The organism is Thalassospira sp. MIT1004, from assembly GCF_001858545.1.
Lineage (GTDB): Bacteria > Pseudomonadota > Alphaproteobacteria > Rhodospirillales > Thalassospiraceae > Thalassospira > Thalassospira xiamenensis.
Genome location: NZ_MCAO01000003.1, coordinates 1 through 57,671 on the forward strand (window position 1 = coordinate 1; position 57,671 = coordinate 57,671).

Consider the following 57,671-nt stretch of genomic DNA (forward strand, 5'->3'; position numbering starts at 1 on the left):
GGCCGAGCTGCCTGTATTCCTGTCCCATCGCAACACCAACTATAACTGATGTTGCACTTGTGGTGTGAGTCTCCGGAGTCCATCGCGCCACAGGCTCGGTCTCGCCTGCCCCATCAACCGAGCCCCACATCCCAAAACCTCAAAACCCACCAATCCACCCTCAAAAAAACGACAAAATCCTCCCCTACAAACGCCCGCGCTTGAAGGGATGTTAACCTTTCTCGGGTTCTGATAGGGGCAAACCGTCGTTGCATATGTGGATCTGATGACCGACATCCAGAATATTGAAGTTTCCCCGATGGAACACCCGTTGGCAGGACAGGTGATCGCCCTGACATCGGGCGGCACCGGCGGCCATATGTTTCCGGCGGTTGCACTGGCGCGCGCCCTTGTCAGGCGCGGCGCGCATGTGCTGTTTTTTACCGATGCCCGTGCATCGCGCTATACCGAGGGGGTCGAGGGGGTTGAAACCATCATCCTGCCGGCGGGCGGCATTGCCGGAAAGGGTCTTAAGGGCCGTCTGACCGGTGCACTTCGCCTTGGCCTTGGCACGATGAAGGCCAGATCCCTTCTGAAAAAATCCCGCCCCGCCGCGGTCATCGGCTTTGGTGGTTATGCCTCCATCCCCGCCACCCTGTCGGCCAAGTGGCTTGGCATTCCCTTTGCCATTCATGAACAGAACGCGGTGCTGGGCCGGGCCAACCGGATGGTTGCGGGGGCGGCACAGCGCATCGCGACATCCTTCCCGACGGTCAAACTGATCGCGCCAAATGACGAAGCCAAGGTCATCTGGACCGGCAACCCGATCCGCCACGAGGTCGCCGCGCTTGCCAGCACCGAATATGACGCCCCGACATCCGAGGGCCCGGTGCGCCTGCTGATTACCGGCGGGTCGCAGGGCGCGCGCGTTCTGTCCGAAATCCTGCCCGCCGCACTGGTCGCCCTGCCGCGTGATTTGCGCAACCGCCTGATCGTGACCCAGCAGGCCCGCGAAGAAGACCTTGAGGCCGTGCGCAAAACCTATGAGGGTTCGGGCATTGATGTGACCCTGGCATCCTTTATCGATGACATCCCCGAACGTCTGCGCGACTGCCATCTGGTGATTGCGCGTTCCGGTGCCTCCACCGTCGCCGAACTCACCGCAGCGGGTCGTCCGGCCCTTCTGGTGCCGCTGCCAAGTGCGATTGACGATCACCAGCGTTTCAACGCCCAGCAGGTCGAAGAAGCAGGTGGCGCGTGGCTGATGTCGCAGGACCGGTTTACAATCGAAATTCTAAGCGAGCGTTTGACCAAGCTTCTGCAAAACCCGGCCGCACTCACCCGTGCTGCCAAGGCTGCCAAGGCCACCGGTCGCCCCAATGCCGCCGAACGGCTGGCCGACATGGTGCTGGATCTGCTGGGGCTGAACCCGGCCGGTAGCCCCGATAATGATAACATGACAAAGAAAGACCCCCAGAAGGTATGAGGAGACACTCCATGAACACCCTGCCGCTCAACATCGGCACCATCCATTTTGTCGGTATTGGTGGCATCGGCATGTCCGGCATTGCCGAAATCCTGCACAACCTTGGTTACACCGTGCAGGGATCGGATATTTCCGACAATGCCAATGTGCAGCGCCTGCGCGATCTGGGGATCAGGGTTTTCGTCGGCCATCAGGCCGCCAATGTCGAAGACGCCAAGGTGGTGGTGATCTCCACCGCTGTCAAACCCGACAACCCCGAAGTCGTCGCCGCACGCGCCGATATGATCCCGGTGGTTCGCCGCTCCGAAATGCTGGCCGAACTGATGCGGCTTAAGGCCGCGATTGCGGTTGGCGGCACGCACGGCAAAACCACCACCACCTCGCTGGTCGCGACCATGCTGGACGCTGCCGGGCTTGATCCGACCGTGATCAATGGCGGCATCATCAATTCCTATGGTACCAATGCGCGCCTTGGCGATGGTGACTGGATGGTGGTCGAGGCCGATGAGTCTGATGGCACCTTTGTTAAGGTCCCCTCGACCATTTCGGTCGTGACCAATATCGACCCGGAACATCTTGATCACTGGAAAAACTTTGATCAGCTGCGCGAGGCGTTCAAGAACTTCGTTCAGAACATCCCGTTCTATGGCTTTGCCGTTCTGTGCATCGACCATCCCGAAGTCCAGGCCCTGATCGGCAAGGTCACGGATCGCCGCATCTTTACCTTTGGCTTCTCCCCACAGGCCGATGTCCGTGCGGTTAATGTCCGCACCGAAATCGGCCAAAGCACCTTTGACGTCGTCATTCGCGAACGCGTCGATAGCGCCGAACGCGTGATCAGGGATGTCCGCCTGCCGATGGTTGGCGATCATAACGTGTCAAACTCGCTGGCCGCGATCACGGTCGCCCTCGAACTTGGCATTCCTGACGATAAAATCGTCTCCGCCTTTGACGGTTTCACCGGCGTCAAACGCCGCTTTACCAAAACCGGCGAAGTTGATGGTGTCACCATCATCGATGATTACGGCCACCACCCGGTCGAAATCAAGGCGGTGCTGAAGGCCGCCCGCAAGGCAACCGAAAACAACGTGATCGCCGTGGTCCAGCCACACCGCTATTCACGCCTGCATGACCTGTTCGAGGAATTCTGCACCTGCTTTAACGACGCCGACAGCGTGATCGTCGCCGACGTTTACGAAGCTGGCGAAAGCCCGATTGAGGGTGCCACGCGCGACGCACTGGTCGAAGGGCTTCGCAATCGCGGCCATCGCCACGTTGCCGCCCTTGAAGGGCCGGAATCACTGGCAAGCATGATCGCCAAAGAAGCCAAACCGGGCGATCTGGTCGTCTGCCTCGGTGCCGGATCGATCAGCGCATGGGCCAACGCCCTGCCCGCCCAACTTGAAGCGCTTAAGAACTGAGACTGAACCGAAACCTGAAACGGATTTGACGAGTTTGTCATGAGCACGCCGGGACATCACACACCGCTTATTGATCGCCTGCCAAAGGTGCGCGGCAAGCTGCGCGAAGGCGCACAATTGTCCAAGGTCACCTGGTTTCAGGTCGGCGGCCCGGCAGATGTGATGTTCCGCCCGGCTGATGAAATGGATCTCGCCGATTTCATCAAAAACCGCCCGGCCGAAATTCCGATCACCGTCATCGGGGTCGGATCAAACCTTCTGGTCCGTGATGGCGGCATTCGCGGGGTGGTCATCCGCCTTGGTCGGCCCTTTACCGATGCCATCATCAAGGACGGCGAAATTCATGCCGGGGCCGGTGCGCTTGATCTCAACGTCGCGCAAATGGCGCGCGACGCCGGGATTGCCGGGCTGGAATTTCTGTCTGGCATTCCGGGCACGATTGGCGGCGCGCTTCGCATGAATGCCGGGGCCTATGGCGCGGAAATCAAGGATGTTCTGGTCAGCGCCAATGCGATTGACGGCAATGGCGACCTTCATACCGTCACCGCCAAGGCGATGGATATGACATATCGGCACTGCGGCCTGCCCGAAGACTGGATTTTCACATCCGCCATCCTGCGTGGCAGGCCGGGCGACCCGGCCGAGATCACCAAACGCATGGATGAAATCCACGAAGCCCGTGCGGTATCACAGCCGATCAAATCGCGCACCGGCGGATCGACCTTCGCCAATCCCCTGCCGGATCGCGCATGGGAAGTCATTGATGCCGCCGGGTGCCGGGGGCTGACGATTGGCGGCGCACAGATGTCGCCGCAACACTGCAATTTCATGATCAATCTGGGCAATGCCACCGCCTTTGATCTCGAAGAACTCGGCGAAACCGTGCGCGAGCGCGTGAAAAAACATTGTGGCGTCGATCTGCGCTGGGAAATCCGGCGCATCGGCGACCGACTGGGACACTCGATCATAGGAAAAGACGCATGAGCAAGCATGTCGCCGTCATTTATGGCGGCTGGTCCGCAGAACGCCCCGTTTCCCTGTCCTCGGGCACGGAATGCATCAAGGCGCTGCGTGAAAAGGGCTATCGCGTCACCGAAATCGATGCCGGTCGTGATCTCGCCGCGCAGCTTGCCGCCATCGATCCCAAACCCGATGTCGTGTTCAACGCCCTGCATGGCCGCTGGGGCGAGGATGGCTGCGTGCAAGGGTTGCTTGAAATCATGGGCATTCCCTATACCCATTCCGGTGTGCGCGCATCCTCCATCGCCATGGATAAAATGTCGGCCAAGGCGATGTTCATGGAATATGACATCCCCTGCGCCCGCCACGTCTGGGTCTCGCGCGATGAAATCGCCTCGGGCAATGCCCTGCCCCCACCCTATGTCCTGAAACCCAATAACGAGGGGTCTTCTGTCGGGGTGGAAATTATCCTGACGCCGGAGGAAGAACAGAACATGCTGGCGCGTGAATGGATGCATGGCGATGGCGTGATGCAGGAAGAATTCATTCCCGGCCGTGAAATGACCGTCGCGGTCAAGGATGGCAAGGCGATGGAAATCATCGAAATCATGACCGGCAATCACGCCTTTTATGATTTTGAGTCAAAATATGTCGCGGGCGGCTCGGAACATATCATCCCGGCCGATATCCCCGGCGACCTTCGCGCCAAAATTCAGGATTGCGCCGAAAAGGCCTATCGTGCGCTGGGCTGTCGCGGGATTGCACGCGCCGATTTCCGTTATGACCCGGCCCATGACCGCGTCGCGATCCTTGAAATCAACACCCAGCCCGGCATGACCCCGACATCGCTTGTCCCCGATGCCGCCCGTCACGACGGTCTAAGCTTCGCCGACATTGTCGCCTGGATGGTCGAGGACGCCTCATGCGAGCGTTAGGAACCCTCGAAGAACAGGCGCGCGAACGCCGCGAGAAGCTTCAACAGCAGCACGGCGTTGGTGCCAACCTGAAAAAACTGGTGCGTGTTTTCTGGTGGTCGAGCCTCACGGCCCTGCTGATCGCCGGGCCCTTTGCGCTGTGGTATACCGGCAAGGCCGAAAAATGGTATGCCGTCGCCGAGGTGGAGGCGATCCGCCTTTCCGCCGAATTTGGCATGACGGTGAAAAACATCGAAGTCCGGGGGCGTGAAAAGACCGACCCCGAAGCCCTTCTGGCCGCCATCGGCCAGAAACCCGGCACCCCGATTGTCACCTTTGATGTCGATGCCGCGCGCGAACGCATCGAACAGCTTTCCTGGGTCCGCAATGCGATTGTCGAACGCCGCCTGCCCAACACCCTGATCGTCTCGATCACCGAACGCCAGCCGGTCGCCCTGTGGCAGACCGATACCGGCCATGTGGTGATTGATGCCGACGGGGCGCAGCTTCAGAATTATGAACTGGGCGATTATCTTGACCTGCCGGTCGTGGTCGGCGCGGACGCCCCCGAACATGCCAGCGAAATGCTCACCACGCTCAAATCCATCCCGCGCCTGTTTGACATGGTCAGCGGCGCACAGCGCATCGGCAACCGCCGCTGGAACATCCAGCTTGCCAACGGCATGTTCATCCGCCTGCCCGAAGAAAACATCGACAAGGCCTGGGCCCGCCTCGATCAGCTTGATCAGGAACATCACATCCTGTCACGCGACGTGCTGATCGTCGATCTGCGCCTGCCTGATCGCACCTTTGTCCGCCTGACCCCCGGTGCTGCCGAACAACGCCGCAACCCGCCAAAAAAAGGTAACGCGGCCTAAGGCCGCGCACCGTTTTCTCTAACAAAAGACCCGGAGCAAAAGGGCGGCTTCTGCTCCGGGGATAGCCGGTCGGTCGAAAATCAACCGTCCGGCCGGTGGGCGATGCGGTCAAACGACCTTATTTTGCAATCCGATTGACTGGTGCCAATCCCTGACAGATACGGTTGACGTTATCTGCCATGACATTTCTGCGCCGTTCAATCGTGCCATGGGTCCAGCCCGACATGTGCGGCGTCATTGTAATGTTGCCGAGCTCATGAAACGGCAGGCGGGAGGGATAGGTCACCGCGTCCGGTCCGCCCGGATACTGGTACCATGTATCAATAAAGGCATGTGCGATCAGGCCGTCTTTTGATGCCCCAAACAGCGCCTCTTCATCAACCACCCCACCGCGGCCGACATTCATGAAAACCGCAGTCGGCTTCATGTTGGCAAACGCCTTGCCATCGACAAGGCCGGTCGTGTTGGCCGCCAGCGGCAGCGTATTCACGACAACATCCACATGCGCCAGCATTTCCCTGAAATCATCAATGGCATGAAACGCATCGATCTGGCTCTGATCCTCAGGGCGGGAACGATTGGCAACATGCACATTCATGCCAAACGCCTTGGCGCGTTGAGCAATCGCCTTGCCGATATGCCCGTAACCCAGAATACCGATTGTGGTATTGCCAAGCTCCGTTCTCATGCCAGATGGGCCACCCGCCCAGTATTTCCAGTCCCCTTTGCGCAAACGCGCGTCGGCATCGCCAAGCGGAACATGACGCGACAGCAACGCACACATCGCATATTCCGCAATCGCGATCTCATGCCCGAAACAATTGCAAAGATCGGCATCCACCGGCAGGTCCGAAACTCGGATGCCGTCATAGCCCGCACCCGGCACCTGATAAAGTTTCAGGTTACGCGGCGTTGGAAAACTGTCATCAAACCTGATACCGATAATGACATCCGCCGTGGCATAGGCTTCGCGATCCGCCTCACTGCCAAGATGATCGGGCAACAGAACAAGCTCATGCGCCGTATCAAGCAATTCGGCAAAACCGGGATGAAAAGTCGAGGCATTCGCCCCATGGAACACGACCTTCACGAAATCCTCCCACATATGGTTATTATTTTTGCGGCTTGATATTTTCTGATATTTCACAAAATTTCAACAGGAAAATCGCAAAACCCTATTGGCCCTCCGGCCCCTATCTCAAAATGGATCAAAGTCCTGCGTCACGTCAAAAATGCTCGGCGCGATACTGCTTTCAAGAACCGGGAACATCGCATCCACAAACTCGATCAGCTTGTCCGACGCAACCAGTGCCTCATCCTTTTTGCCCTCGACAACCGCATTCAGAACATCCAGATGGCTGTCGATGGTCACGTCAAGCGACACCCCATCATCCGTCTGCGTATGATAAATCCACCCCAGACGGCGGAAAATCGTATGCAGGGGACGCAAGGTATATTCAAGAAACGGCTCGCCGCAGGCCGCCAGCATCATCTGATCAATCCGGCGGTCAAATTCGTTGAACTCGACAATCGTCATCTTGTCGCGATGCGTGGTCAAAAGCCCGATCAGGTGGCGCATCTGACTTCTGTGCGACGTACTCGCCCGCGCACTCGCCAGCGACACGACAAACCTTTCCATATCGCGGCGCAGCCGCAACAGCAAATGGGTGCGCGTCAGGTCAATCGGCGCAATCTGGATGCCCTGGCGGGGCTGAATGATCATAAGGGTATCGGCTGACAGGCGCGTGACCGCCTGATGAACCGGCGTGCGGCTGATACCGGTTGCGGTTTGCAAATCCTGTATGCGCAGATAACTGCCCGGCTTCAATTCACAGGTCACGATAAGTTCTTCAAGCTTGTTATAGGCAAGCTCGTTTAAGTTTTTGCCCCCGCCCGATCCCGTTTTTCCCGGCTCGGAAGAATCGCCTGAAATGGCCTTATCTTTCTGTTTCGGTGCCATTATTTCTCTCTGTAATTTCATAAAAAGTCACAATATATTTGTTTTTATTCAATACCATATATACACATTCCCATGGATGGAAAAGTAAAACCTGTTGAAGTTCCCGCTTGATACATGTTACTGATGTTTCGTGAAATATCACAACATGTCACATAAGGGAGGAACCAACGACATGAAAAAACTAACAAAAACATTAACCGCCTTGGCCGCCACCGGCTTTCTGACCTTCACCACCTCACAGGCCTTCGCGGCCGACCCGACCCCGCTGCAATTCCAGACACATCACAACGCCTCGTCATTGCAGGGCAAGGCACTGTTGCGGTTTGCCGACCTTGTCAAAGAATATTCCGATGGCACGGTGCAGATCGAAATGCACACCAGTTCGTCGGTCGTCAATTCGAACGAGGCCTTCGAAGCATCCAGCATGGGCATCATTGACGGTGACGCAACCGGTGCGGGCTATATCACCGGCAAAAACCCTGCCTTCCAGTTCTATGGCGACATCATGGGCGGCTACAGCACCCCGGAACAGCTTCTTGGCTGGTACAAGGATGGCGGTCTCGACCTCGCAAACGAGCTGTATCACAAATTCAACATGCATCTTGTCGGTGTGTTCATCGCAACCCCCGAGTCATTAAGCTCAACCACCCCGCTTGCCGGGATCAATGATCTTAAGGGCTGGAAATTCCGCTCGCCTCCGGGCATGGAATCCGAAATTTTCCAGAAACTTGGCGCAGGCCCGGTTGTGATGCCGTTTGGCGAAGTGTTCACCGCCATGTCCACCGGCACGGTTTCGGGGGCCGATGCCTCCACACTCGCCGTGAACAAGAAACTCGGCCTCTATGACATCGCCAAATACGCGACCTATCCGGGCTTCCATTCCATGCCGATCGAACATATCGCGATTAATCTGGAAAAATGGAATGCGCTGAACGACACCCAGCAAAAGGCAATGCAGGACGCCATTGCAACGATTGCCCCGGAAGTCATCGCAGAATCAAACAAGCTTGATCAGGAAGCCGCCAAGGAACTGACCGAGGCCGGCGTCACCCTTGAAGACTGGAGCAACGAAGACCGTCTGGCATTCCGCAAGGCGGCACAGGACGTATGGGCCGACTGGGCAACGCGGAGCCCCGAAGCCAAGGCGGCCTATGACGCACATATCGCCTACATGAAGAAAAACGGCATCCTCGACTAACCAGCAAGTCCGTCATTCTGATCCTCGGGGGTTTCCCCCGGGGGCTTTTCTGGAGGTCCGCGATGCAGGCAACCCCGAAACGCGTGCGCAGCTTTCAATTCGTCGTCGCACTATTTTCCCTACTTCTTTTGATCATTGTCGGGGTGACTTTTTACGAAGTCATCGCACGCTACATATTCAGAACCCCGACAATCTGGGCCAATGAACTGGCCTTGTGGCTCTCGGCAATCCTGTTTCTGGCTGCGGGCCTCTATGCCATGCAAAGAGACCAGCATCTCAGAATTACCGTCCTCTATGACGCAAGCCCCGCATGGCTCCAGCGCATATTCGATCTCATCACGCTGGCCTGCTGCCTGACATTCTGTCTGGGCATTGCATGGTTCGGCGCGCCCAGTTCGTGGCAATCCCTGATGAATTGGGAACCGTTTGGCACGGCGTGGAACCCGCCGATCCCGGCAACGGTAAAGCCGCTCATTGTTCTGACAACCGGTTTGATGGCGCTCTACGGGATCATCAACTGCGTCAAAAGGTTCCGTGGCATCCCCGCAGACACCGCAGAATCAGTCACGGAGGACAACCGTGTCGATTGAACTCATTTCCATTATCCTCGTCGGTGGCGTCTTTGCCCTGATGGCGCTGGGTGTTCCGCTGGCTTTCGCCGCCGGGTCGCTTGCCGTCCTTGTCAGCTATCTTAAATTCGGTCCGGCGGTCATCGCACTTGCCCACAAAACGGTTTACGGGCTTGCGACCGAATATTCGCTGCTGTCCGTACCGCTTTTCATTCTGATGGCAACCCTGCTGGAACGCTCCCGGCTGGCACAGGATCTTTACGATGCCCTGTTCAAGGTTTTCGGGAATCTGAAGGGCGGCGTTGCGACCGTAACCCTGATCATTTCCGTTTTCATGGCCGCCATAAGCGGCATCATCGGCGGCGAAATCGTTCTGCTTGGTCTGATTGCCCTGCCACAGATGATGCGCCTGCAATATGACCGGAAACTCTCCATCGGGATCATCTGCGCGGGCGGGTCACTCGGGACAATGGTGCCGCCTTCGATTGTCCTGATCATTTACGGCCTGACCGCCGATGTCTCGGTGCAAAAGCTCTTTCTGGCGTCCTTCGTACCGGGCTTCGCGCTCGCCTTTGCGTACTTTGCCTATATCTATATTCGCTGCACGCTTAATCCGGCCCTGACCCCAAAGGCACCGGAAAAAACCGAGCCCTTCACAAAACAGGATTTCTTACGCGGCGTTCTGCCACTACTTGTCCTGATCGGCATCGTTTTTGGCTGCATCTACGGTGGGGTGACCTCCATTACCGAGGCCGCGGGCATCGCGGTTGGCGTCTCCATCCTTATCATCGCCCTGCGATCCGAACTGAACATAACCATGCTGTGGCAGGCCCTGACACGCACCCTGCAATCCTGCGGGATTATCCTGTGGGTGACGTTTGGCGCGGCATCGCTGATTGCCATTTACAATCTTTCGGGCGGCCAGCGCTTTGTCACCGGCATGATCACCGGTCTGGATATCGCACCTGTTGTCACGATCATGCTGATGATGGCGATCTTCATCGTACTCGGGCTGTTCATGGACTGGATCGGCATCCTGCTTCTGACCATTCCGATCTTTGTGCCGATCGTCACCCAGCTTGGCTATGACCCGGTATGGTTCGGGGTGCTTTTCTCGCTGACCATGCAGGTGGCATTCCTCTCGCCGCCTTTTGGTCCGGCTGCTTTCTATCTCAAAAGCGTCGCCCCGCCGGAAATCACCCTTCAGACGATTTTCGCGTCTCTCTGGCCTTTCATGCTCATTCAGATCGCCTTCCTGGCGCTGATGCTCACCTTCCCGTCCATCGCGCTATGGCTCCCGGAAATACTCAATTAATCTGAATTCGGATAAGAAAATGAAGATCACAGCAATCAAAACCTACCGCGTAGACGAATTTGCCAATGTCCTGTGGGTCCATGTCGAAACGGATGCGGGCATTACCGGCCTTGGCGAAACCTTCTATGGTGCCGGTGCTGTCGAAGCACACATTCACGACACGCTGGCCGGACGCCTGATCGGGCAGAACCCCCTTCACATCGAAGCCCTGCACAAGGAAATGGTCAACCTGCCGATGGCACAATCATCGACGGGCGCGGAATATCGTGCGGCATCCGCCATCGACATTGCCCTTTGGGATATCTTTGGCAAGGTCTGCGACCAGCCCGTCCATCAGATGCTGGGCGGTTTGTGCTGGGATAAAATCCGGATTTACAACACCTGTGCCGGCTATCGCTATGTCCGCACCAACAATATCAAACCCGTATCGAACTGGAACCTTGGCGAACCGGAAGGCCCCTATGAGGATCTGGACGGTTTCATGAACCGCCCCGCCCAACTGGCCGAAAACCTTCTGGAATCCGGCATCACGGCCATGAAAATCTGGCCATTTGATCCGATGGCGGCCGAAACACGCGGCCAGTACATCACCGCCGAACAGATGAAAAAGGCGATCCGTCCCTTCGAAGAAATCCGCAAGGCCGTGGGCGACAGAATGGAAATCATGGTGGAATTCCATTCCCAATGGAACCTGCCGACCGCCAAGAAGATCGCCCGCGAACTCGAACAGTTCAGCCCGACCTGGTACGAAGACCCGATCCGCATGAACTCGCCGCAGGCTCTGGCAGAATTTGCCGCATCCACTGATGTCTGGACCTGTGCCAGTGAAACACTGGGATCACGCTGGCCCTACAAGGATATGCTCGACCGTGATGCAACCCATGTGGTCATGGTTGACCTGTGCTGGACCGGCGGCCTTACCGAAGGCAAGAAAATCGCCGCCCTGGCCGAAACATGGCATCGCCCGTTTGCCCCGCATGACTGCATCGGGCCGGTTGGTTTTGCCGCCGCCATTCACATGTCGTTCAGCCAGCCAAACACCCTCATTCAGGAAAGTGTCCGCGCCTTCTACAAGGGTTGGTACAATGAACTGGTCACCGCCGTTCCGAAAATCGAAAACGGCTATGTCTATCCGATGGAAGGCCCCGGCCTTGGTGTCGAATTGCAGAAATCCTTCTTTGATCGCAGCGACCTGACCGTCCGCGAAAGCAAAGCCTGAAAATAAAAGCCCGTTGGAGGAAACATGTCTCTCGAACTTTTCTCGCTCGCCGGTAAAACAGCCCTCATAACCGGCTCTTCCCGCGGTCTTGGTCGCGCCTTTGCCGAAGGTCTGGCTGCCGCCGGGGCCACCGTCATCCTGAACGGCACCAATTCCGAACGTCTGTCGCAGGCCTGCAAGGAAATGTCTGATGCGGGTATGAAAGTCGATATGTCCCTGTTTGACGTCACCGACGAAGCCGCAATCAGGGCCGCCTTTGACCGCTTCGATACGTCCGGTATGCAGATCGACATATTGATCAATAATGCCGGTATCCAGTTCCGCAAACCCATGCTGGAACTCGACACCGCCGACTGGCAGCGCGTGATTGATACCAATCTGACATCCGCCTTCATGATTGGCCGCGAAGCCGCCAAACGCATGGTCAAACGCGGGCATGGCAAAATCGTCAATATCGGATCACTGACAAGCGAACTGGCACGTGCCACCGTCGCCCCCTACACCGTCGCCAAGGGCGGCATCAAAATGCTGACCAAGGCGATGGCAGCCGAATGGGGCGAACACGGCCTTCAGGCCAACGCGATTGGTCCGGGTTACATGCTTACCGACATGAACGCGGCGCTGACATCCAACCCGGAATTTGACGCCTGGGTCAAGGCACGCACCCCCGCACGCCGCTGGGGCCGGCCTGACGAGCTGATCGGTACGGCGATTTATCTCTGCTCGGATGCGTCGAACTATGTGAACGGTCAGATCATCTATGCCGATGGCGGCATGATTTCCGTTCTTTAAGGTGATCTTAGATGTACTCTGTTGTCATACATTCACCCCATGACCTGCGTGTCGATCAGATCGACCAGCCCGGCGCACCGGAACCGGGCACGATAACCGTTCAGATCGACAAGGGCGGCATCTGCGGCTCTGACCTGCACTACTATCATAACGGCGGTTTTGGCACGGTTAAAATCCGCGAACCGATGGTTCTCGGGCATGAAGTCGCCGGTACGATCATTGCCGTTGGTCAAAACGTGACCGGCCTTGCCGTTAATGACAAGGTCGCGGTCAATCCCTCCATGCCATGCAACCAATGCCAGTATTGCCGCGCGAACATGCGCAACCAATGCACCGACATGCGTTTCTTTGGCAGCGCAATGCGCTTTCCCCATCAACAGGGCCTGTTCCGCCAACAGATCAACCTGCCCGCCGAACAACTGGTCAAACTGTCCCCCGACATCAATATGGAACACGCCGCCTGCAGCGAACCCTTGGCCGTCTGCCTGCATGCGGTGCGTCAGGCCGGGGCACTGTCGGGGAAAAAAGTCCTCGTTTCCGGTTGCGGTCCCATCGGCTGCCTGACCATTCTGGCCGCCGCCCATTCCGGGGCGCACTGGATTACCGCGACCGACCTGTCAAAGGCCGCCTTGGATATTGCGGCAAAGGCAGGTGCCAATAGCTGCATCGATGTTGCCCGCAATGCCGATGCCTTCAAAACGCTCGGCATGAACAAGGGCACGCAGGATGTGGTCTTTGAATGCTCCGGCAGCCCGCAGGCGCTTGCCAATGCATTCGACGCGGTCAAACCGGGCGGCACCATCATCACGGTCGGCCTTGGCGGCAATGGCGAACTCCCGCTCAGTCTCGCCGTCACCAAAGAAGTCAGAATGATCGGAAGCTTCCGCTTTGATGCGGAATTTGCCCAGGCCGCAGAACTGATTGACCGCAAGGTCATTGACGTTTCACCGATCATCAGCTCGGTGCTGCCCTTCCGGGACGCCAAAACCGCCTTCGACCTTGCCTCTGATCGCAGCCAATCCATGAAAGTACAACTGGATTTCGGCTGACGGCTGACCTATTCGTCCGCGCGCCCCTATCGCCGCGCGGATCACCGGGGCGGGCAAGACACCTCGATAACCTTGCCCGCACTCGCTGCAACGATCTATCTCGGGGCAAAGATGCAGGCCATACGCACGCGACCGCGTTAAACAGCATTCACAGGTGCGCAACACACTTGTCGCCCCCGCCCGCTCGCCCCCATCTTTGTCTGCCTGATCTCGGGCCACCAACAACACCTCAACCCACCAAAAAAGGTAACTCTGCCCCACGCTACATGCCCTGCCCGCAAAGCACCCTGAATAAATCCTCATACAAATAATATTAATGGCGGATTTCCGGGATTTATCTGGCAGGTTGGGGCTGAAAACCTGCCTGAAATGCCGGTTTTGAAAATCAATTCCTCATACAAATAAAAACGCTGTTTTTACGCTTTGCCGGGCCGATGATTCACGCCCGAAAAGCGATTAACAACCAAAAATGAATAATCGATCTTATTTTTCACTTTAAATGAATAATAAGTCCGGGAAATCGGCCGCTTAAATATCGTTGCGCCAGACCGGGATCGGCGCGCTCAGCGATTGCAGATTTGCCCCTTCCCGCCCCTCGATCATGTCCAGCAGATGGGTCGCCAATTGCTGCCCCGCCACGATCAGATCCTCCCGCAAACTGTCGATCCGGGGCCGGGTAAAGTTCAGCAAATCCGACGTTTCCTTGGCGATCACATCGATGTCCCGCCCGACATCCATCCCCGACTGGATCATCCCGTCAATCAGCGCCATCGCACACAGCTCGCTGCCGCAAATCACCCCGTCGGGCACATAATCCTGATAACGCAATGCCATGCCGGCCTGGCGCAAAACCTCGCTGCTGCTATCAAGGTCTATCCCGCCAAGCACCTGAAAAGGCACAGCTTCTGCCTCCGCCACCGCGGCAAGCCCGGCCAGCGTTTCCTGATAATATGAAAATTCCGACGGCGGCGAAAGCAGCGCCAGCCGCCTGCGCCCCCGCGCAATCAGACGCCTTGCCGCCATCTCGCAAAACGCCCGGTTATCAAAATCGTGATAGGCATGACCCGGTGCCGAAAGACACCGGCCATGCGCCACAAACGGCAGTCCGCTTTGGCTCAGGGCCTGCACCCGTTCATCATCGGGCCTGATATGGGTGATGATCACCCCGTCGGCAGCCCGGGTATTAAGCACATATCGCACCGGGTCCATCGGGTCATCGGCACGTGATTGTGGTGTTACAACAAGGTGATAGGGCGTACCGCGAATGACATCGGAAATGCCGACAATCAGCCGTCTGGCAAATTCCGGCACCTTGTCGGTCTGATCAAGGATCAGGCTGATAACATTGGTTTTTCCCGTCCGCAAACGCACCCCGGCCCGGTCCGGGTGATAGCCGATGGCATCTGCCACCTTGCGCACGCGCAGCTTGGTTTTCGCACTGATATCATGCGCATCCTTAAGCGCGCGCGACACCGTCGTCACACCAAGACCGGTCATTTCCGCAATGGTTTTAAGGGTCGGCCGGGTTTGGGCGGCGGGGCGCTCAACCTTCCCGGCAAGATCGTGATCAGACAGTTGTCAAAGCCTCCGTGGGGTATTCCAAGGTCAGGACCTAGCGCAGTCTTACGCCGCTTTCGGGGTCAAAAAACACAACTTTTTCAAGGTTGAACACAAGTTCGGCATGGCTGTTGGCCTGCCCGCTCCAGTCCTGATGCAGGCGGGTCACCACCTCCTTGCCGCCCAGCGACGTGATGGCAAAAATATCCGCCCCGGCCGGTTCAACCACATCAATCCGGCACGATGCACTGACCGCCTGCTGCCCGTCGCGCACCAGTGCCCGGTTATCGGCATCGGTGATCGCCTCGGGCCGGATGCCGACAATGACTTCCTGCCCGTCCCGCGCCCGGACATCCGCGGGCAGTTGTTGAAATTCAAGCATCAGCGGCTCTTCGCCCGCCCGCGCCATTTCAACCGCACTGCCCCGCACCGTCGCCGGGATCAGGTTCATCGCGGGCGATCCCATGAAATCGGCAACAAACAGGTTGGCCGGATCGTTATAAATCTCGGCCGGGGTGCCGTATTGCTGAACAATACCGTCCTTCAGGACCGCGATCCGCGTGCCCAGCGTCATGGCTTCGATCTGGTCATGGGTGACATAGACAATCGTGGTGCCGAATGTCTGATGCATGCGTTTGATTTCGGTGCGCATATCGACGCGCAGCTTGGCATCAAGGTTTGATAACGGTTCATCAAACAGGAAAAGCTGCGGATTGCGCACAAGCGCACGGCCCATCGCAACGCGCTGGCGCTGCCCGCCCGAAAGCTGGCCGGGCTTGCGATCCAGAAGATGTTCGATCTGAAGCGTCTTGGCGACCTCGGCGACCTTGGCGGCGCGCTCATCCTTTGGCATGCCGCGCATTTCAAGGCCAAACGCGATGTTCTGCCCGACATTCATGTTGGGATAAAGCGCATAGCTTTGAAACACCATCGCGATATTGCGCTCCGACGGCGGCAGATCATCAATGACATTGCCTGCAATGCGGATTTCCCCGGTCGTCAGCTTTTCCAGCCCGGCAATGGTATTAAGCAAAGTCGATTTGCCACAGCCCGACGGCCCGACAAGCACCAGAAAACCGCCTTCTTCAACATCAAGCGTAATATCGCGCAGAACCTTGATCGGACCGAAACTTTTGCACACCTTGTCGATTTGCAGAAAGGACATGATAACTTCCCTGTAAGTCTTTTTATGAGCTAACCCTTGACCGCACCGGCCATCAGTCCGCGCACGAAATAGCGCCCGGAAACGATGTAAACGATCAGTGTCGGAAGGGCGGCAAGAACCGCACCGGCAAAGTGCACATTGTATTCCTTGACCCCGGTCGAGGATGAAACGAGGTTGTTGAGCGCAACCGTCATCGGCATCGAATCAAAATCGGCAAATGACGCCCCGAACAGGAAATCATTCCAGATATTGGTAAATTGCCAGATCACAGTCACCACAATGATCGGCCCGGAACTGGGCAGAAGAATACGGGTAAAGGTCCGCCAGAACCCGGCCCCGTCCATCTTTGCCGCCTTGATCAGCTCGTCTGGGAACGCCGCGTAATAGTTACGGAAAAACAGCGTGGTAAAGCCAAGACCGTAAACCACATGCACCAGAACCAGCCCGCCGGTCGTGCCTGCCAGACCAATCATGCCCAGCACGCGTGCCATCGGGATCAGGACGATCTGAAACGGGATAAAACAGGCAAACAGCATCAGCCCGAAAATGATCTTGTCCCCCGGAAACCGCCATTTGGTCAGAACATACCCATTCAGCGCCCCAAGCCCGGTCGAGATGGCGACCGCCGGTACAACCATCATGATGCTGTTGATGAAATAGGGTTTAAGTCCCGTCGGCTCGACCCCGATCTGGGCCTGTGACCACGCGGTAAGCCAAGGCTCGAAGGTGAACATTTCGGGGAACGACATCATGTTTCCGCCCCGGATTTCATCAAGCGTCTTAACCGAATTGACCAGCATCACGAATAGCGGCAGCAGGTAATAAACCGCAAACAGGATCAGGACCGCATAAAGGGCCGCCCGCAACAGCTTTCCGGTGCCAAAGGAGGATTGTGTTGAACGCGACATCAGCGGCGCTCCCGAAGTTCGGAATAAAGATAGGGCACAATGATCGAGGCAATCATCGCCAGCATGATCACCGCCGACGATGCCCCAACTCCCATCTGGTTTCGCGTGAAGGTATAGGAATACATGAACGTCGCGGGCAGCTCGGTCGCCCGCCCCGGCCCGCCATTGGTCAGCGCAATGACAAGGTCATAGGCCTTGATCGCCAGATGGGCCAGAACCACAAAGGCCGACAGGAACACCGGGCGTAATTGCGGAATGACGATACGGGTATAGAGGCTCCATCGGCTGGCACCATCCATCTGGGCGGCCTTGAGGATTTCAGTGTCAATCCCGCGCAAACCCGCCAGAAACATCGCCATGACAAAACCCGACGATTGCCAGACCGCCGCAATCACCACGGTATAGATCGCCATGTCGCGATCCTTGATCCAGTTGAAGGTAAAGCTTTCCCACCCCCAAAGATGCATGGTGTTTTCAAGACCAAGCCCCGGATCAAGAAACCATTTCCATGCCGTGCCGGTGACAATGAAGGACAGCGCCATCGGATACAGATAGATCGGGCGCAAAACGCCTTCGCCGCGAATTTTCTGATCCAGCAGGATCGCCAGAACCAGCCCCAGCACCGAACAGATCGCAATGTAAAGAATACCGAAAATCGCAAGGTTTTGCAGGGCAATCAGCCAGTTTCGCTGCCCCCACAGATTGGCATAGTTGCCAAATCCCTCAAGCTCGTAGGAGGGCAGCATCCGGCTGTCGGTCAGCGACAGATAGCCGGTGTAAATGATAAATCCGTAAACGAATAAAAGGATCAGAAACAGGCTGGGGCTCAGCACCAGACGGGGCAGAACCTCCCGCAGGGTTGCCTGTGCCTTGCCGGGCAAGGATGATTGCATGGGTGATGCTCCGCACTTTGTCCGGCGGCCGGGATGCTATCCGGCCGCCGGTTTCGTTTTTGGTCTTATTGAGCGGATTCAACCGCGTTGACGAGTTCCTCGACAGCGGCCGCACTGTCATATTCGCCGTTAAAATGCGCGGTAATCACGTCATACATCGCGTTTTTGACCCCGGCCGGAACCGAATGGCCATGCGCCATCGACCCGAACAGTGTGCCCTTTTCATTGGCAGCAGCAAGTTCGGCCATGCCTTTTTTGCCACAGGCATCAAAGTCGTCATTGGGCACATCGGTGCGCGCCGGGACCGATCCCTTGACCACGTTGAATGCCGACTGGAAGCTTGGCGACATCACGGCTGATGCCAGTTTCATCTGCGCGTCCTGACGGTCTTCGCCAACCTGGAACATCACGAACTGGTCAGAGTTGAACGTCACTGCATCCTGTGTTCCGGGGAAACGGAAGCACATGAAATCAGTGTCGGGCACCTTGCCGGCATTCAGAAACTCGCCCTTGGCCCAGTCGCCCATGAACTGCACCCCGGCTTCCTTGTTGATCACCATCGCGGTCGCAAGGTTCCAGTCCCGGCCCGAGAAATTGTCATCAACATAGGTGCGCAGTTGCGCCATGCGATCAAACACGGTTTTCATCGTGTCCGACCCCAGCGCGTCCGGATCGGTATCGATCATGGATGCCTGATAGAATTCCGGCCCGCCGGTTGCCATGACGACCGCATCAAAGATCGTCGCGTCCTGCCATGCCTGTCCACCGTGGGCGACCGCGGTGTAACCGGCATCCTTGATTTTATCGAGCGCCGCAATCAATTCGTCCCAGTTGGTCGGCTGCTTCAGGCCAAGCTCATCAAAGATCGCCTTGTTGGCCCAGACCCAGTTGGTTGAATGGACGTTGACCGGGGCCGCGATCCAGTGACCGTCATATTTCGAAAACTCTTTTAAGGCATCGGGAACAACTTCTTCCCAGCCTTCCTTTGAGGCCAGATCGTCAAGATTGCCCAGAACACCCTCGCCCGCCCAATCCTTGATATCAAAACCAAGCATCTGAACCGCGGTCGGTGCATTGCCCGATGTAACGCGTGCGCGCAGCACGGTCATGGCCTGTTCGCCACCACCACCAGCAACCGGCATGTCGTTCCACGAAACACCCTGATCTTCGAGATCCTTTTTAAGAACCTGAAGCGCCTTCGCTTCGCCGCCCGCCGTCCACCAATGCAGGACTTCCACACTTTGCTGTGCCGATGCGATGCTGGTTGAAAGCCCGAATGCCGCGATCATACCGATCCCGGCACATGTCATTTTGCCAAGAAACATGCTGTTTCCTCCCTGTTGGCTTTTTTGATTTGGCAGTTGATTACTGCAACGTTACAGGTCGAAGTCAAGCGCCTCCTGTAACGTTGCAGTACAGCAAAGCCGCCAACAGGCGCAAAACCTGTGATTGATCCGACTGCGTTATTGCGTCGCAAAATAGTGCATTTGTTATTGCCGGAAACTGGAACGCGGAAGACTCCGCCTCATATAAAAAGGCGCCAGCCATGATCCTGTCATGGTTTCTGGCGCCCGAATTTTCGGATGGCTTGCGATGGTCAGGCGGCGTCGCCGATATCCCAGAACACACCGGCCATCATTTGCAGGGCCTGTCGGCTGAGGCTTTGCAGGATGTGTTCGTTGGGCGCATGCTGAGAGCATGATGCATAGGAATGCGGCACCCAGACGGTTGGCAGATCAAGGATATAGGCAAATGTATCATTGGGCAGCGACCCGCCAAGATTGGGCAGGATTGCCGGTTTGGTTCCGGTGGTCTTGATGATTGAATCGCGTACACGCGTGACCCACGGATGGGACGGGTCAAGCCGGGTTGCCCGGAAGAACCCCTTGGCCGAGGGAATGATTTCAACATCCGTAAAGCCATGTTTATCAAGGTGGCGGCGCAAAGCCGGCAGAATGTCATCCGCATCCGTGCCGACCACATAACGCAACTGGCAATGCGCAATAGCTTCAGGCGCGATGGCGTTGACCGGTTTTTCAGGGTTTCCGGCCTTTGCCGCAAGTACCGCAAAGCTGTTCCAGCCATAAACCTTTTCCGCCAGTGACAGGCTTTCCTCGCCCCAGTCAGGGTTGATTGTCGGCCCGGTTTCGGGTTGGGTGATTGCGCAATCCTTTAGGGCTTCCCGGACTTCGTCATTCAGGCTGTCAGGACGCCATTCCGGTACCTGAATCTGTCCTCGACGATCAACGATGGATGCAATCGCATGCGAAAGAACAATCATCGGGTCTTTCAGCAAACCGCCCCAGTTCCCGGAATGGTGGCCGCCTTCACGATATTTAAGCGACAGCGCAAAATTGATCGCCCCGCGTGACCCCATGAACATGGTCGGGCGTTCGGCACTCAGGCGCGGACCGTCCGATGCAATCAGGACATCGGCGGCAAACAGATCGCGATAATTGGTAAACAGTTCGGCAAGGCCGGGCGACCCCGCCTCTTCGCCCATCTCAATGATGACCTTGCAGTTAAAGCCCAATGCACCACGTGTCTGAATGACCGACCGCAGGGCCGCCAGATTGATGCAATGCTGCACTTTGTTATCCGCCGTACCGCGCCCGTAAATCCGATCACCTTCGATCACCAGCTTGAAAGGTTCAAGGCCTTCGCGCCATTCGCCTTCCTGTGCGAGGATCACATCGCCATGCCCGTATGTCAGAACAGTCTGCAGGTCATCACCTTCGTGTCGTTCGGCAAACAGGAACGGTCCGAAACCGGGCTTGGGATTATCGATGATGCGGGTTTCAAACCCCATATCGCGCACCATCGGCACAATCACATCGGTAAGATACCCATAAAGCGCTTCGAGATTATCGGGCTTCTGGCTTTCGGTTTTCTGTTCGACCATTCGACGCAGTTCGTCGATAAACTGCCCATCTTCAAAATACCGGGTTACATTTTCGATAGCATCAGCACGCGTTGACATTGATTGATCCTTGTTCTTTCCGATAAGCCATCCAATTCCCAAAGGAACGACGGAGCATTTTGTGTTTCACGAACCATCCCGGTTTTCCGCCACCGCATCGCCCCAGGGCGACATGATTTCGGTCATGCCCTGATTGAAGTTTCCCTGCCGAAGAACCCCGGCCGGGCAGGCAAAGGCATAGGGGAAAGCGGTCCGGCGCGTGGTCACGCAACGATGCCCTTCCCCCAGAGCCGCAATGATATCGGGCGAAAGGCTTTGATCGATGATCACCGTATCGCCGCCGCTGAAATCAACCCGCGCCTGATGGAAGGCGTCTTCGAGGGTCATATCGAAATCCATCAGGCAGGATGTCAGTTGCAGGATGGCTGGCAAAATCTTGCGCCCGCCCGATGCTCCGATGGCAAAACGCCGGTCCTTGTGCCGCCCGATTGCCGGGCAGACATTCATCAAACACCGCTTATTAGGTGCTAACGAGTTTGGCCGTCCCGGTTCGGGATCGAACCACAGGATCCCGTTATTCATCAAAAGCCCGCTTCCGGGCAGCACGACCTTGGATCCGAAAATGGACAGCAATGTCTGGGTCACCGCGACCATGTTGCCATGTCGATCCGTCACACTGAAATGCGTGGTGCAGGCGGGGGCGCGACTGTCATCAACGTCCCCCATATCGCGCAACCGGCGTTTATAGGTCGCCTTAAGCGCATCGACATACGCCCCATAGGCATCCGCCCCCGGTGACGTCCCCTCAAAATTCTGATGCGACAGGATTTCCAGACATTCCGCAAGGTTTTCACCCGCCGTCATCGCAGGCGGCGTATAGACCGCCCCCCCGCGATAGGATGCTGTCAGCGGATCAGACAAAACAGCCTGATAGAACTTCATGTCATCAAGCGACAAACATCCCCCGGCGTCCCTGACATCGGCAACGATTTCCGCCGCAAGATCGCCTTCGTAAAATTCACGCGCACCTTTATCGGCGATGCGTTGCAGGGTGGCCGCCATCCGGTCAAGATTGATCCGCTTGTCCGAAAGGGCCGTCCATCCGGCAATAGTCGGCCACTGCCCATCTTCCAGAAAGGTCTCCGCCGCGGTCGGGTTTTTGGCAAGTTCGCGGGTACTAGACGCGATGATAAGGGCGGCATACCAATCAACCGATAACCCGCCCGACGCAAGCTTGGCCGCCGGCGAAACAAGATCACGCCACGGCATCGTGCCAAACCGGTCAAAGGCAAGCTCCATACCGGCAACGGTACCGGGTACCGCAATCGCGGTTGCACCAATCTGGTTACGATCCCCGACGACCCGCGCCCACGGGAACAGGTCGCCTGCAACGCCTTGGCCCGATAACGGATAATCGGCGATATCAAGCCCGGCGGGGGACCGCATCCCGAAGGTAATGCTATAGGTCCGGTCTTCATCGGCACGATAGATCATCATCGCACCGCCACCGGCCGGGCCACTCATCCAGGGTTCGACCACCCCCATGGCAAAGGATGTGGCAATCGCGGCATCAATGGCATCGCCACCGGCGGCAAGAATGTCAGCCCCGACCTGGGCGCCTAGCTTATGCTGGGCTGCGACCACCCCACCATTTTCGACGGCGACGACGTTTTTACGGACCGACTGCATGTTGGAAAAATTGTCGCGGATCATTGAACCGCCCCTTCGACCAGATGACATTCAACCCGCTTGCCCTGATGCAGGGTCGCCACCGGTGCCTTGGTCGAACAGATATCAATCGCGCGCGGGCAGCGCGGATGGAAATGGCATCCACTGGGCGGGTTGATCGGATTGGGGAATACGGCACCCAATTGCGTGTCGGGCACGCCAAGGGACGGGTCCGGCGTCAGAACGGATTCCAGCAACGCATTGGTATAAGGATGATCCGGACCGGCAAACAGCGAAGATGCTTCTGCTTCTTCGACAATGCGCCCCAGATACATTACCGCCACCCTTGTTGCGAGATGTTCGACCACCGCAAGATTGTGACTGATGAACAGATAGGTCAGCCCGAATTCATTGCGCAAATCCGACAGCAGATTAAGAATTTGCGACTGTACCGACACATCAAGCGCCGATGTCGGTTCATCGCAGATCACGATTTCCGGGCGCATGATGAGTGCACGTGCAATGGCGACACGCTGACGTTGCCCGCCCGAAAGCTGGCTGGGATAACTGCGCAAAACCCGTTTGGGCAAACCGACAACATCAAGAATATCGGCGGTCTGCTTATCCCAGTCACGCGGATCGCCGACCTTGTGCACCCTTAGCGGCAGCGAGATGATATCTCCAATCGTCTTGCGCGGGTTCAGCGATGAATAGGGATCCTGGAAAATCGGTTGGATACGCCGCGCCAGATAGGATCTGTCATGGCTGGTAATGTCTTCGCCATCGACCAGAACCCGGCCCTGTGTCGGCGTTTCCAGTCCCAGCAAAATACGTGCAAGGGTACTTTTGCCACAGCCGGATTCCCCGACAAGGCCAAGGACCTCTCCCTTTTGCAGTTTCAGGGTCAGTTCATCGACCGCACGAAGATCCTTGCGTTTGCCAAAGATGCCCTGCTTGATCGAAAAAATCTTCGACACATTTTCAAGTTCAAGAACCGGAACGGACATTATGCTTCCCCCGATTTTGGCTGGTTCATCGACAGGGATGCAGACCTGTCATAATCGTGAACACAGCGATAAAGATGCCCGGCGGGTGAAATCCGGGCCGGTATATCGGACGCACATTGCGCTGTTGCCTCGTCACAGCGGCTTCGGAAAGCACAACCAGCAACATCACCGATAAGAGACGGCACAATACCGGGGATCGAGCCCAGATGTTCGCCAACCGCGGTTTTGCCCGGCACCGGAATGCAATTAAGCAACCCGCGGGTATAAGGGTGCTTTGGCGCGGTAAAGACTTCGGCAGCACTACCGGCTTCGACCATTTCACCGGCATACATGATGGCGACCTTGTCCGCGACGCGGGCCACCACGCCCAGATCGTGGGTAATCAGGATCATCGCCATGTTCAATTCACGCTGAAGATCCTTAAGCAGGCGCAATATCTGCGCCTGAATGGTGACATCAAGCGCGGTTGTCGGTTCATCCGCAATGATCAGATCAGGTTCGCCCATCAGGGCCATGGCAATCATAACGCGTTGGCGCAGACCGCCTGAAAGCTGGTGGGGATATTGTTTCATACGGTTGGCCGCCGCCGTGATCCCGACCTTTTCCAGAAGTTCGATGGCACGGTCACGCGCTACCGTCTTGGGGACCTTGCGATGAAGCAAAAGGGCTTCCATCAGTTGATCGCCAATCGTGTATGCCGGATTAAGCGAGGTCATCGGTTCCTGAAAGATCATCGAAATCCGGTTGCCGCGCAGTTTGCGCATATCCCGATTGGATGCGGTTTGCAGATCGACACCTTCAAAATCCAGAACCTGCGCCGAACGTTGCGCCTGCTTGGGCAGAAGTCCCATGATCGCAAGCGATGTCAGGGACTTGCCACTACCTGATTCACCCACCACACACAGGGTTTCACCCCGCTTCACATCGAAATCAATGCCGCGCACGGCATGCAGCGTTCCGGCTGCCAGCGGGATATCAACCGTCAGGCCGCGAACAGAAAGAATGTTTTCCATACTGATGCCCCTAGTTGCGGTTTTCAGGTGCGGAAACGTCACGAAGACCGTCACCCAGCAAATTGATCGCCAGAACAAGGATGAACAGCGCGACACCCGGGATGGCAATCATCCAAGGCTGGAACAGAAGCATCTGTTTGCCTTCCGACACCATCAAGCCCCAGGACGGTGTCGGCGGTTGCACCCCCAGGCCCAGGAACGACAGGGCCGCTTCAAGCAGGATGGCATGCGCCATTTCGAGCGTCACAATCACGATCAGACTGTTGGCGATGTTCGGCATGATTTCGCTAAACAGGATGCGCTTGGTTGAACAGCCGATGGCCTTGGCCGCCGTGACATATTCCATGGATCGCAATTGCAGGGTGGCAGATCGCATCACAACCGCGAACCGATCCCAAAGCAAAAGGCCAAGAACCGTAATCACCACCTGAAGTGATCCGCCAAACAGTGCGACCACCGCCAACGCCACCAGAACCACGGGCATCGCAAGACGCACATTGATCAAAAAGGTGACACAGGCATCGACACGTCCGCCGAAATAACCGGCGGCAACGCCCATACTGGTGCCGATAATGCCGGAAATCAGGGCCGCAATCGCCCCGATGGCCAGTGAAATACGTGCGCCATAAAGCAACCGTGAAAGATAATCCCGCCCGAGATGATCGGTACCAAGGATGTTTTCCCAACTGCCTTTGGCATCCCAGACGGGCGGGATCATTCGATGCATCAAATCCTGATGATAGGGATCATAAGGTGCCAGAAGAGGTGCGAAAAGCGCCATCAGGAAGATGGTCAGAAGCACGATGGCACCAAACATCAGTCCCTTGTGACCAAGGACTTTGGTCAGCAGAACCTGTCGCGGCGTCGGGCCGCTCAGGACTTCAGCTTCAACCTTGGGTGCCACTGTGTTGATGGTTTCGGTCGTGTTGGTCATGTCAGCCCACCCTCATGCGCGGGTCAAGCCACGCATTCAACAAATCCGACAGGAAGGTGAAGACGATATAGAACATCGAAAACACCAGAATCAGGGCCTGTACGGTTGGCAGATCGTTGCGACCAATGGATTCCCACGCCAGATAGCCCGCCCCATGCAGGGCAAAGATCGATTCAACGACAATCGACCCGCCTAGCATGAAGCCCATCTGAACGGCGGCCAGACTGACAACCGGGATGATGGCGTTGCGAAGGGCATGCTTGAACATGACCCGGAATTCACCCGCCCCCTTGGCGCGTGCGGTGCGGACATAATCCGCACCCAGCACATCAAGCATCCCGGCACGGGTCAGGCGCATGATGGCAGGCATCGCGTAATAACCCAGCACGATGGTCGGCATCACAAAGTTCTGCCAACTGTCCGAACCGGAAGGCGGCAGGATGCGAAGCTTGATACTGAACAGGACAATCAGGACCAGGCCAAACCAGAAACTGGGCATGGCCTGCCCCATGACCGAAAGGAATAGCGCAATCCGGTCAATAAGACTGTTGGGGCGAACGGCGGCGGCAACGCCCAACGGCACCGCCGTCAGAAGCGCAAACGAGATTCCGCATACGCCAAGCAACATCGTGACGGACAGACGCTCCGCAACCAATTGCGACACCGGCAGTTTGAAATAGTAACTTTCGCCGAAATCGCCCCTGATCGCGTTGAACATCCATTCGCCATACTGAACGACCCATGGTCGATCAAAACCGTAATAAACCCTTACAGCCTCGATATCCTCGGCATTTGCCGTTTCACCCGCAATAGCCGCCGCAGGATCCCCCGAAAGATAGAGAAGCGCGAAGCTAAGCATGGAGACGGCAAGCGTCACCAGCAAGGCCAAGCCAAGCCTTTTTAACGTATATACCAACACCGTTCTGAACCCCTGATCCGGAGGATTATTTCCAGTTCATCTGGAAGAAGCGCGGAATTGCATCCGTGGTCGGTGCATATTCCAGATCCTTGGTGAACACGTAGTTCGAGTTATAGGAGAACAACGGCAACCAATAGGCTTCTTCCGCAATGCGCTTCAGGGCTTTGGAATAATATTCCTTGCGCTCCTCGGAATCGACGGAACTGTCGGCAACATCCAGCCATTCCTTGACCTGCTTGTCTTGCGCACTGTCAAGACTGCCAAGCTTGAAATACTGGCTGACGATCGCCGACGCATCATTGATCGAATAGGATCCCCATGTCTGGAACGACATCGGTACTTCGCCCTTCATGCTCAGTTCACGCAGGGCGGAGTATTGCAAAAGCTTGAAATTGCTTTTGATACCGACCGCTTCGAGATAGCCCAGCATCGCTTCGGCATATTCGCGATCGCGATAGGCATAGAAGTCAATTTCCAACCCGTCCGGATAACCGGCTTCGGCAAGAAGCTGCTTGGCTTTTTCAGGATCATAGTCATAGACAGCGACGTCCTGTGCACAGCCGAACTGCGACGGGAAGCAGGCCGAATTGACCACACGGGATTTACCTTTGAGCATCGATGCAACGATGGCTTCGCGGTCAATGGCATGCGAAATTGCCTGACGCACAAGCTTGTTGGTGAACGGGTTGCTTTCACCGCTGCGACCGGCGGCATCAAATTGCAGATAACCGATGCGCATGGTGCTTTCGTTGGCAACCGTGAATTCACCCATCGCGCCAAGGCTTTCGGCCTGATCTGGCGGCACCTGCCAGATCCAGTCCAGACCGCCACTGAACAGTTCGGCAGCCTGCGTGTTGAAATCGGGAATGGTACGGATATCCAGACGACCGATATTGGCCTGCCCCTTCGGGCTGTCCTTGTGATAATTTTCGTACTTCTCCAGCACGAAATGCTTGCCCGGCTCGACTGAAACAACCTTGTAAGGACCGGTCCCTACCGGATTAAGTCCCATGCCGGTCGGACCAGCTTCGGCGTAATATTCGTTGGGATAAATCGATACAGGTCCGGCAAGATATTCGATTGCTGCGGGGAATGGTGCTTTCAGATGAATGCGGACCTTGAACTGGTCAATCTTCTCGGCACTTTCCATCCAGTTGACGTTGCGCTGGGTTTTCACCCCGTTCTTTTCGTCCGCAACCCAGTTCACGGTCGCGACCACATCGTCGGCGTCGAAAGGCTCGCCATTGTGGAACGTCACACCCTGGCGAAGATTGAATTCAAGGGTTTTGTCATCAACCCATTTCCAGTCCGTCGCCAGATTTCCCTGATACTCGCCGGTATAAGGATCGCGATACACCAGCCCATCCCAGATGGAGCGTTGCAGAATAACGCCTTCACGCGCCGAGTTGAAATAACTGTCGACATTTTCAAGCTCTTTGGAGAATGCGACATTGAGGGTATCGTCTGCTTTGTTGGCAGCAGCTGTTCCAGCAGCGGCCATGACGAGGGCAAAGATTCCAGCCCCCTTAAGGATCTGTTTCATTATAGCCTCCTGATATGCGTGCCTTACTTCACGGTGTTCGCGGCAAGACACATTAGATGCATTTAAAACATCTTGTATTATATTGTAATACAGCGTACTGTATAAAACTACGATAAGGCAACTGGAAGCTGCATGTCAACCAGCACGTTTGCCATTAAAAAACCGAGGAAACGCGACCATGGCGAATGCCAAAGCCCGGCAGCAGGACACCCTTTTTGTCACATCCCTTGAAAAAGGCATGCGGATACTCGAAGCTTTTTCAGAAGACAAAACCGAACTTGGGCTGGCCGATCTTGTAAAGGTTACCGGCCTCGAGAAGAGTGCGGCACAACGATATGCCAACACGCTTTACGAGCTTGGCTATCTGGAAAAGAATCCGGAGACTCGCCGGTTTCGGCCATCCGTCAAATATCTGGAAATGGCGTACAGCTATCTGTGGGCTGATTATCTAGCGCAGTTGGCAATGCCCCGCCTGATCGACCTGAGCCGCCAGACATCCCAAACCATCAACATGGCCGAGCCCATCGGAACCGATATTATTTATGTCGTGCGCATGCCCAACCACCGCACCAATTTCGGGGCTTCTGCGATTGGCCGACGGGTGCCAGCACTGGTTGCCTCGTCCGGGCGCATTATCCTGAGCCGCCAGTCAGATCAGGCCATTCGTGACGCAGTGAATAATTGGCCAATCCGGCAATACACCCCCCGGACAACGATGGATCGCGATGCCATACTCGACAATATCCTGATGGCACGCGAAAAGGGATATTGCACCACACAGGGGCAGGTTTTACCCGATGAAGTCAACGTTGCCGCCCCGATCTGCAGCATTGACGGAATACCGGTTGGCGCCATCCACTGTTCTTTGCCGTCGATCCGCTGGACAATCGAACGCGCGGAAGCAGAAATTGCCCCGCTTGTAGTTGAAGCAGCCCAATCGATCGTGCCATCCAGATAAGGTAAAACCCGGTCCGGCCAGACCAAGGGAACGCCAGCACAGCCTCAGACAGACGCACAGCTTTGGAAAATACCGAATAACGCGGCCCTGCCTTAACCAATTTGCAACAGCTTATGGGCGAAAACCGGCATAAGATCTGGCGGACAGAAATCAGATCATAATTTTTAAAAAAGTTCAGAGCATTCAATTGGCACGCAGCAAAACCAGATCAGGCTTGATCGCGGCCTTGGACATCGGCACGTCCAAGGTCTGTTGCTTTATTGCCCGACGTGAAAAGGGCGAAGCCCCGAAAGTCATCGGCATCGGACATAACATGTCCAAGGGGCTGCAAAGCGGATCAATTGCCAATCTTGATGCTGCACAGGAAGTTGTCCTTGCGGCGGTGAATGCGGCCGAGAAAATGGCAGGCCACACGATTGATTCCGTCATCGTCAATCTGTCTGGCGGCAGCCCGGAATCAGAAACCCACACGGTTGAACTGCCGCTGGGATCGCGTCCGATTGGCAATCTTGAAATCCGCAAACTGAACGATCAGAAGGACGCCGTTCTGCGCCAGGCGGGTGACGAGTTGATCCATACCGTGCCGCTGGGCTTCAGGGTCGATGCCGCCACAGGTCTTCGTGATCCGCGCGGCATGTACGGGTCTGTCGTCGGGCTTGATCTGCATTTTGTGCGCACCCAGACCGCCCCGCTTCGCAATCTGGAAACCCTTCTGGGGCGTTGCCATCTGAGGATCGAGGAAACAGTCGTCACCCCACTGGCATCGGGCCTGTCGGCTTTGACTGCCGATCAACGCGACCTTGGCGCGACTGTCATCGATATGGGGGCCGGCACCACAAGCGTTGCCGTCTTCCACGGCGGTCAGGTGATCTATACCGCGACCGTACCGGTCGGCGGGGCGCATGTGACGCGCGATATCGCCTATGGGCTCAATACATCGCTTAATCATGCCGAACGCATGAAAACACTGCACGGCAGTGCTTTGACATCGCCGTCCGACGATCAGGAAATCCTGGCGGTCCCTGTGATCGGCGATGAAGACGAAAACAACGTCAATCACGTGCCGCGTTCGATGCTGATCAACATCATCAAACCGCGCCTTGAAGAAACGTTTGAGTTGATTCGCGATCAGTTGGACGAGCATGGCCTGTCACAGATCGGCGGCCGTTCCATCGTTCTGACGGGTGGTGCCAGCCAGCTTAACGCGATTGCCGATCTGGCAAGCCAGATGTTCGAACGCCCGGCCACCATTGCCACACCGCACGGGGTATCAGGTCTTGCCGAAGCCACAGCCGGCCCGGCATTTTCGGCCTGTGCAGGTTTGTTGTTGCGCGCCCTTCAGCAGCAGAACGATCCGCTTAGCGAAGCAATGGCTCAAATCCGTCAATCGGGTGGGCGTTGGGGTCGACTTGGCGCATGGTTCAAGGAAAACTTCTAGTTTCCCTGTCCGTCCCAAGGCTTTTCGCGGCCTGCCCGATCCGGCAGGAAAGGCGTTTTACGCAACGCGAAAATTATTTCGCGAAAAAAACGCGATAATTTTCGAAATCTTCCATTGTTATTAATACGGCAATAACTCTTTGCCCGCTAAAACGAATGCCAAGGTCTAATGTCCGGGGGACACCTGAGACTTAGCGTGGCAACGGGAAGGCCGCGCCGATCTTAAGCTCTAAAGCGCGGAGAGGAAGAGCAAACAATGAGCACGATCAATTTTTCCGTTCCTGAAACGGAAGAAAACCTGAAACCGAAGATTACCGTTATCGGCGTCGGTGGCGCTGGCGGAAACGCCGTTAACAACATGATCGCATCCGAACTTGAAGGTTGTGATTTTGTTGTTGCCAACACCGACTCACAGGCCCTGAGCCAGAGCAAAGCAGCACGCAAGATGCAGCTTGGTCGCAAAATCACCCAGGGTCTGGGTGCTGGCGCACGTCCCGATGCGGGCAGTGCGGCCGCCGAAGAATCCATCGAAGACATTCAGGCCCAGCTTGAAGGCAGCCACATGGTGTTCATCACCGCGGGCATGGGCGGCGGTACCGGTACCGGTGCGGCCCCGGTCATTGCACGTGCTGCCAAGGAAGCCGGCATTCTGACGGTTGGGGTCGTTACCAAACCGTTCCATTTCGAAGGCACGCGCCGTATGCGCACTGCCGAACAGGGGATCGAGCAGCTTCAGCAATATGTTGATACGCTGATCATCATTCCGAACCAGAATCTGTTCCGGGTCGCGAATGAAAAAACCACATTCGCAGATGCCTTCCAGATGGCTGATGACGTTCTGCGCAACGGCGTGCGCTCCATCACCGATTTGATGATGGTCCCGGGCCTTGTGAACCTTGACTTTGCCGACATTCGCACCGTCATGAGCGAGATGGGCAAAGCCATGATGGGCACCGGTGAAGCCACGGGTGAAAAACGTGCCCTTGAGGCCGCCGAGGCCGCCATCGCAAATCCGCTTCTGGAAGATGCTTCGATGAAGGGCGCACGTGCGGTCCTGATCAACATCACCGGCGGCATGGATATGGCCCTTTACGAAGTCGACGAAGCCGCGAACCGTATTCGCGAGGAAGTTGCTTCGGAAGCCAACATCATCTTTGGTTCGACGTTCGACCCGACCATCGAAGGCGCACTGCGCGTTTCCGTGGTTGCCACCGGTATCGATGCCGAGGAAGTCCGTCGTCCGCAGCCGACCACCGTTTCGGTTGCCCCGGTCAAACCGGCCGAACAGGCCGCAAAACCGGCAACCCCATCCTTTGGTCAGCACGGTGCGGCAGCCGCCGTCGCCAGCGCCGCGGACGCCGCCATTGCAAATGGGCATGATGGTTATCAGGGCGGTGCATCAATCGACGAAATTCCGGCAGAACGTTTTGCCGCAACCGGCAGCGCCCAGCAGCCGGAACTGAGCAATCAGCCTGCTGGCAACAATACCGGTTCGATTGAACTGGGTCAGACCGTTCTGAAACCGAAGCCGGTTTCGCGTCCGGCACAGCATTTCACCCCGGCCGAAAAGCCGAAAGAAAACGGTGACATGGCCTTTATCCCGCCGCGCCCAGCCCGTCCGAGCGACGCAGAACAAAATCACAGCCCGGATGTGTTCGAAGCAGCAGATGCCCAGAACGCAACCCCGCCGCGCTTTGGTCTGCGGACCCTGTTTGGTAAAAACAAGGGCGGTCACGAAGACCATTCAGAACAGTCTCACCACGCGGCACCGCGTCAGGCACACCCGCAGCCGCAGGCTCCGGCACCGCGCCAGACCGAAATGTCGCTTGGCGAGAATGCAAACCAGTCCTTGAAGGCGGATCCAGCTTCCCGCGTCAAGACGTCGAATGCGTCTGACGACCTTCTGGAAATTCCGGCCTTCCTGCGTCGTCAGGCCAACTGACGACATTCTCCGCGCGAAGAAGGGGAAGGCTTTGGCCTTCCCCTTTTTTTAATGCGGTCCAAGTTTTTTAATGCGGCCCGGTCATCCAAACATCTGCCTCTGCGTAACCTGAAATGATATTCGATCAGATTTTCCACATTGTTTCTTTATTTATCAGTTACTTATCCAGTTTACAAAGCGTAACAAAGAGTGATTTGTTCTCTTGTCACAGCGCCTGTAGGGTCTGAAACTAAGAAATGGGGTTCATACCCCAAGCGCCGATAGGGCGCATTCATTGACAAACTTGACTGACCTGACTTTTGGGGGTTCCCGTGAACAAAATTGCAGACCTCAGCGCTGCCCTTTCGCATTCGGGCGCATCTGATCATGATGTCGTGCGTCAGCGGACCCTTAAAGCATCCATCGGCTGTGCCGGTGTCGGGCTTCATTCAGGTCATAAAATCCGCATCACCCTGCACCCTGCACCTGAAAATCACGGTATCGTATTCCGCCGCACGGATCTGGATGGCCAACCGCTGTTTCCGGCACGTTACGATGGTGTGATCGATACGCAGCTTTGCACCTGCCTTGGTGACAGGGGTGCCGGGATCAAGATTGGCACCATCGAACATCTGATGGCAGCCCTTGCGGGGCAACGCATCGACAACGTTCTGATCGACATTGATGCCGACGAAGTGCCGGTTATGGATGGCAGTTCGGCACCGTTCAACTTCCTGATCGATTGCGTCGGGATTGAGGAACAGGATGCACCGCGTCAGGTAATTGAGGTTCTGAAACCGGTTGAAGTCGAATACAAGGGCTGCACCGCGCGGATCGAACCGGGGCATGGCTTTGAGGTCGATTTCGAAATCGATTTCGCCAGCAAGGCAATCAACAATCAGCGCATGTCGGTCAAATTCGACGATGGCGTGTTTGTTGCCAATATCGCCCGTGCACGGACTTTCGGCTTCCTGCACGAAGTCGAAGCCATGCGGTCGATGGGCCTTGCACGGGGCGGTTCGCTTGATAACGCCGTTGTCCTTTCGGGCGACGAAGTCATGAATGAAGAAGGTCTTCGTTACGACGACGAATTCGTCCGTCACAAGATTCTTGACGCGCTTGGCGATCTTTACACCGCCGGCAAGCAGTTGCAGGGCAAAGTGACGGCATATAAATCCGGTCACCATGTCAACAACCTGCTTTTGAAGGCGCTGTTTGCCGATGCAAGTGCGTGGCGCGTTGTGCCAATGCGCAAATCGGCCCTTCATGCGGTTGAAGCCCCTGCGCTCGCAACGGCTTGAGAAGCTTTTTTGATATGATCTTGTTTGCAAAAAGCGGTCCCTGGGGGCCGCTTTTTTATTGCGTTGCCCAACCACGGCTTGTGAAACCGCGATCCGGTTTCCGACCGGGATGCAGAAAAGTGCCTGCGGGGTAACACAACCCCTTGCCCTATGCCCGTACAGGCATGGTATAGTCTGGCAAATTCCGCCTGAACGCGTCACAAAGCTTAAGGAAACGTCACAGTGCTTCGTAAGGCTTCCGCCAAGAATGTTATTGCTGCTTGTGGTCTGGCCCTGCTTCTTGCAGCCTGCTCCAGCGACGACAAACCGGCATATGTCGAACGCCCGGTTTCCGAACTTTATAACAGCGCGCAGGACCTTCTGGACGCCAAGGAATACCAGAAGTCAGCCGAGGCCTTTGACGAGGTTGAACGCCAGCACCCCTATTCTGTGTGGGCGACCAAGGCGACCCTGATGTCGGCCTATGCCTATTATCAGGACAACAAGTATGACGACGCAATCACAGCCCTTGATCGCTTTATCTCGCTTCATCCGGCAAACCCGGATGTGCCATACGCCTATTACCTGAAAGCATTGTCCTATTACGAACAGATTTCCGACGTCGGCCGCGATCAGCAGATGACACAGCATGCGATGGATTCGCTTGATGACGTTATCCGCCGTTTCCCCGACAGCCAGTATGCGCGTGACGCGAAACTGAAAAAGGATCTGACGGTTGACCACCTTGCTGGCAAGGAAATGAGTGTTGGCCGTTATTATCAGGATCGCGGTGAATATCTGGCTGCGATCAACCGGTTTAAAATGGTCCTCGACAAATACCAGACCACCACGCATGTCCCCGAAGCACTTGCGCGCCTGACCGAAAGCTATCTGGCACTTGGTCTTGAAGGCGAAGCCAAACGCACCGCATCGGTACTGGGTCATAACTTCCCGGGCAGTCCGTGGTATGAGGAATCATACGATCTTCTGGTTGGTGACGGCATAAACACCCGCGAGGGAGAAAGCTGGTGGCATTCGACCACCACCGCCCTTGGTGACTGGTTCTGATTCTTGACGCGTCGCGTGACTTCCGACACGAGAACGCATCAGGAACACCGATTTCTTGTCAGTTGTTTTTCAACATTTTTCGCTCTTTCCTGCGGCACACAGGGATGCGGCAGATTTTGCGTTCTGCCAAAGCTTGCAAGGCGCGCTGTGATTGGGCACTCTGCTTGTCGCGACGCTGCCTGACGGGCACGATCGCACCTGTTTTAACAATGTCAGTATCCCGCAATGCTCCGACGGCTTAGCATCCGAAATGTTGTTCTGATCGACAAGCTGGACCTTGATTTCCGCGACGGGCTTAGTGTGCTTACCGGGGAAACCGGTGCCGGGAAATCGATCCTGCTTGACTCGTTGGGGCTGGCACTTGGCGCACGCGCCGATAGCGGCCTTGTCCGACATGGCACGGACAAATGCAGCGTTACCGCAACCTTCACCCTGCCCGCCGGTCATCCGGTTTACAGGCTTCTGGCCGAACAGGATATCGAGGTTGAGGACGACGAACTGGTGGTGCGTCGTGTTGTCACCTCGGACGGGCGGTCGCGCGCCTATGTCAATGATCAGTCGGTATCGGTCGGCCTTTTGCGCGATGTCGGCAATTACTGTGTCGAAATCCAGGGGCAGTTTGACCAGCACGGATTGCTAGATCCGACCACCCATCGCGCGACCCTTGATGCGCACGGCAATCTTGGCAGTCTGGCACTTACGGTGCGCGATCAGTGGCGCGCATGGCGCGATACGCAAAAGGAACTGACAGCGGCGACCAACCGCATCAACAAGGCGCGCGAAGAAGAAGAATGGCTGCGCCACGCGGTTGACGAACTTGAAAAACTTGGCCCTGAAGAAGGCGAGGAAGAACGCCTTGCCGAGGAACGCCAGTTCCTGATGCATGGGGAAAAGCTTGTTGCAGCCCTGAATGATGCCGCAGGCGAACTGTCGCGCGGCAAGGGTGCCGAAAGTGCGCTTCGCAGTGCGCAGCGCCATCTTGAACGCGAATTGCAAAAGGCCGAAGGCCGGTTTGAACCGATCATCGAGGCACTGGACCGTGCCGCCATCGAACTTGAAGAAGCATCGCGTGCGATATCGGTCACCCTTGCTGATCTGAATGTCGATACCGGGCAGCAGGAAACGGTTGAGGAACGGCTGTTTGCGCTGCGCGCGGCCGCGCGCAAATACAATGTACCGGTTGATGGGCTGAATGGCCTGATGAAGGAATACCGCAGCCAGATCGATCAGCTTGAATTCGGCGAAAAGGAACTTTCACGCCTGACCGCTGCCGTTGCCGAACATCGGGCCGCCTTTATCGATGCCGCGCAAAAGCTTCATGGCGCACGCAAAGCCGCGGCCGAGACCCTTGATACCGCGATCAATGCCGAACTGCCGCCGCTTCGTATGGAAAAGGCGCGGTTTGTCACCGACATTGCCGAACTGGAAGAAAACGAATGGGGTATCGACGGGATTGATCGCGTCCAGTTCATGGTTGCCACCAACCCCGGCAGTCCGGCCGGACCGCTGAACAAAATCGCCTCCGGTGGCGAGCTTTCGCGCTTCCTGCTTGCTCTCAAGGTGGTTCTGGCGCGGGTTTCCGCGGTGCCGAGCCTTGTGTTTGATGAAGTCGACAGTGGTGTTGGCGGCGCAACAGCCGCCGCGATTGGCGAACGGTTGCATTTGCTGGCCGGGGAACGCCAGATTCTTGTGATTACGCACAGCCCACAGGTCGCCGCACGTGGACGCACCCACTTCAATATTGCCAAAAGCGAAAATGACGGCAGCATGGTAACGCGTGTGAATGAGCTGGTCGATGGTGCCCGACGCGAAGAAATCGCAAGGATGCTGGCCGGACATTCGATCACCGCCGAAGCCCGTGCTGCGGCAGACAGCCTGTTAGACCAACCCCGCTAGAACGTTTGACAGGGTATTTTCCCTGCCCGTTCCAGCCGCTTGAATACGGATAAAAAGAAATATGAGCGCCGAACAAGGGTCAACCTCGTCCATTGTCCCCGACATGCCCGAAACCCGGACCGAGGCAGGCCGGCAGCATGCCGAAATTTCCGACCGTATTCGCGGCTTTAACGAAGCGTATTATATCAATGATGAACCGCTGGTTCCCGATGCGGAATATGATGCACTGTTCAATCGACTGATCGAACTTGAAGCACGCTATCCGACGCTCAAGAAGAACAGCCCGACGCAGGAAGTTGGTGCCGCCCCGGCCGATGGTTTTGCCAAGATCAAACATGCGCGTCCGATGCTGTCGCTTGCCAACGCATTTTCGCGCGAGGACATTGTTGATTTTCTGGCCCGTATTCGCCGTTTCCTGAACCTGACGGCGCACAGCCCAGTCGAAATCGTTGGCGAACCCAAGATCGATGGTTTGTCACTATCGCTGCGCTATGAAAACCGTGAACTGGTCAGCGCTGCAACGCGTGGCGACGGGACAGAGGGCGAAGACGTCACCGCCAATGTCGCCCATATCACCGACATCCCCAAAATCCTGCCCGAAGATGCACCGGCCGACGTCGTTGAAATCCGTGGCGAGGTTTACATGGCGCGTTCGGCCTTCCAGAAGCTGAATGAAACGCAGACCGAAACAGGTGGTAAAACATTTGCCAATCCGCGCAATGCCGCCGCCGGGTCGCTTCGCCAGCTTGACCCGACCATCAGCGCCAAACGCCCGCTGCGTTTCTTTGCCTACAGCTTTGGCGAACTGTCCGAAAGTCTTGCGCAGACGCATTGGGATTTCATCAGCAAGATCAAGGGTTGGGGCTTTGTCACCAATCCCCACACGACGCTTTTGCACAACACCGACGAGATCATGGCGTTTTACGAGGAACTCGGCAATCAACGGGCCGAACTCGATTATGACATTGACGGCATTGTCTATAAGGTCAACGACTTCGAATTGCAGTTGCGGCTTGGCTTTGTCAGCCGGTCACCGCGCTGGGCAATTGCCCATAAATTCCCGGCCGAACAGGCCCGCACCCGCGTTAAGGCGATTGATATCCAGGTTGGGCGCACTGGCGCACTAACCCCGGTTGCGCGGCTTGAACCCGTCACGGTTGGCGGCGTTGTGGTCTCGAACGCGACCCTTCATAACCGCGACGAAATCGAACGGCTCGGCGTAAGGGTCAATGACCTTGTCGTCATTCAGCGGGCTGGTGATGTGATCCCGCAGGTGGTCGAGGTCATTACTGATGAACGGCCCGATGACGCCGTGCCCTATGACTTCCCGGAAACCTGCCCGAAATGCGGCAGCCACGCCATGCGCGAAGAAGGCGAAGCTGTCACACGATGCAGCGGCGGGCTGATCTGTCCGGCACAGGCAGTTGAACGACTGAAACATTTTGTGTCGCGCAATGCGTTCGATATCGAAGGCATGGGCGGAAAGCATATCGAGGCGTTCTTTGACCTCGGCTGGGTCAAATCACCTGCCGATATTTTCCGGATCGAGGAAAAGCACCGGGACGCCCTTCGAAAGCTTGAAGGCTGGGGCGACAAATCGGCCGAAAAGCTGTTTGCCAGCATCAATGAACGGCGGACCGTGCCGCTGGACAGGTTTATCTATGCCCTTGGCATCCGCCAGATCGGTCAGGCGACGGCAAAGCTCCTGGCGCGGCATTACGGATCGATCACGGAATGGCGCACAGCGATGAATGATGCCGGAACGCCCGATAGTGACGCGTTGCGCGACCTGATCAATATCGATCAGATCGGCCCCAGTGTGGCCCATGACCTTATTGAATTCATGGCCGAAGAACATAACCGCGATGTGCTGGATGACCTTCAGGCCGTTCTGACCATCGAAGATGTCGAAGCCCCGCAGGTTATCGACAGCCCCGTCAGCGGCAAAACGGTTGTCTTTACCGGCAAGCTGGAACTGTTTTCGCGCAACGAGGCAAAGGTCAAAGCCGAAAGCCTTGGTGCGAAAGTAGCCGGTTCGGTATCGGCAAAAACCGATTTTCTGGTTGCAGGACCGGGTGCGGGTTCCAAATTAAAGAAAGCAGAAGAATTAGGTGTTACTGTTCTGGATGAACAAGGATGGCTTGATCTGATCGCCGATTGATCAGCGTGGGCAAAGCGGAAGGAAAACGGATCTTATGGAAGACCTTGGCAGCTTTTTTCGCCGCTATGCCGATGCACATCTTAAATTCGAAGCAGACGCCCTTGATGCGTTCTATCACTTCCCGTGCCTGATCAATGACCTGATGGGGGTTCATGCCATCGGCTCGGTGGAGGATCTGCATAAATACAATCAGTCGTTTTTTGATGAATTGAAAAATGCCGATCTGGCGATGGCGAAATCAATGCTGGTCGAACAGCATTCCGCCCTGCCCGGCGGATCGCGCGCGATCGTGTCGTTCCGGTTCGGCAATTCGGAAAACAATCTGATCTTTGATTGTGATTATGCCTTTGCCCTGCTCAAACAGGACGAAACATGGAAAATCGTTTTTGCCCAGCTTGACGAGATCCGATACAGCGATCTTTATTAGGCACGTGCACGCCCCAAGGCCAGACGCGCACGGGGCAGATCTTTCGCTGTGGCTTTGCCCAGCACCCGTTCAATTTCAACGGGCGCATCAAGAAAACCTGCCAATCCATACCCTTGAAAGTATGAAACGCCTGCCTGCACACCGGCTTCGATCTGCGCCACTGTCTCACAGCGGCAGAAAACTATTTTATTGATCAGATCGGGCGAACATTGGTCGAGTGTCTGCCTGATTTCATCGGGTTCGCAATCCGCCACATGCAGTTTGATGAAGTCGGCGATTTCAGTTTCCTTGGCCAGAAGCTGTGTCAACCGCGACAGCGGAACACGATCAAAGGCCAGTCGAATGCCATGCCTTTGAAAACGTGACAAAATTCCCTGACGGACTTTGGGATTGTTTCGCCACATCAGCAACGGGATTTCCACCGTTAACTTGCGAAGCTGACGGGATGGAATGGTTTTGATCATTCGCTGAAAATTGGCGCTGACAACAGCCACAGGATTCAGGTTCAGAAACCGCGCGACATCACCCGTATAGTTTTCCTTGGTGACGTAGGATAGAACCCGGTTATCCAGAAGCTCTGTAAAACGCGCGAACATCCATTCATCGTTGAGAATTTCCTTGCCCGAGATTTCTTCCATCGCGGCAATAGAAACCCAGAACTCCTCACCGGCAAGCGCAGGCGTGCTTTCCGGCAGCAATTCCCAGATCAGTTGGCTGCGAATATGCATCGAGATGTCGGCCTGGCCAATGATCCGCTCGATTTCGACAAGTTGCCCAAGCTGGGTGACGTTTTTTGGCGGTGCCAGATAGAAATCAAGGAAGTCTTCGGCATTTTCGCGTGTGATGGCCCGCATATGACCGACACAGCAGAGCGCAAAAGCAGATGCTTCCTCACTAAGATCGAAGACCTTGCAGTCAAGGCCGCCATATCGGCGTGCCAGCAAAAATGTTCTTACATTTTCGACCAGTTCTTCCATTCGGCTGCGCTGGTCGTTGGGCATCGTCAGGACGAATGTGTGGTCTGATAAAATGCGCGGCGTCAGGTTTTGCAGACAGCCATATTGAAAGTAGCGGACAAATGAACAAAACACCGTCCGGCTTCGTGTCGTCGGCACACTTGTAAAATCAAGAACGAACGCGCAATGGTCAGGTTTATGAAGGCCGGATTTCTGAATACTGGCGAGCAACTCTTTCGGGACTGTTCTATTCATCCAAGGACCCCTAACGATGCAACTTCATTGTATGTGTCGCTGTTGATCGCGACTTCCTTTAGCGTCCCGGTCTGTGAATTGGATCGTGCTAGGCACGGGTCAAGAGTTATTCTATACTTTAATATAGTACATATCTCTACGGAATCTAATGTGTCCATGTCAAGTAATGGTTGACCGGGCACATGACTTCGAATTGACGATCAGTCACTTAAGGTTCGTACTCAACTGCCGCCTGAACCAATACTTTCTTTGATTTCTGCCGACAGACAGCACAAGATAGATACTTGGCCGATCACACAGTCAGATAAACCATGAGCCCGATGCATTTCTTCAAAACCATGCTTGTTCTGGGAACGGTTACGGCCTTTTTCGTCGCGAGTCCGGCACTAGCCGACCCCGATTTCGATGAACTGGTTGGCAAGGCGCGTGCGGTTGATGGCGACACGCTGGAGTTTGGTTTCAAACGCGTTGATCTTTGGGGGGCGGACGCGCTTGAACGGTTCCAGCGATGCATCGTGAATGGTCAAACCACGGCATGCGGTGCAGATGCCTGGCAGGTCGTTACCAATTTGATTGCAGCCGGGCCAATTACCTGCAAGGTGCAGGGCAAGAACCGGTACCATCGCAACATGGCGATCTGTCGCAATGCCAACGGGATTGATATCGGCCAAAGCATGATTGCACGCGGCATGGCCGTGGCACGGACCGACGAAATGCCATCTTATGCTGCGGCTGAAAACAGCGCACGCCAAAGTCGTTCAGGGGTATGGGCCGGGCAGTTCATCGACCCGCTGCTGTGGCGACGCGGAGAAAGGTTGCCGGAACATCAAACCGAAGTCCGCCGCTGGCAACGTGACGAATAAAGGCCACTGTCACGCGCCTTTGCCCGGCGCACCAGCTGCCGGTTCGCCGTCTGTGTCTGTCGCGTTGGCATCCCCCGAACCACGACCGGTTGCCGAAAAGAACGGACGGGCCAGTAACCGACCAAGACCGGCCAGTGTCACACCATTCTTGATCGATGCCACACCAACAATGACGATAGCAAAGCCAAGGGCTTGTGCCGTGGTCAGAACTTCGCCCAGTAGTAGCCAGGCAGCAAAGAATGTCATGGCAGGGCCCGAAAGCGAAATCAGTGCTGCCTGTGTCGCCCCGATCCGCCGAATACCTTCAAACAGCAGAAAGAACGGGATCACGGTGCAGAAGATCGAAATACCCGCGGTCCACAAAACCCCATCGACATTCAGATTTAGCGGCTTGGTGACGATCAGTTCATAGATGATCATTGATACACCTGCCATGGTATTGACCATGGCGGCAAAATGCATTGATCCAATGACCGAAATCATCCGCTGCCCGAAATAAAGGTAACAGGCGTAAGTCAGGGCGGATGCAAACGCGAGCGACGCTCCCAGCCAAAGCTGATCTGAAACGGCACCGATCCCGTTGGGGGCGAGAACCAGTACCAACCCGACATAAGTAACCGCAAAGCAGACAAACTGGCGCAAGGGAGGAAGCCGCCACTTATGCAGGCATTCAAGGATCAGGACGATGGCCGGGAATGTGAAAAGCACGATCCGCGAGACGGTGACATCAATCACCGACACGGCGGTAAAATCAAACAGGGCAGCGGCAAAGAACAGCCCGCCATAAAGCGCGCCCCAGAGAATATCGACCGGCTTCATCGTACGTTCGCCCGGTCGGTGTTTGCCAAACAGATAAACACCGATCCAGAAAAACGGCATCGCGATCAGAAAACGCAGCAGCAGCAAACCATCCACCGTCATGCCGGTGGCATAAACATATTTTGCCAACAGCCCCTTCATCGCGAATGCCACAGTCGACAGCAATACAAGGGTCAGGGCCGAACCCGATGGCTTTGCCACGGATTTGGCATCTGCTGGCGCGGATGGTTTTGTCATTATTGTCTCCGGTCTCTCTCGACCTTAACTATCTGCCGCGCATAGCCATTATTCAATTCGAATTAAATGTTATCAGATATCAGGATTTGCTATATCTAACAAAACATACGCCGGTTCATATTCCTTTTGGATTGCAGATAAATGGACATCAAACAGCTTCGAAGCTTTGTTCACATTGCCGAACTTGGCAGCCTGTCGCGCGCGGCCGACCGGCTTAACCTGTCGCAACCAGCCCTGAGCCGACAGCTTAACCTTCTGGAAGAGGCACTTGATACCCGCCTGCTGGAACGGACCGGACGTGGGGTCAAACTGACCGAAGCCGGTCAGATGCTGGCGGAACGGGCACGGGTTATTCTGGGTGATCTCGCAAGGCTGGAGGCCGATCTTTCGGCGCGACGCAGCAAGGTGACCGGTCATGTTCATGTCGGTGTGCCGCCCAGTGCGGGGATCGTCATTACCGGCGCACTGGTCGAAGCATTGCGTGAACGCTATCCCGATCTGAATATCTCGATTGCCGAGGATCTGACAGGTGACGTGCAGGAAGGATTGCTATCGGGTCGTCTTGATATCGGCATCCTGCATGACGGCATGATTTCGCGAAGCCTGCATGCAGAACCATTGTGGCGCGAAGACCTGTTTCTGATTTCCCATCCGTCGCGCGTTGGCGAAGGCGAAACCGAAATTGCCTATGAAGATGTATTGGCCCTACCGCTTATCATGCCAACGCCAAAACACGGGTTGCGCGCCAAGATGCAGGAAGCAGCATTCCGTGCCGGTCGTCCCCTGACCCCGGTGGTCGAAGCCGATGCGTTGCGGGTTCTGGTCGATCTGGTGCATCGCGATCTGGGCCATACGGTTTTGCCACGAAGCTCGCTTGTGATGGAACTTTCGACCGGTCGGCTTAAGGCACGGCGGATCGTCAACCCGCAGCTATCGCGCAAGGTGATGTTGTCGTGGCTTCAGGATCGCCCGCTAAGTACCGGGGCCAAGGCCGTGCTTGATACCCTGCGCGATCTGGCCGGCACCATGCCGATGGCTGATAACTGAAAAGAAAACCCCGGCACGACAAACGTACCGGGGTTTGATGGAAAGACTTTGGACCGATCAGACCGGGGCTTCGGAATCAGATGATTTCTGCCACAGGTTCAGGCCGCCATCGGTCGCGTATTTATCGATCTCAGCCAGTTCCTCGGCACTGAATTCAAGATTGTTCAGGGCATCAAGGCTGTTATCAAGCTGTTCGACATGACGCGCGCCAATCAGGGCCGATGTGATTTCCGGGCGACGCAGCACCCAAGCAATCGCCATCTGTGCCAATGTCTGGCCGCGGCGTTTGGCGATTTCGTTCAGGGCGCGCACACGGTTCAGGTTGTCTTCGGACAGCATGCCGGGCTGGAACGATCCTTCAAGGGCTGCACGGGAATTTTCCGGCACACCATTCAGGTATTTGTTGGTCAGAAGCCCTTGCGCAAGCGGCGAGAATGCAATGCAGCCAATGCCAAGTTCGGACAGGGTATCAAGCAGACCTTCGGTTTCGACCCAGCGGTTCAGCATCGAATAGGATGGCTGATGAATGACGCAGGGCGTGCCCAGATCAGTAAGGATCGCCTGCGCCTTGCGGGCCATTTCGGCGGAATAGGACGAAATGCCGACATAAAGCGCCTTGCCCGAACGCACGATCTGATCGAGTGCGCCCATGGTTTCGGCAAGCGGCGTGTTCGGATCAACACGGTGCGAATAGAAAATATCCACGTAATCAAGACCCATGCGCGACAGGCTTTGATCCAGACTTGAAATCAGATATTTGCGCGAACCCCATTCGCCGTACGGCCCCGGCCACATGCGGTAACCCGCCTTGGTCGAAATCACCAGTTCGTCGCGATGGGATTTCAGATCCTTTGCCAGCACCTTGCCAAAATTTTCTTCGGCCGATCCGGGGGGCGGGCCATAGTTGTTTGCAAGATCGAAATGGATGACACCGCGATCAAAGGCACGCCGGATCATGGCACGCTGCGTTTCAAAAACGTCAACACCACCAAAATTCTGCCAAAGGCCAAGCGTGATCTGCGGCAGCATCAGGCCGCTTTTGCCCGAACGGTTATAGGTTGCATTGTCGTATCGCGCGGGATTGGCATTCCAGCCTTCTTCCACTGACGCCATGTCTTCCTCCTGATTATTTTCTTTGGGGCCATGCCCACAATTGAATCGATCCAATGTTTTATTCATAAGGCAAAAAGACCACGCTGTCAGGCGTGTTAAAACGAAAAAACCGCCCCGATATGTCGGGACGGTTTTGTGATATGCCTTGACTTGATAGGGGGAACTTACGCCGCACGTTTCTTGATCGGTGCCGTTGCCTTTTGCAGCCATTCAAGAAGATCTTCGTCAAGATCGTCGGCATACATCGCATAGACCTGCGCGTGGTAATCGTTCAGCCACTGCAATTCGTCCTTGGTCATCAGTTCCGGATCAATCAGTTTGCGTTCAATCGGCGAGAAGGTCAGCGTTTCAAAGCCCAGCATCGGGCGATCCGCCCCGACCGGACCATCAATCTCGACAACCGCTATCAGGTTTTCAATCCGAATGCCGTATTCGCCTTCCTTATAGAAACCCGGCTCGTTCGACAGGATCATACCCGGTTTAAGCGCGATCTTGTTCGGGGCTTTGGAAATCCGCTGCGGACCTTCGTGAACACCAAGGTAACTGCCAACGCCATGCCCGGTGCCGTGGTCGAAATCAAGACCGGCTTCCCAAAGCGGCGCTCGGGCAAGGGTATCCAACTGCTGGCCGGTGGTGCCGACCGGGAAAATCGCGCGCGCAAGCGCGATATGCCCCTTCAGCACACGGGTGAACCGATCCCGATGTTCCTGGGTCGGCTGTCCGATCACGGTTGTCCGCGTGATATCGGTGGTACCGTCCAGATACTGCCCGCCACTATCGATCAGGAAAATTTCGCCCGGCGAAAGTTTGCGATTGGTTTCGGGGGTATTGCGATAATGGCACAAAGCACCGTTCGGGCCGCTGCCCGGAATGGTTTCGAAACTGGTATCGCGGAATAACGGATCTTCGGCACGAAGTGCGAGAAGTTTGTCCGCAGCCATGCGTTCGTCAATGCTGCCATCGGCAGCAGCTTCGTCGAGCCACGCGAAATAACGAATGATCTTTTCGCCGTCGCGTTTGTGCGCCTTGCGCGATCCTTCAAGCTCGACCTCGTTCTTGCAGGCCTTGGGCAATGCCACCGGATCACGGCCGATCCGCATGGTTGCACCGGCATCGGCAAGCTTCATGCGCAGCCAGTCGGATGCGGTTGCCTCGTCCAGGCGGACCGACTGATTGCCCAACGCGCCAAGGGCTTCTTCGAGTTCGCCGGGCTGGCGGAGGGTCGCATCGTTTTCAAGCCATTTGACGGTTTCAGCCGCAAACTTGCGTTCATCCATAAACAGATCAACCGATGCATCGCCATGAATGATGGCATATCCCAACGGCAGCGGAATATGGGGTACATCGCCGCCACGGATATTCAAAAGCCAGGCGATGCTGTCAGGCGCGGAAATCACCGCACTGTCGCATTCCAGCTTTTCGAGCATTTCGGCAATCTGTTTACGTTTTTCCGCGTTTGATTTACCGGCATGTTCCAGAAGATGTGGACGAACGGGCGCTATCGGCATGGCGGGCTGTTTATGCCACAGAACATCAATCGGATTGGGTTCGATTGCGACCAGTTCGGCACCGACACCCTTGCACGCACCGCGCAGATGTTCGGCCTGCTGCACGGTATGCAAATGCGGGTCATAGGCCAGCTTCTGTCCCGATTTCAGATTGTCGTGGATCCAGCCGACAACCGGCTCATCGACCAGATGACGATATTCGTAAATGTCACGGTTCACCTGCTGGCGGACCTGAATGGTGTAACGGCCATCGACAAATACTGCGGCCTTGTCGGCAAGCACCACCGCCGCCCCGGCCGACCCGGTAAAGCCGGTCAGCCACGCCAGACGTTCGGCACAGGCAGGAACATATTCACCCTGATGTTCATCAGATCGCGGTACGACGAAGCCATCGACACCCTTTGCCGAAAGATATTTGCGAAGGGCATCAACCCGACCGGCAGCATCATAGCCATCCTTGGCATACAGAAATTCCGATTTGCGTTCATCACGCAATGCCAGCAGGGCCGATTTCAGATCATCGCCAAGCTTGCCACCGACCAGATCAAGCCAATCGGTTCGCGTATCGCCATTGGCACTGGCAAGAACACCGTCGATCAGATCGACAATGGCAGTAACGTCCTTGTTAACGCCGTCACGTTCAAGCATGGCAGCAAGTTGGGTATCGCCGGGAAGGGTCATCAAAATCCTCGTTTCTATGCGTGGGGCAGCATCCGACCAAAGCTATCTAAGGGTTTTCGCTGATCACTTGCAAGATGGAATGCCATAAAACGCCTTCCTGCGCGTCAGATCAGGTCCGCAATAAACTACACCTGTTCTGGTCCTATACCACCACATGCATCATGGGTATGAAAGCCCTGCAAGCTTCGCAATGCAAATTAAGGAAAGTTTAAACTATGACATCCCGGTGACAAAAAGATGACCCGTCGGGACGTCAATTTGCAGGAGACCAAAACGGTGATCCGTTTTCCAATTACTGCCCAAAGCGTTGTTCAATCGCGTCGTCGTCAGACGGCCTATGACGGTCTTGAGCGCCTCACCCGTGCGGAAAGAGCCGCGCTCGGCCTTGATACAGGCCCTGCCAATCTGTCAGACGACGCTGAAAGCCACCATCGGGGTCAGACCCTTTCGGTAGCAGCAATGGGCAGGGAATAGGGATCAATCCCGCCCGCCTAGGTCTTTGATGCCATAGGACGCCACGCAGGATCGAAGGTTCGCGATCCTTGCGGTCTTTTTTTGTCTTTCCCTCTGAGACGGCCCTGCTACTCCACAGCAGGGCCGTTTCTTTTTGACCCCGGCATAAAACCCGCGCCATAGTGTCGCCCGACATTGATTTTCGGGGAAACATCCATGACAAAAACCGTCCTGATCACAGGCGGCTCCCGCGGGATTGGCCGTGCCACGGCCATTCTGTGCGCGCAACACGACTGGAACGTCGCCATCAGCTATGTCGGTAACAGGGAAAGTGCCGATGAAACCTGCGCGCTGTGTGAACGGGCCGGACGAACCGGCAATGTTTTCGCCCTGAAATGCGACGTGAAATATGAACAGGACGTTGTTGACCTGTTTCAGGCAACGCTTGACCGGTTCGGAACAATCGATGCGGTTGTCAATAATGCCGGGATCGTTGCCCCCAAAAGCGATCTGGCGGATATGAGCATCGAACGGATGAAATCGGTGTTTGATACCAATGTTCTGGGGGCCTATATCGTTGCCCGCGAGGCCGCACGTGCTCTGTCAAATGCGGGCGGTTCAATCGTCAATGTATCGTCGATGGCCTCCAAACTCGGATCACCGGGCGAATATGTCGATTACGCCGGGTCCAAAGGTGCGATTGACACCCTGACCATTGGTCTTTCGAAGGAACTTGGTCCCAAAGGCATTCGGGTCAATGCGGTGCGACCGGGCATTATCGATACCGACATTCATGGCAGTGTCGGCCGCCCGGAACGGGTTGCCGAACTTGGCCCCAACTGCCCGCTGGGCCGCGCGGGCAAGGCAAACGAGGTCGCCAATCTGATTTATTGGCTGCTGTCAGATGACGCGTCCTATGTGACCGGCGCGCTGATTGATATTTCAGGCGGGCGTTAAGCCCGGCCCCCAAAGCCCCATGACCCGAGTAAACACAAGAATGTCCTGCGGCATTTATGCATGGCGGACATTCCGCCAAACGCGCATTTGCCGATATCAAAAACACGGCCTGTCGATACAATTCCGGCGTTGTGTTCTTGATGGAGCAACGCACATAAATGGACGACTTTTTCTGGTGGATCGTTCTGATCGGCTTTGCCGCACAGCTTGTTGATGGTGCGCTGGGCATGGCTTATGGCCTGACATCGACATCGCTCCTGATCAGCATCGGCCTTCCCCCGGCGCAAGCCAGTGCAACAGTGCACGCCGCCGAGATTTTCACCACCGCCGTTTCTGGCACATCACATCATTTCGCGCGCAATGTTGACTGGAAAATGGTCAGGACACTGGCGATTGCCGGTTCCATCGGCGGCGCTGCCGGGGCGGCGTTGCTGTCATCGGGGATCGGCGAATATCTTGCGCCGTTTGTCGCCCTTTACCTAAGCGCGCTGGGCGTTCTGGTCATTGCCAAGGCGGTGCGCAAGGTACAACCGCCTGCGGCCATGCGCGGGCTTGCCCCGCTTGGTCTGGTTGGCGGGTTCCTTGATGCGGTGGGCGGCGGCGGATGGGGACCGATCGTATCAAGCACGCTGGTCTATCGTGGCCATGCCGAACCGCACCGTATGCTGGGCACTTCGGCGGCGTCGGAATTTTTCGTCACGGTGATGATCACCGTGACCTTTGCCGGGCATTTCGGACTGGAAAGTTTCGGGATGGCGGCACTGGCACTGGTGATTGGCGGCGTGCCCGCCGCACCGCTTGCCGCCGTTCTTGTCCGCATCATACCACGCAAACCGCTCATGATCGCTGTCGGATTGCTGATCGTGATCCTTGGCGGGTTCGGGATTTACCGGTTTGTCAGTGCGTTGCTGGTGGCTTAGCCAACCACCAGCGTCGTCCATTCTTCGACCGGGAAACGTTTGACCAGCGACAGGCCGACATCGCGGTAGGCCGACAGAACAAACTGTTCCTGATGGGACAGAAGCCCCGACAGAACCACATAACCGCCATCGGCCAGCGTCCCGCGCAGGTCGCGTGCCATATGGCGCAACGGGCGGGCAAGGATATTGGCACACACAATGTCGTAATAACCGGCATTGCGGATGCGAACGTCGCTAAAGCCGTTGGAATGGATCGCGGTGACCAGATCGGTGATCTTGTTGATCCGGGCATTTTCACGGGCAACGCGCACCGATGCGGCATCGATATCGGCCATCATCACCGGGCAGCGCCATGTTTTGGCACATGCCATGCCCAGAATGCCGGAGCCACAGCCCATATCAAGCGCATTGTGACGATAAGAATGTTTGGCGATCCAATCGATTGCCGCAAGGCAACCCTTGGTCGTTTGATGTTCGCCAGATCCGAATGCCAGACCGGCATCGACCTGCAAACCGGTTTTGGCCACCGGCACGCCGTCTTCCCAGTGCGAGCCATGGACATAGAACCGGCCGACCGAAATCGGCTTGAAGCTGCGCAGATTGTCGCTGACCCAGTCTTTGGGCTCGTAAGTGCCAAACTCGACGACCGGCACGTCAACACCAACGGCTGATGCCATCAATGATACGGCGGTTTCAACCGCAGTCTTGTCAAGGTGATCGCCCGAAAAGCCCTCGACCTTCCAGGGTGCGGTCGGATCGCCCGGCCGTTCGAAATGCGACAGGGCATCGCAATGCTCATACAACGCCTCGGCAAAGGCGGCGGCATATTTGCCATCGACCTCGAAGGTGAAATTATAGCAACGAACGGTTTCGGTCATATCGCTTCTCGCAAGATTGCGGCGGCCATTTGACCGCACCAGAAATAATGTCCGGGCGGCTTAACCCGGCAGGATGAAACTGTCGACCACTTTCTTTGTGCCGACACCTTCGAAATGAATTTCAAGCTTGTTGCCATCGACCGCCTTGACGGTGCCGGGGCCGAATTTGCGATGACGTACCGCATCACCAACCTTGTATTTCGATGATTTCGAACTGGTTGTGTAGCTGGTTTCACCGTCCGGCTTGACGTCGATCACGTTTTTGCGCACCCGGTCCTGCCAGCCTGCGCTGGCAAACCGGCGTTCGCCGGTCCCGCCATAGGGGTTATAGCTTTCCGCCGGTTTGTTATCCGCCCAGCTTGGCATTTTCATCCAGTCATCGGCCCCCCATGCACCCGGCGATACATTGCCGCGATGATTGCCAAGGCCGGTATCGCTGATGCGTTCGACATGCTCGTCGGGCAATTCATCGACAAAGCGCGACGGCAGGGCCGATTGCCACTGGTTATAAATCCGCCGGTTGGCGGCATAGGAAACCGTGGCACGTTTGCGCGCACGCGTGATGCCGACATAGGCCAGACGACGTTCTTCCTCAAGTCCCTTGACGCCGCTTTCATCCATGGCGCGCTGATGGGGGAAAACGCCCTCTTCCCAACCGGGCAGGAAGACATAGTCAAATTCCAGCCCCTTTGCCGCATGCAGGGTCATGATGGTGACTTTTTCCTGATCGGCGTTCTGTTCGTTTTCCATCACCAGCGACACATGTTCAAGGAAGCTGGTCAGGTTTTCAAACTCGCCAATTGCGGATACCAGTTCTTTAAGGTTTTCGAGACGGCCCGGCGCATCGATTTCCTTCGATGTCCGCCACATATCGGTATAGCCGCTTTCATCAAGAACCGTTTCAAGCACCGCCACATGCGATGTGGTTTCAAGCATCTCGCGCCAGCGTTTGAAATCACCCAGCAACCCGCCAATCGCCTGACGCATTTTGGGTTTGAGTTCCTCGGTCCCGATCAGATCAAGGGCCGCCGCCGGAAGCGACACGGCCTGATCACGCGAATATTGATGCAGGGTTTGCAAGGTGGCCTTCCCCACCCCGCGCTTGGGCACATTGACGATGCGTTCAAACGCAAGGCTGTCATCAGGTTGGGCGACCATGCGGATATAAGCCAGCGCATCGCGGATTTCCTGACGTTCATAGAAACGCGGTCCGCCGACAACCCGGTACGGGATGCCCAATGTAATCAGCCGTTCCTCAAACTCGCGGGTCTGGAACCCGGCGCGAACAAGGATCGCCATCTGGGATGCACCGATGCCACGGCTTTGCAGGGCTTCGATATCCTCGCCGACAAGCCGCGCCTCTGCCTCGCCATCCCAGACACCTTTGACAAAGACCTTTTCGCCGGTATCAAGTTCGGTCCAAAGCTCCTTGCCCAGACGACCATCGTTAAAGGTGATCAGCTTGGACGCCGCCGCCAGAATATGGGGCGTGGAACGATAATTCTGTTCCAGCCGGACGACCTTGGCCCCGGGGAAATCGGACTCGAAACGCAGGATGTTGCCGACCTCGGCCCCGCGCCAGCTATAGATCGCCTGATCGTCATCACCGACACAGCAGATATTGCGATGAACCATCGCCAGCGCACGCAGCCAAAGATATTGGGCCACGTTGGTATCCTGATATTCATCGACCAGAACATAGCGGAAGGTTTCCTGATAGCGGCGCAGGATTTCCGGATGTTTCTGGAACAGGGTCAGGCAATGCAGCAAAAGATCGCCGAAATCGGCCGCATTCAGAACCGCAAGGCGTTCCTGATAGATTTTATAAAGGTACTTGGCCCCGCCATTGGCGAACTCGACACTTTCATTGACCCGTTCGGGTGAAAGCCCCTTGTCCTTCCAGCGCTGGATGATGCCCATCAGCTGCTTGGCGGGCCATTTTTTCTGATCGATCTGTTCGGCATCCATGATCTGCTTGAGCAGGCGGACCTGATCGTCGCTATCAAGGATCGTGAAGTTTGATTGCAACCCGACCAGTTCGGCATGACGGCGCAACAGGCGGGCGGCCAGCGAGTGGAAAGTCCCCAGCCACCATCCTTCAACCGGACGGCCCAGCGCATGGGCAACACGTTCCTGCATTTCCTTGGCCGCACGGTTGGTAAAGGTCACGGCAAGGATTTGCTGCGGATGCAGGCGCTCCGTCTGTCCCTTGGTTTCCAGCAGATGGGCAAGGCGGGTCGTCAGAACGCGCGTTTTCCCGGTCCCGGCACCTGCCAGCACCAGCAACGGGCCATCAAGCGTTTCGACTGCTTCGCGTTGCTCGGCATTCAGATTGGCAAGGTAATCCGGTGCGGGTGCGTCCTGAAGGCGCATTTCCGGGCTTGCGGCGAATTCATCGATTTCAAAGGGATCATCCATCATGTCGGGATATATAACATGCTCTGCAAACGGGGCCAGTATTGGCATTCAATCAAGTGGCGATATCGGGTTGCTTATTGTGCAACAAATCAGGAACGTCGACCAATTTTTTCCCTGAAAATATTTTTCCGCCTGCTTTTCTGCGCCAGTTTTTCCTGCGCCTCGCGTGAACAGTCATAACGACAATCACCACGCAAGGAGCCCCTGATGAGCGGCATCAACAGTCTCAGTGCCAGTCTTGCGCAAATATTTAGCCAAACACAATCGACCGGTAGCAGCCAGTCTACCGAAAGCAGCAGCGGCGTAGAAGGCATTGGTGGATTTGCGCTCGCCAGTGCGCAAAGCACGGCCTCGACACAGGCGGTCGACGCGGTTTCGGAAATTGCTGCCAACGGACAGGGCAGCGTTGACCAGCTTTCCGATCAGATCAAAGCCATGCTGCTCGAAATGCAGGAAAGCACCGACACATCGGCCACCGATGGCGGTTTCGATGCGCAGCAACTGTTCGATGACCTTGATACCGATGATGACGGCTCGCTGACCAAGGATGAATTCCTGGCCGGGAAACCCGATGATGTCAGCGATGAAATGACCGAAAACCTGTGGTCGATGATGGCGGGAAGTGATGCCGAAAGCATTTCCGAAGACGATTACCTGACAAGCATGGCACCACCACCCGGTGCCACTACGGCCACGGCAACTGCGGCTGAAAGCACGGGCAGTTCATCGGACGGTGACAGTGCCGCAACATCCGATATCGAAAATTACGATCCGCTTGATACCAACGAAGACGGTATTGTCAGCCTTGCCGAAATTATGGCCGCCTCCCCGGCCAATGAAACCGCGTCGGTCAGCAGCACAAGCAACGACGCAGCCACCACGACCAGCAACGGCCCAACACCGTTCGACAACCGTCTGATGGCGCAGTTGATGGCGTAATACCGTTCACTTCCGACGAAGCGATAGCACCAACTTGCTGCCGGCCCCCCGAAATCAAACCGGCAGCATTTTTTTGCCTTCACATTCAGGGAATACCTCAGAAAAGCTTAGGCGGCGCATCACCGCGCTCTTCGCTTTGCAGTTCCAGAAGCGCGTTGTTATAGGACATCATCGCGTCCTTTTCATGGACGAAGCCCACTATCAGGCGTTCTTCCTCGTTATTGATCACCGGATCGTTGGATGCTCGCGCGACGCGCCCCCCAATCAGATGAACGTGCATCTATTGCCTCCACACCCGGTATAATTCATGCGGTCGGTATCACAGGCTTGTTGCGTATCGCCTTGCACTTATCCAATCGTCCGTAAGGGTTGGCAGGTTATAACCTGTTGGATAATGGGCAAATTATGCCGCCCAAGACACACAAAGCCCTGACGCCGGATATGTTTGGCGCAATACAAGGTTACTGACATCAGCAGACCTTTGGAAAAGTGCCAATGGTCTTGAAGTTGCATGAATTTTTCCGGTTCGCGTTACACCCTGCAAAAGGTTCGCCTTTTGTGTGGTGTAGTGCTGTGTACATCCATGAAGAAGGACATTTTTCATGAACAGTCTTCTTGGATTGGGATTTGGGCTACCGGTAACGTCGCCCAACACCTCAGTATCTAAGGATGGTGGACCCGAAGGTATCGACAAATACAGCGCATTTAGCGCAACACCTCAAAGCAGCAAATCTGCACAACCGACCTTTTATGGCACCAAATTCGGCGATTTGTCTGATGCGGTGCAGACGGTCATGCTGGAAATGCAAGCAACCGGAAGCGGATCGACATCCTTTGCCGATGCAATGGCCAATGTTGCAGAACAAGGCAAGGATGCCACTTCCGGCGAGGAGGCCTCCAAGGGGGTCTTCTCGTCAAATTCTGATCCGGCCAAAAACGATCCTGCATTTGCTGAGCAGGATGCCGAGGAAGAATTCAAATCTGCCGTTCGTGACAGCTTGACCCCGCCATCAAAGGAGGACAAACGTAACGAAACGGCAGAAATTGAGACCCGTAAAGAAAGTCAGGAAATCGATATTGCCGCCCAACAGGCTGCAAACGATCTTCCTGAAAACGTTGCTGGTCTTGATAGTCGTGTTGCAGCCCAGGTCATGTCCGGTCGGCCGGGTCAAACCCAACCTGCACTGGCCGCCTGATAGTATTGGCCACAGAACCTTGAACGGAGCAGCGCATATAAGCGCTGCTCTTCTTCATCACGGATCGGACTAGAACAGCTTGGGCGGCGCATCACCGCGCTCTTCGCTTTGCAGTTCCAGAAGCGCGTTGTTATAAGCCATCATCGCGTCCTTTTCATGGACGAAGCCCACCATCAGGCGTTCTTCGTCATTATTGATCACCGGCAGGTGTTCCTCGCCGGTTTGTTCCATCAAACGCACGGCCTTTTCGATACTGTCGGTCCTAAGCAGGACCGGCGGCTTGGATCGGGCGACCTGGCCTGCGGTAACTTCTTCGCCCATCGTCGGGTCAAATGCGGCATGGCGCAGATCTGCCAGTGTGATCGTGCCATGCAACCGGCCATCATCATCAACAACAAACAGTTCGGAATAGGGGGCGTTAATCAGTTTTTCCCGTATTCCCGGCATGCCTTCGACAAGCGGCACGGTTTCGTATTCCGCCTTCATGATGTCGGCGACCTTCATCATGCGCAGCAAATTGACTTCCCTGCCCCATCGGGTTGAAAGCCCCCTGCATTTAAGCTGCCACGCGAAAAACGACCCGCCCTGAAACTGATCCATGATGACCGATGCAATCACCGATGCCACCATCACCGCAATGGTCAGGGCATAGTCGCCCGTCAGCTCAAACATCATCAGGGTGGTTGAAATCGGTGCTCCCAGCATGGCAGCGGCGACTGCCCCCATCCCGATCAGCGTATAAGCACCATAGCCCGATGAAAGGTCGGGAAAAACTGCCGTTGCCGTAATCCCGAAAGCCCCGCCCAGCATCGCCCCCAGGAAAAGGGCGGGGCTGAAAATGCCGCCCGCAAAGCCCATACCGATGCAGATCGCGACCATCGCGGCCTTTATAAACAAAAGCTGCATCAGGAATGACCAGTCATAAGCACCGTAAAGCGCATCATTCATTGCGCTGTATCCAACCCCGACAATCTGGGGAAACTGGATCGCAACGATACCAATCACAAGCCCCGCCACCGCAGGCCGTAACCAAAGCGGAATTTTGGATGCCTTGGCGGCCTTTTGCACCACCGGTATCGCGCGTGTTACGCAGATTGCGGTAATTCCCGCGGTGATGCCCAAAAGGATAAAAGCCGGAAATTCAAGGAAGGACTGGATTTCGTGGGCAGGCAGCAAAAAGGCAACATCGGCACCATAATAAAGCCGGGTTATGATCGTGCCGGTCACAGATGCCAGAACAATCGGGGCAAATGCCGTTAATGCGTAGTGACCAAGGGCCACTTCATGGGCAAACAAGGCCCCGGCCAGCGGCGCATTGAACGATGCCGCCACCGCCGATGCGACACCACAGCCAAGCAAAGTACGCGAAGCGCCGCGCCTTAAATGCAGTATTCGCGCAAGCCACGCACCGAAGGATGCCCCCATATGGGCAACGGGTCCCTCTCGGCCCAGTGACGATCCGGCTCCCAGTGACACAGCACTGACAAATGCGCTTTTGATCCCGCAACGCGATGACATGCGCCCATCGTGAAAGGCCACCGCGTCAATCAGGTCGGCAACACCGTGCGGGCGTTTTTCCGGCAGAAATTTATAGATGAATATGCCGACAAAAAGTCCGCCCAGTGTCGGGGCCGCCATCAGATGCCAGAATGGCAGATCGACAAGATAGTGATGAAGGGCCTCGTCCCCGGTGCCATAAACCAGTGCCTGAAAAAACAGCAATCCTTCGCGAAACACGATTGTTCCACCCCCGGCCATGGCCCCGACCACCAATGCCAGTATCGACAGCACAAGCTGTTCGCTTTTGACAAGGCGACGCAGTTGACTGAGCAGTTGGTTGGACTTGAAAAGCTTTTCTGCCATATCGGGGTACCGGCGGGAACGGGTGAAACAGGATGTGATCATATGATTACAAGTTCCTGCGAATAAAAGGTAAAGGTCGGCAAATCCAATATTTTTTGCCACTATCAGCATTTTTCAGGCACAAATAATGACCTTTGTTCGTTCAAAATGCTGTTTTGAGTGGGGAATGACCTGCCTTTCAAAAAACCATCATTGATCTTGCAACGAAAAATAACGCATGTTTGTTGCAATACAGGCCTTTTGGCTGGCGGGACTTGGCCGCACACAACAACAAACTCCTTTTTCAGGACTTCCGATAAATGACTGAAAGTCAAAAATCGGGCGCCACCATCGCCCGTCCGCTCCCCGGTTTTGTCGAATTCGTGGTATTGATGGCGATCACGATTGGTCTGGTCGCGCTTTCGATCGATAACCTGTTACCGGCATTCGGCCCGATTGCCACCGATTACGGCATCGAAGACGGCAACCGCATGCAGTTGCTGATCTATGTCTTCATGATTGCCTTTGGCCTGATGCAGATCGTTTATGGTCCGCTGGCCGACAGCTTTGGCCGCAAGCGTATCTTGATGCTGGGTCTTTCGATTTATGCCATCGGCACGGTCATGGCGATTTTTGCCGACAGTTATGACCACCTTCTGATCGCGCGTTTCGTTCAGGGACTTGGCGCGGCGGCCCCGCGCGTCCTGACGATTGCGATCACGCGTGACTGTTTCGAAGGCCGCGAAATGGCGCGTGTCATGTCGTTCGTGATGATGATCTTTATCATCGTGCCGGTCTTTGCCCCGGCATCGGGCAGCCTGATCCTCGCCCTTGCCAACTGGCACATGATTTTTGTCAGCACCCTTGTGCTGGCGATCATTATTGCCGTCTGGTACAGCCTGCGGATGCCCGAAACACTGCATCCGGAATACCGGCATAAACTGTCACTCAGCCGGATTGCGCGCGATATCAAAACCACCATCACCAACCGCCAGACGCTGGGTTATGCAACGGCGATGGGGCTGATGTTTGCCTGTCTGATGGCTTATATCGGATCGGCCCAGCAGATTTTCGAAACCGAGGTTTACGGACTTGGCGTCTGGTTCCCGCTGGTGTTCGGGATGATCGCCGCCTGCATGAGCGTTTCGTCCTTCGTCAATGCCCGGCTTGTGCG

49 protein-coding genes (1 of these 49 running past the window's edge) are annotated in these 57,671 nt (G+C 56.0%); 27 read left to right on the forward strand and 22 right to left on the reverse strand.

Annotated elements, in window-relative coordinates:
* Positions 1 to 265: 265 nt before the first annotated feature.
* From murG to BC440_RS01470, 5 genes are read left to right on the forward strand one after another with little or no spacing between them, the layout of a single operon-like run.
* Positions 266 to 1,465 carry an undecaprenyldiphospho-muramoylpentapeptide beta-N-acetylglucosaminyltransferase gene (gene murG, locus BC440_RS01450; protein WP_082822636.1) on the forward strand — a complete coding sequence of 400 codons (1,200 nt, stop codon included), beginning with the start codon at positions 266 to 268 and terminating at the stop codon, positions 1,463 to 1,465.
* A gap of 11 nt (positions 1,466 to 1,476) precedes the next feature.
* The gene (gene murC, locus BC440_RS01455) at positions 1,477 to 2,886 is read left to right on the forward strand and encodes a UDP-N-acetylmuramate--L-alanine ligase (RefSeq protein WP_063095125.1); all 1,410 of its coding nucleotides are present in this window, start codon (positions 1,477 to 1,479) and stop codon (positions 2,884 to 2,886) included.
* A gap of 39 nt (positions 2,887 to 2,925) precedes the next feature.
* The gene (gene murB, locus BC440_RS01460; protein WP_063095123.1) at positions 2,926 to 3,870 is read left to right on the forward strand and encodes a UDP-N-acetylmuramate dehydrogenase; all 945 of its coding nucleotides are present in this window, start codon (positions 2,926 to 2,928) and stop codon (positions 3,868 to 3,870) included.
* Positions 3,867 to 4,781: a D-alanine--D-alanine ligase gene (locus BC440_RS01465; protein WP_063095121.1), complete on the forward strand. Its 915-nt coding sequence runs from the start codon at positions 3,867 to 3,869 to the stop codon at positions 4,779 to 4,781. The genes murB and BC440_RS01465 overlap by 4 nt, the downstream gene beginning before the upstream one ends.
* Positions 4,769 to 5,638 carry a cell division protein FtsQ/DivIB gene (locus BC440_RS01470; RefSeq protein WP_063095118.1) on the forward strand — a complete coding sequence of 290 codons (870 nt, stop codon included), beginning with the start codon at positions 4,769 to 4,771 and terminating at the stop codon, positions 5,636 to 5,638. The genes BC440_RS01465 and BC440_RS01470 overlap by 13 nt, the downstream gene beginning before the upstream one ends.
* A gap of 118 nt (positions 5,639 to 5,756) precedes the next feature.
* Here the strand turns inward: BC440_RS01470 and BC440_RS01475 are convergent, their stop codons facing one another.
* Both BC440_RS01475 and BC440_RS01480 read right to left on the reverse strand, forming a co-directional pair.
* Positions 5,757 to 6,728: a 2-hydroxyacid dehydrogenase gene (locus BC440_RS01475; RefSeq protein WP_196871083.1), complete on the reverse strand. Its 972-nt coding sequence runs from the start codon at positions 6,726 to 6,728 to the stop codon at positions 5,757 to 5,759.
* 108 nt (positions 6,729 to 6,836) lie between these two features.
* Complete coding sequence (locus BC440_RS01480) at positions 6,837 to 7,598, reverse strand: GntR family transcriptional regulator (RefSeq protein WP_063095114.1); 762 nt, start codon at positions 7,596 to 7,598, stop codon at positions 6,837 to 6,839.
* Between the two features lie 172 nt (positions 7,599 to 7,770).
* Here BC440_RS01480 and BC440_RS01485 point away from each other — a divergent pair, with 172 nt between their 5' ends.
* The 6 genes from BC440_RS01485 to BC440_RS01510 all read left to right on the forward strand — a co-directional run bounded on the left by BC440_RS01485 (position 7,771) and on the right by BC440_RS01510 (position 13,740).
* A complete protein-coding gene (locus BC440_RS01485) occupies positions 7,771 to 8,796 on the forward strand; it encodes a TRAP transporter substrate-binding protein (protein ID WP_037992147.1) in 1,026 nt (341 codons plus the stop codon).
* Between the two features lie 62 nt (positions 8,797 to 8,858).
* Positions 8,859 to 9,386: a TRAP transporter small permease gene (locus BC440_RS01490; protein WP_063095112.1), complete on the forward strand. Its 528-nt coding sequence runs from the start codon at positions 8,859 to 8,861 to the stop codon at positions 9,384 to 9,386.
* Entirely contained in the window at positions 9,376 to 10,680 is a 1,305-nt protein-coding gene (locus BC440_RS01495; RefSeq protein ID WP_037992146.1) for a TRAP transporter large permease subunit, read from the forward strand. Before BC440_RS01490 ends, BC440_RS01495 begins: the two co-directional genes overlap by 11 nt.
* A 19-nt stretch (positions 10,681 to 10,699) precedes the next feature.
* Positions 10,700 to 11,899, forward strand: a complete 1,200-nt coding sequence (locus BC440_RS01500) for a mandelate racemase/muconate lactonizing enzyme family protein (RefSeq protein ID WP_063095110.1) — start codon at positions 10,700 to 10,702, stop codon at positions 11,897 to 11,899.
* A 24-nt stretch (positions 11,900 to 11,923) separates the two neighbouring features.
* Positions 11,924 to 12,691, forward strand: a complete 768-nt coding sequence (locus BC440_RS01505) for an SDR family oxidoreductase (protein WP_063095105.1) — start codon at positions 11,924 to 11,926, stop codon at positions 12,689 to 12,691.
* 11 nt (positions 12,692 to 12,702) lie between these two features.
* Positions 12,703 to 13,740 (forward strand): L-idonate 5-dehydrogenase, encoded by a 1,038-nt coding sequence (locus BC440_RS01510; protein ID WP_063095103.1) that lies wholly within the window; start codon positions 12,703 to 12,705, stop codon positions 13,738 to 13,740.
* 528 nt (positions 13,741 to 14,268) lie between these two features.
* Here the strand turns inward: BC440_RS01510 and BC440_RS01515 are convergent.
* The 12 genes from BC440_RS01515 to BC440_RS01570 all read right to left on the reverse strand — a co-directional run bounded on the left by BC440_RS01515 (position 14,269) and on the right by BC440_RS01570 (position 28,267).
* Entirely contained in the window at positions 14,269 to 15,315 is a 1,047-nt protein-coding gene (locus BC440_RS01515; protein ID WP_065701675.1) for a LacI family transcriptional regulator, read from the reverse strand.
* A 37-nt stretch (positions 15,316 to 15,352) separates the two neighbouring features.
* Positions 15,353 to 16,462: an ABC transporter ATP-binding protein gene (locus BC440_RS01520; RefSeq protein WP_063095099.1), complete on the reverse strand. Its 1,110-nt coding sequence runs from the start codon at positions 16,460 to 16,462 to the stop codon at positions 15,353 to 15,355.
* Between the two features lie 29 nt (positions 16,463 to 16,491).
* Positions 16,492 to 17,370: a carbohydrate ABC transporter permease gene (locus BC440_RS01525; protein WP_007089754.1), complete on the reverse strand. Its 879-nt coding sequence runs from the start codon at positions 17,368 to 17,370 to the stop codon at positions 16,492 to 16,494.
* Positions 17,370 to 18,263, reverse strand: coding sequence for a sugar ABC transporter permease (locus tag BC440_RS01530; RefSeq protein ID WP_063095095.1), 894 nt, complete (start codon positions 18,261 to 18,263; stop codon positions 17,370 to 17,372). Before BC440_RS01530 ends, BC440_RS01525 begins: the two co-directional genes overlap by 1 nt.
* Before the next feature lie 65 nt (positions 18,264 to 18,328).
* A complete protein-coding gene (locus tag BC440_RS01535; protein WP_110252648.1) occupies positions 18,329 to 19,588 on the reverse strand; it encodes an ABC transporter substrate-binding protein in 1,260 nt (419 codons plus the stop codon).
* Between the two features lie 272 nt (positions 19,589 to 19,860).
* Positions 19,861 to 21,243, reverse strand: coding sequence for a M20 family metallopeptidase (locus BC440_RS01540; protein WP_063095094.1), 1,383 nt, complete (start codon positions 21,241 to 21,243; stop codon positions 19,861 to 19,863).
* Positions 21,244 to 21,309: 66 nt separating this feature from the next.
* Positions 21,310 to 22,896, reverse strand: a complete 1,587-nt coding sequence (locus BC440_RS01545; RefSeq protein WP_063095092.1) for a gamma-glutamyltransferase — start codon at positions 22,894 to 22,896, stop codon at positions 21,310 to 21,312.
* Positions 22,893 to 23,858 (reverse strand): oligopeptide/dipeptide ABC transporter ATP-binding protein, encoded by a 966-nt coding sequence (locus tag BC440_RS01550; protein ID WP_007089759.1) that lies wholly within the window; start codon positions 23,856 to 23,858, stop codon positions 22,893 to 22,895. The genes BC440_RS01545 and BC440_RS01550 overlap by 4 nt, the downstream gene beginning before the upstream one ends.
* Positions 23,858 to 24,871, reverse strand: coding sequence for an ABC transporter ATP-binding protein (locus BC440_RS01555; RefSeq protein ID WP_063095090.1), 1,014 nt, complete (start codon positions 24,869 to 24,871; stop codon positions 23,858 to 23,860). The genes BC440_RS01550 and BC440_RS01555 overlap by 1 nt, the downstream gene beginning before the upstream one ends.
* A 10-nt stretch (positions 24,872 to 24,881) precedes the next feature.
* Positions 24,882 to 25,805, reverse strand: a complete 924-nt coding sequence (locus BC440_RS01560; RefSeq protein ID WP_007089761.1) for an ABC transporter permease — start codon at positions 25,803 to 25,805, stop codon at positions 24,882 to 24,884.
* Position 25,806: 1 nt separating this feature from the next.
* The gene (locus BC440_RS01565) at positions 25,807 to 26,724 is read right to left on the reverse strand and encodes an ABC transporter permease (RefSeq protein WP_007089762.1); all 918 of its coding nucleotides are present in this window, start codon (positions 26,722 to 26,724) and stop codon (positions 25,807 to 25,809) included.
* A 25-nt stretch (positions 26,725 to 26,749) separates the two neighbouring features.
* The gene (locus tag BC440_RS01570) at positions 26,750 to 28,267 is read right to left on the reverse strand and encodes an ABC transporter substrate-binding protein (RefSeq protein WP_063095088.1); all 1,518 of its coding nucleotides are present in this window, start codon (positions 28,265 to 28,267) and stop codon (positions 26,750 to 26,752) included.
* A 178-nt stretch (positions 28,268 to 28,445) separates the two neighbouring features.
* Between BC440_RS01570 and BC440_RS01575 the strand changes: the two genes are divergently transcribed.
* From BC440_RS01575 to BC440_RS01610, 8 genes are all read left to right on the forward strand, one after another.
* A complete protein-coding gene (locus tag BC440_RS01575; RefSeq protein ID WP_037992128.1) occupies positions 28,446 to 29,225 on the forward strand; it encodes an IclR family transcriptional regulator C-terminal domain-containing protein in 780 nt (259 codons plus the stop codon).
* Between the two features lie 187 nt (positions 29,226 to 29,412).
* Positions 29,413 to 30,663: a cell division protein FtsA gene (gene ftsA / locus BC440_RS01580; RefSeq protein ID WP_007089765.1), complete on the forward strand. Its 1,251-nt coding sequence runs from the start codon at positions 29,413 to 29,415 to the stop codon at positions 30,661 to 30,663.
* A 255-nt stretch (positions 30,664 to 30,918) separates the two neighbouring features.
* Positions 30,919 to 32,604 carry a cell division protein FtsZ gene (gene ftsZ, locus BC440_RS01585; protein WP_007089766.1) on the forward strand — a complete coding sequence of 562 codons (1,686 nt, stop codon included), beginning with the start codon at positions 30,919 to 30,921 and terminating at the stop codon, positions 32,602 to 32,604.
* Between the two features lie 311 nt (positions 32,605 to 32,915).
* Positions 32,916 to 33,884, forward strand: coding sequence for a UDP-3-O-acyl-N-acetylglucosamine deacetylase (gene lpxC / locus BC440_RS01590; RefSeq protein WP_063095086.1), 969 nt, complete (start codon positions 32,916 to 32,918; stop codon positions 33,882 to 33,884).
* A 222-nt stretch (positions 33,885 to 34,106) separates the two neighbouring features.
* Positions 34,107 to 34,931 (forward strand): outer membrane protein assembly factor BamD, encoded by an 825-nt coding sequence (bamD, locus tag BC440_RS01595; RefSeq protein WP_007089768.1) that lies wholly within the window; start codon positions 34,107 to 34,109, stop codon positions 34,929 to 34,931.
* A gap of 225 nt (positions 34,932 to 35,156) precedes the next feature.
* On the forward strand, positions 35,157 to 36,827 hold the full coding sequence (gene recN, locus BC440_RS01600) for a DNA repair protein RecN (RefSeq protein WP_037992121.1): 1,671 nt from the start codon (positions 35,157 to 35,159) through the stop codon (positions 36,825 to 36,827).
* A gap of 61 nt (positions 36,828 to 36,888) precedes the next feature.
* Positions 36,889 to 38,988, forward strand: coding sequence for an NAD-dependent DNA ligase LigA (ligA, locus tag BC440_RS01605; RefSeq protein WP_139189967.1), 2,100 nt, complete (start codon positions 36,889 to 36,891; stop codon positions 38,986 to 38,988).
* Positions 38,989 to 39,022: 34 nt separating this feature from the next.
* A complete protein-coding gene (locus BC440_RS01610) occupies positions 39,023 to 39,415 on the forward strand; it encodes a hypothetical protein (RefSeq protein WP_063095085.1) in 393 nt (130 codons plus the stop codon).
* Here BC440_RS01610 and BC440_RS01615 read toward each other — a convergent pair.
* Positions 39,412 to 40,626, reverse strand: a complete 1,215-nt coding sequence (locus BC440_RS01615; RefSeq protein WP_007089772.1) for a hypothetical protein — start codon at positions 40,624 to 40,626, stop codon at positions 39,412 to 39,414. The genes BC440_RS01610 and BC440_RS01615 overlap by 4 nt on opposite strands.
* A gap of 311 nt (positions 40,627 to 40,937) precedes the next feature.
* Between BC440_RS01615 and BC440_RS01620 the strand changes: the two genes are divergently transcribed.
* A complete protein-coding gene (locus BC440_RS01620; protein ID WP_063095080.1) occupies positions 40,938 to 41,489 on the forward strand; it encodes a thermonuclease family protein in 552 nt (183 codons plus the stop codon).
* A gap of 9 nt (positions 41,490 to 41,498) precedes the next feature.
* Here the strand turns inward: BC440_RS01620 and BC440_RS01625 are convergent, their stop codons facing one another.
* Entirely contained in the window at positions 41,499 to 42,545 is a 1,047-nt protein-coding gene (locus tag BC440_RS01625) for a DMT family transporter (RefSeq protein WP_063095077.1), read from the reverse strand.
* 141 nt (positions 42,546 to 42,686) lie between these two features.
* Between BC440_RS01625 and BC440_RS01630 the strand changes: the two genes are divergently transcribed.
* Positions 42,687 to 43,592, forward strand: a complete 906-nt coding sequence (locus tag BC440_RS01630; RefSeq protein WP_037992114.1) for a LysR family transcriptional regulator — start codon at positions 42,687 to 42,689, stop codon at positions 43,590 to 43,592.
* A gap of 57 nt (positions 43,593 to 43,649) precedes the next feature.
* Here the strand turns inward: BC440_RS01630 and mgrA are convergent, their stop codons facing one another.
* Both mgrA and BC440_RS01640 read right to left on the reverse strand, forming a co-directional pair.
* Complete coding sequence (gene mgrA, locus BC440_RS01635; protein ID WP_063095140.1) at positions 43,650 to 44,705, reverse strand: L-glyceraldehyde 3-phosphate reductase; 1,056 nt, start codon at positions 44,703 to 44,705, stop codon at positions 43,650 to 43,652.
* A 164-nt stretch (positions 44,706 to 44,869) separates the two neighbouring features.
* On the reverse strand, positions 44,870 to 46,894 hold the full coding sequence (locus BC440_RS01640; RefSeq protein ID WP_063095075.1) for an aminopeptidase P family protein: 2,025 nt from the start codon (positions 46,892 to 46,894) through the stop codon (positions 44,870 to 44,872).
* A gap of 237 nt (positions 46,895 to 47,131) precedes the next feature.
* Between BC440_RS01640 and BC440_RS01645 the strand changes: the two genes are divergently transcribed.
* From BC440_RS01645 to BC440_RS01655, 3 genes are all read left to right on the forward strand, one after another.
* A complete protein-coding gene (locus tag BC440_RS01645) occupies positions 47,132 to 47,368 on the forward strand; it encodes a hypothetical protein (protein WP_007089778.1) in 237 nt (78 codons plus the stop codon).
* A 195-nt stretch (positions 47,369 to 47,563) separates the two neighbouring features.
* The gene (locus BC440_RS01650; protein WP_063095073.1) at positions 47,564 to 48,304 is read left to right on the forward strand and encodes an SDR family oxidoreductase; all 741 of its coding nucleotides are present in this window, start codon (positions 47,564 to 47,566) and stop codon (positions 48,302 to 48,304) included.
* A 158-nt stretch (positions 48,305 to 48,462) separates the two neighbouring features.
* Positions 48,463 to 49,224, forward strand: a complete 762-nt coding sequence (locus tag BC440_RS01655) for a sulfite exporter TauE/SafE family protein (protein ID WP_063095071.1) — start codon at positions 48,463 to 48,465, stop codon at positions 49,222 to 49,224.
* On the opposite strand, the gene BC440_RS01660 is transcribed toward BC440_RS01655, so the two are convergent.
* On the reverse strand, positions 49,221 to 50,102 hold the full coding sequence (locus BC440_RS01660) for a 50S ribosomal protein L11 methyltransferase (protein WP_071239490.1): 882 nt from the start codon (positions 50,100 to 50,102) through the stop codon (positions 49,221 to 49,223). The genes BC440_RS01655 and BC440_RS01660 overlap by 4 nt on opposite strands.
* A 60-nt stretch (positions 50,103 to 50,162) precedes the next feature.
* Positions 50,163 to 52,520, reverse strand: a complete 2,358-nt coding sequence (locus tag BC440_RS01665; RefSeq protein WP_063095137.1) for a UvrD-helicase domain-containing protein — start codon at positions 52,518 to 52,520, stop codon at positions 50,163 to 50,165.
* Positions 52,521 to 52,727: 207 nt separating this feature from the next.
* Between BC440_RS01665 and BC440_RS01670 the strand changes: the two genes are divergently transcribed.
* A complete protein-coding gene (locus BC440_RS01670) occupies positions 52,728 to 53,459 on the forward strand; it encodes a hypothetical protein (protein WP_063095069.1) in 732 nt (243 codons plus the stop codon).
* Between the two features lie 97 nt (positions 53,460 to 53,556).
* Here the strand turns inward: BC440_RS01670 and BC440_RS01675 are convergent, their stop codons facing one another.
* A complete protein-coding gene (locus tag BC440_RS01675) occupies positions 53,557 to 53,739 on the reverse strand; it encodes a hypothetical protein (protein WP_063095067.1) in 183 nt (60 codons plus the stop codon).
* 322 nt (positions 53,740 to 54,061) lie between these two features.
* On the opposite strand from BC440_RS01675, the gene BC440_RS01680 reads away from it, so the two are divergent.
* The gene (locus tag BC440_RS01680; RefSeq protein WP_063095065.1) at positions 54,062 to 54,655 is read left to right on the forward strand and encodes a hypothetical protein; all 594 of its coding nucleotides are present in this window, start codon (positions 54,062 to 54,064) and stop codon (positions 54,653 to 54,655) included.
* Positions 54,656 to 54,724: 69 nt separating this feature from the next.
* On the opposite strand, the gene BC440_RS01685 is transcribed toward BC440_RS01680, so the two are convergent.
* Positions 54,725 to 56,518, reverse strand: a complete 1,794-nt coding sequence (locus BC440_RS01685) for a chloride channel protein (protein ID WP_063095135.1) — start codon at positions 56,516 to 56,518, stop codon at positions 54,725 to 54,727.
* 299 nt (positions 56,519 to 56,817) lie between these two features.
* Here BC440_RS01685 and BC440_RS01690 point away from each other — a divergent pair, with 299 nt between their 5' ends.
* Positions 56,818 to 57,671, forward strand: partial view of a multidrug effflux MFS transporter gene (locus BC440_RS01690; RefSeq protein WP_063095063.1) — the 5' portion only. 391 nt of this gene lie beyond the right edge of the window; 854 of the gene's 1,245 nt are visible here — the first part of the coding sequence; it begins with the start codon at positions 56,818 to 56,820; its stop codon lies off the right edge, out of view.

Excerpts from the sequence above, each read along its gene's own strand:
- murG (WP_082822636.1), top strand. The coding sequence starts at position 266 with ATGACCGACATCCAGAATATTGAAGTTTCCCCGATGGAACACCCGTTG.
- murC (WP_063095125.1), top strand. The coding sequence starts at position 1,477 with ATGAACACCCTGCCGCTCAACATCGGCACCATCCATTTTGTCGGTATT.
- murB (WP_063095123.1), top strand. The coding sequence starts at position 2,926 with ATGAGCACGCCGGGACATCACACACCGCTTATTGATCGCCTGCCAAAG.
- BC440_RS01465 (WP_063095121.1), top strand. The coding sequence starts at position 3,867 with ATGAGCAAGCATGTCGCCGTCATTTATGGCGGCTGGTCCGCAGAACGC.
- BC440_RS01470 (WP_063095118.1), top strand. The coding sequence starts at position 4,769 with ATGCGAGCGTTAGGAACCCTCGAAGAACAGGCGCGCGAACGCCGCGAG.
- BC440_RS01480 (WP_063095114.1), bottom strand. The coding sequence starts at position 7,598 with ATGGCACCGAAACAGAAAGATAAGGCCATTTCAGGCGATTCTTCCGAG.
- BC440_RS01485 (WP_037992147.1), top strand. The coding sequence starts at position 7,771 with ATGAAAAAACTAACAAAAACATTAACCGCCTTGGCCGCCACCGGCTTT.
- BC440_RS01490 (WP_063095112.1), top strand. The coding sequence starts at position 8,859 with ATGCAGGCAACCCCGAAACGCGTGCGCAGCTTTCAATTCGTCGTCGCA.
- BC440_RS01500 (WP_063095110.1), top strand. The coding sequence starts at position 10,700 with ATGAAGATCACAGCAATCAAAACCTACCGCGTAGACGAATTTGCCAAT.
- BC440_RS01505 (WP_063095105.1), top strand. The coding sequence starts at position 11,924 with ATGTCTCTCGAACTTTTCTCGCTCGCCGGTAAAACAGCCCTCATAACC.
- BC440_RS01510 (WP_063095103.1), top strand. The coding sequence starts at position 12,703 with ATGTACTCTGTTGTCATACATTCACCCCATGACCTGCGTGTCGATCAG.
- BC440_RS01520 (WP_063095099.1), bottom strand. The coding sequence starts at position 16,462 with ATGTCCTTTCTGCAAATCGACAAGGTGTGCAAAAGTTTCGGTCCGATC.
- BC440_RS01525 (WP_007089754.1), bottom strand. The coding sequence starts at position 17,370 with ATGTCGCGTTCAACACAATCCTCCTTTGGCACCGGAAAGCTGTTGCGG.
- BC440_RS01530 (WP_063095095.1), bottom strand. The coding sequence starts at position 18,263 with ATGCAATCATCCTTGCCCGGCAAGGCACAGGCAACCCTGCGGGAGGTT.
- BC440_RS01535 (WP_110252648.1), bottom strand. The coding sequence starts at position 19,588 with ATGTTTCTTGGCAAAATGACATGTGCCGGGATCGGTATGATCGCGGCA.
- BC440_RS01540 (WP_063095094.1), bottom strand. The coding sequence starts at position 21,243 with ATGTCAACGCGTGCTGATGCTATCGAAAATGTAACCCGGTATTTTGAA.
- BC440_RS01545 (WP_063095092.1), bottom strand. The coding sequence starts at position 22,896 with ATGATCCGCGACAATTTTTCCAACATGCAGTCGGTCCGTAAAAACGTC.
- BC440_RS01550 (WP_007089759.1), bottom strand. The coding sequence starts at position 23,858 with ATGTCCGTTCCGGTTCTTGAACTTGAAAATGTGTCGAAGATTTTTTCG.
- BC440_RS01555 (WP_063095090.1), bottom strand. The coding sequence starts at position 24,871 with ATGGAAAACATTCTTTCTGTTCGCGGCCTGACGGTTGATATCCCGCTG.
- BC440_RS01560 (WP_007089761.1), bottom strand. The coding sequence starts at position 25,805 with ATGACCAACACGACCGAAACCATCAACACAGTGGCACCCAAGGTTGAA.
- BC440_RS01570 (WP_063095088.1), bottom strand. The coding sequence starts at position 28,267 with ATGAAACAGATCCTTAAGGGGGCTGGAATCTTTGCCCTCGTCATGGCC.
- BC440_RS01575 (WP_037992128.1), top strand. The coding sequence starts at position 28,446 with ATGGCGAATGCCAAAGCCCGGCAGCAGGACACCCTTTTTGTCACATCC.
- ftsZ (WP_007089766.1), top strand. The coding sequence starts at position 30,919 with ATGAGCACGATCAATTTTTCCGTTCCTGAAACGGAAGAAAACCTGAAA.
- recN (WP_037992121.1), top strand. The coding sequence starts at position 35,157 with ATGCTCCGACGGCTTAGCATCCGAAATGTTGTTCTGATCGACAAGCTG.
- ligA (WP_139189967.1), top strand. The coding sequence starts at position 36,889 with ATGAGCGCCGAACAAGGGTCAACCTCGTCCATTGTCCCCGACATGCCC.
- BC440_RS01610 (WP_063095085.1), top strand. The coding sequence starts at position 39,023 with ATGGAAGACCTTGGCAGCTTTTTTCGCCGCTATGCCGATGCACATCTT.
- BC440_RS01615 (WP_007089772.1), bottom strand. The coding sequence starts at position 40,626 with ATGAATAGAACAGTCCCGAAAGAGTTGCTCGCCAGTATTCAGAAATCC.
- BC440_RS01620 (WP_063095080.1), top strand. The coding sequence starts at position 40,938 with ATGAGCCCGATGCATTTCTTCAAAACCATGCTTGTTCTGGGAACGGTT.
- BC440_RS01625 (WP_063095077.1), bottom strand. The coding sequence starts at position 42,545 with ATGACAAAACCATCCGCGCCAGCAGATGCCAAATCCGTGGCAAAGCCA.
- BC440_RS01630 (WP_037992114.1), top strand. The coding sequence starts at position 42,687 with ATGGACATCAAACAGCTTCGAAGCTTTGTTCACATTGCCGAACTTGGC.
- mgrA (WP_063095140.1), bottom strand. The coding sequence starts at position 44,705 with ATGGCGTCAGTGGAAGAAGGCTGGAATGCCAATCCCGCGCGATACGAC.
- BC440_RS01640 (WP_063095075.1), bottom strand. The coding sequence starts at position 46,894 with ATGACCCTTCCCGGCGATACCCAACTTGCTGCCATGCTTGAACGTGAC.
- BC440_RS01645 (WP_007089778.1), top strand. The coding sequence starts at position 47,132 with ATGACCCGTCGGGACGTCAATTTGCAGGAGACCAAAACGGTGATCCGT.
- BC440_RS01650 (WP_063095073.1), top strand. The coding sequence starts at position 47,564 with ATGACAAAAACCGTCCTGATCACAGGCGGCTCCCGCGGGATTGGCCGT.
- BC440_RS01655 (WP_063095071.1), top strand. The coding sequence starts at position 48,463 with ATGGACGACTTTTTCTGGTGGATCGTTCTGATCGGCTTTGCCGCACAG.
- BC440_RS01660 (WP_071239490.1), bottom strand. The coding sequence starts at position 50,102 with ATGACCGAAACCGTTCGTTGCTATAATTTCACCTTCGAGGTCGATGGC.
- BC440_RS01665 (WP_063095137.1), bottom strand. The coding sequence starts at position 52,520 with ATGGATGATCCCTTTGAAATCGATGAATTCGCCGCAAGCCCGGAAATG.
- BC440_RS01670 (WP_063095069.1), top strand. The coding sequence starts at position 52,728 with ATGAGCGGCATCAACAGTCTCAGTGCCAGTCTTGCGCAAATATTTAGC.
- BC440_RS01675 (WP_063095067.1), bottom strand. The coding sequence starts at position 53,739 with ATGCACGTTCATCTGATTGGGGGGCGCGTCGCGCGAGCATCCAACGAT.
- BC440_RS01680 (WP_063095065.1), top strand. The coding sequence starts at position 54,062 with ATGAACAGTCTTCTTGGATTGGGATTTGGGCTACCGGTAACGTCGCCC.
- BC440_RS01685 (WP_063095135.1), bottom strand. The coding sequence starts at position 56,518 with ATGGCAGAAAAGCTTTTCAAGTCCAACCAACTGCTCAGTCAACTGCGT.